Origin of the sequence: Streptomyces sp. NPDC021749 (assembly GCF_040640655.1) — a bacterium.
Taxonomy (GTDB): domain Bacteria; phylum Actinomycetota; class Actinomycetes; order Streptomycetales; family Streptomycetaceae; genus Streptomyces.
Genome location: NZ_JBFACE010000025.1, coordinates 56,634 through 114,304 on the forward strand (window position 1 = coordinate 56,634; position 57,671 = coordinate 114,304).

Below are 57,671 nucleotides of genomic sequence, written 5' to 3' on the forward strand. Positions count from 1 at the left end.
CAGATCGCCAGGGCCTCTTCGGCACGACGCAGCGCGAGCAGCGCATCGCCGAGCGCCAGCGCGATCTCGACGCGCTGCCGGGACGGCCCGGCCAGCTCGTGTGCCTCCGTGAGATACGGAACGGCTGCCGCGCAGTCCACCCGCCGCATGGCGCTGCCGAGGGCGAAGAGAAGATCGAGCCGGTCACCGGTCGGCGGGGGCTCGGCCAGGGCGCGGCGCAGATACTTGGCCGCGGTCTCCGGGGAGCCGCGGGCCAGGGCACTCCGCGCCGCCGACCACAGCAGGGCCACGGTCTCGGCGTCCCGGGAGGGAACGGTGCGCAGCAGGTGCAGGGCGACACTCTCGATCTCGGCGTGGGAGTCCTGGAGCAGGTGCGCGGCGGCCTGGTGCGCGCGGTGGCAATCGGCCGGAGAGATCTCCTCGTACACGGCGGCACGCACCAGCGAATGCACGAATCCCCACCGGGGGTTCATCACGTCCGACGGCACGGTGGTGTGGAGGATCTCGGCGTGTTCGAGGCTCTTCGCCGCCTGAAGTGCCTCGTCCCGGTCGAGCCCCGCCAGCTCCGCCGCATGGCTGAGCTCCGCACCGTCTCCGAGCACCGCGATGGCGCAGGCCAGCGGCCCACAGCTCTGGGGGAGGCGCCGCATCCACATCGCCACCCGCCGGGCGATCGCGCGCGGGCCCAGGGCGTAGACCTGGGGGATGTGCGCGGCGGTGGGTTCGACGTGCTCGGCGGCGAGTGCCTCGGTGAGCTCCTTGAGCAGGAGGGGATTCCCGCCGGTGGCGGACCAGCAGGCGGAGAGGAAGTCGTCGTCCTCCGGTTCGGGTGACCCGGATTTCGCGAATTCACTGATGACGAGTGATGCCGATGCTTCGGCACTCAACCTGGTGGGAGAGACGCGTACCGAGGGCGATGCGGTGACGATCTGATCGAGCATATGCGACGGGGAATGCACTTCAAATGGTCTGAGCGTGCCCACCACGCACGTCGAGATGTCTTCGAGGCGCGGCATCAGATAATTGAGAAACTTCAGCGAATCGCTGTCCGCCCAGTGCAGATCGTCGACCGCGATCATGAGGGGCTGCTCATCGCAGAGGTCCGCGGTCAGCCAGTACAACCCGTGCAGCACGGCGAAATCCCCGCCCGGGGGGCGCTCGGGAACCACCCTTTTCAGTACGATCGCCGCCTGACCTGCGGTGCCGGAAAGGGTGCGGTGCCGTTCTTCCATCGTCATCCTTGCCAGGAGCGGTTCGAAGAGCTGCCGTACCACTCCGAAGGGGAAGTCGCTCTCGAATTCCGCGCCCCGCGCGCTGGCCACCTGAAAACCGGTGGAAGCCGCGATCCGCCTGGCTTCGGACAGCAGACTGGTTTTTCCGATTCCGGGCGCACCCTCGATCATCACGGCTTCGCCATGGCCGCCACGGGTCGCGTCTATCGCCGTCCGCAAGGCCCTGAGCTCGCCGCTCCGCTCGTACAGTCCGGCCCTATGCGGCATACATCCCAGTATGCGCGCCAGGACCTCGGGGATGCCCGTGCCGGAGGTCCTGTGGTCCCGGTGCGACCAGGGGCCGGGCAGACCGTGCTCCTCCCGGGCGAGCCGGCCGCGGCCCCTTCGGCGGGTTTCCGGCATCGGCCGCCAACGTACCGGCGGCCCGGCGCCTGCACTCCCGGGGCCGGTCGGCAGAGCCGTCGAGACGGCCCTCGCATGCGGCGGGCCGGCCGAACGACCCGACGCACACCGCAGCGGGCTCGGCGCCCGGCACCGACGCCACCGTACGAGGGTGTCGATCAGGCGGACGGTGCCGCACGCCCGCAGCAGTCGCCGGCACACGGCACCGGGCCGACCCCGCTACGCGTTCGCCGTGGCCCGGTCGGCGAAGGCCGAGGGCTGCGACTCCCGCTTGGCGGTCGGCAGGAGCCGTTCGAGCGCCCACGGCCCCGGCCCGAAGGCGGCGAGCAGAAGGAAAATCCAGGCGTACAGAGCAGACGGCTCACCGTTGTTCTCGATCGGCAGCAGGCCGGTCGGCTGGTGCACGGCGAAGTAGGCGTACGCCATCGAACCGGAGCAGATCAGTGCTGCAGACCGGGTGAACAGGCCGAGCGCCACCAGTACCCCGCCGATCAGCTGGATGACGGCTGCCCACCACCCCGGCCAGGTGCCGAACGGGACCGTTCCGCCATGCGTTCCGACGGCTCCGCCCAGTACCCCGAACAGCGACGCGGCGCCATGGCAGGCGAAGAGGAACCGACGACGATGCGGACCAGTGATTGCACGGGACCGGCAGCCTTGGACCCGGGGGACGCGACAGAGCGGTACATGAGCCGGCCGGACGAGCTGGTCGTCGACACCCCTCCGGCCGGCCGGCCGAACGAGCGGGCAGGCGGTGCGGAGGCGGTGCGCGGCGCCTGACCCGGTCCGGACAACCCGGAGGACCAGCTTGAGGCTGATCCCTGAGCTGGGCCTCGTACTCCGGCCGTAGGCCGTGATCTGCACGTCCGTACCCGTCTCCAGCCGTAGATCGTGATCCGCACGTCCGTACCCGTCCTGGCGGGTGGCGGCGCGGCTTGTCGGTCGTCATGGCCGGTCTGGGCACGAGCCTGGTGCCGGGGCCGCCAGGCGGGCCAGCGGAGCCGGCGGGCCGCGTCGCGTATGGGCTCGGCACCCTCGCGGCCAGGGAGCCCGCGCGGAACTTCGCGGCGTCGGTGGCTACTTCGGCTGCCATGCGACGGCGAGCACGCAGCCGCCCCCGCGCTCTTCCCGCCCGGACCGCAGCTTCGGGGTGCCCCGTTCACCTCGTCCGCCGCGACCCAGCGACCCGTCTTTCGGTGACGTCGCTCACCCCTACGGATCCTGCGGCGCGGAGCGGGTACGTAGGATCACAGGTGAGGCCTCGCATCAGCCCGTTCTCGGCGGCGTTGGAGTCGTTCAGCACCGCTGTCCGCCGTGGTGCGGGTGCCGCTTGCCGCCGCACACCGCCCACCGCACCACCACATCACGGCACAAAGGATGCAGCTCGACGATGACGAAGCCCGCCAACGCGCCTGCCGCCCGCCCGAGTTGCCGGCCCATGGGGACCGCCACGGTGGCGGCGGCCGCGGTGGCCGCCACGGCGCTGCTCGCCGGCTGTTCGACGAGCGACGTCCAGCACAAGCCCGGACACCCGCAATCGATGCCCTCCCCGCACACGAGCCACAACGACCGGGCCAAGCCCAAAGCCCCCAAGCCCACACCTACGTGGCATCCGAGCTGGCCGCCCGCCCGTAAGCCCGCAGGCTTCTCGCCTTACGTGGACACCTCACTCAGGCCCCCGCTGGACCTTCTCAAGGCCGCCGAGGAGACCGGGGCGAAGGAGTACACCCTGGCCTTCGTCTCCCCGGGGGGCGGCTGCGTACCCAAGTGGGGCGGCAGGCAGCCGCTGGACGCCAACCCGGTGGCACGGCAGGCAGACCGGCTCAGGGCCCAGGGCGGTGACGTACGAGTCTCCTTCGGCGGGCAGAGCGGCAACGAACTCGCCAGGGCCTGCGGCTCGGTGGACGCGCTGGTGACGGCCTACCGCACGGTCATCGACGCCTACGGTCTGAGGAAAGTCGACTTCGACCTGGAAGGCCCAGCCCTGACGGACACCCGAGCCAACGACCTGCGCGCCCGGGCCCTCGCACGACTCCAGCAGCAGCGCAGGAACCTGGACGTCTCCTTCACCCTCCCCGTGCTCCCGTCGGGTCTGAACCGCCACTCCGTCGCTGTGCTGGCGAAGGCGAAGAAGCATGGGCTCCGAGTCTCCGCCGTCAACATCATGGCCATGGACTACGGCACCTTCTACGACGGCGACATGGGCGCCTACGCCATCGCCGCCGCCACCGCCACCCACAAGCAGCTCAAGACGGTGCTGGGCATCCGTGACGACGCCACGGCATGGCGGACCGTCGCCGTCACGCCCATGATCGGTGTCAACGACGTCAAGGGCGAAACCTTCACCCTCGCCGATGCGGTGCAACTCAAGCGGTTCGCCGACGCCAAGGGACTCCGCCGCCTGTCGATGTGGTCGCTCACCAGGGACAAGCCCTGCCCGGACGGCGGTCGGGCGAAAGCGCTGGCGACCTGTTCGAGCATCGGGAAGGACGCGAACGCATTCGCCCGCACCTTCGCCGGCTGACTCCCGACTGCCTGCGCACCGTGCAAGGGCTCGTGTGGCGGGCGGACAACGGCCCGACCGCGCCCCTCCCGGTTCCTTACCGGAGGGGCGCGGTCCGGGAGGGTCCAGCGCACCCTGGCGTACTCATTCCAGAACGGCCCGCGGTGCGATCGCTGTGTCTCCCACGACAGAGATCAGCAGACTCCTGGTTCCGGGCCCCAGGCGGACCGCTGCTGCCTCCGGTACGGTCCGAACAGCCCTCACCGCCCGGCCGTTGGGATGCGCGACCCTCCGTGTGCTGCGCCGGGTGGTCCCGTGGGCGCTATCCGGCCCTCGCGGTCGCCGGAGTGCCCAGCGCGGCGGATTCGTGCAGGGCCAGGCCACGGGTCTCCGGAGCCCACCGCATCGAGAGGACGGCCCCGAACAGCGTGATGGCCGCCGCCGTGAGCATCGTCGTGCCGATTCCCCACGAGGTGAGGGCGAGCGGGACGAGATACGTGCCGGCCGCCGCGCCGATCCGGCTCAGTGAGGAGGCGAGGCCGACGGCGGTGCCCCGGATCTCGGTGGGGAACAGCTCGTTCGGGTAGATCCACTGGAGGTTCTGAGTGCCTCCGATGAGGACGGCGTAGGCGGCGAACAAGGTCATGATCACGGGGGCCGGGGCGGAGGGGAACAGGCCGAGCAGCAGGAGCGCCAGCCCGGACCAGGCGAAACTGTGGATGATCAAGGCCCGTCGGCCCAGGCGGTTGATGACCACCATGGCGAGCAGACAGCCGACCACGAAGAAGACCGTGATCAGGGCCGAACCGATGTTGGCCAGGCTGCCGGCCAGATGGAGGGCGCCGAGGATGCGTGGTCCGAAGGCGTACACCGCGAAGAGCGGCACGATCGAACACGTCCAGAAAGCGCTGACGAACAGCATGCGTCCGAGGTAACCGGACCGCCACAGCAGCTTCAGCCCGGCGTTCTCGCGTTCTTCTTCGGGGAGGTCGGCGAGGGTTGCCCCGCTGCCGAAGACCTTGCGCATCACGGCGTTGGCCTCGTCCACGCGGCCCTTCTTGGCCAGCCAGCGCGGCGACTCGGGGGTGCCCAGCCGCAGCAGCACGATGACGGTGGCCGGCAGTGCGGCGCTGGCGAGCATCCACCGCCAGCCGCTGTCGCCGACGGACAGCAGGGCCTCGCCGACGACGTAGGCGGTCGCCGCGCCGACGAACCACATCACCATCAGGCCGCCGAGCAGCGGTCCCCGGTAGCGGCGCGGGGTGAACTCGGCCAGCAGCGAGGTGGCGATCGGGTAGTCGGCGCCCACCGCCATGCCGATCAGCAGGCGCAGGACGAACAGCCACACCGGATCGGAGGCCCAGAACTGCGCGACGGAACATCCGATGATGGCGATGAGGTCGATGGTGTAGAGCACCTGCCTGCCGAACTTGTCGGTCAGGTATCCGCCGAGGAAGGCGCCGCAGAAGATGCCGATGAGGGCGGAAGCGCCGATCAGGCCCTGGGCGGTGTCGGAGAGGTGCATCTGCGGCGCAAGTTGCACCAGGGCGACGCCGACGATGCTCAGGACGTAGCCGTCGAGGAAGGGGCCTCCCGAGGAGTACAGGGCGAGTCGTTTGTGGAATCTGCTCAGTGGGGCGTCGTCCAGGACACTTGATGCGGTCATGGTGCACTCCTGTGCCGGCCCGGCGGTGCCTGAAGGCTCGGTGGGGTCGGTCGGGTAGGGGGAGGAAGCCGGGTGTGGAGAGGGGGGTCGGCAGGCTCGGACGGGCAGGCCGGGCTCCGGCCCGCGGGCCCCGGCCTCGCCCGCCGCGGCAGAGGTCAGAGGGGGAGCCGCACCCCGACGCCGCGCTCCAGCGCGCGGTGCATGATCGCGTGGCCCACCGCGATGTCGCAGACGGCCATGCCGATGTTGCTGTTGACGATGATCTCGTCGGCGTTCTCGCGGCCGGGCTTCACCCCGGCCAGCACCTCGCCGGTCTCGGCCGCGACCTCGGGCAGACCGTCGGGGAAGTACCCCATCGACGCGAACAGTTCGTGCTCCTCGACGCTGTCGACGATGTACTTGTCGGCGCGCCGGGAAGTGCGGGGGTCCCAGAAGGTGTTCAGGTCGCACGGAAGGATCGTCTGGCCGGCAGTGACCCACTCGTCCTTCACCACCGCGAGCGGCTCCCGCAGGATGACCGTCGCCGAACTCAGCACTTCCGCACTCTTGGTGACCGCCTCGGCCGACTCACCCTTGACGATGCGCACATCCAGTTCGGGCTGCAGTTGCGTGACCAGGGCCTCCGCTGCGCCCTCGTTGGTGTCACACACATGGACGGTCTCCAGTCCGGGCATCGCCAGGGCTGCGTAGCGGACGTGTTCTCTTCCCTGTACGCCACAGCCGAACATGCCGAAGGTGGTGGCGCCGGGGTGGAGCGCCGCGGCGGCCAGAACCGTCACCGCCGGGGTGCGCATCGCGGTCAGCCACGCCGAGTCCATGACGGCCAGCGGCACGCCGGATTCCACGTCATTGAGCACGAGCAATCCGGTGGTCTGCGGAAGACCGAACCTGCGCGGGTTGTCCGGGTAGCACTCGATCCACTTCGCGCCCACGATCCCGGGCCCCGGCAAGTAGGCCGGCATGGCGTGGTAGAAGACGTTGTCGTACGGGTGGACACCGATCTTGGCCGGCATCTCGTAGCGGCGGTGACCGTGCTCGACCAGGGCCTGGCGGGTCAGCTCCATGATGGCGCCCCGTGTCAGACGCAGGCCTTCGACGTCCTGGCGGGACAGGTAGAGCAGCTCCGAGCCGAGCTTCAGCTGGTCAGCGATGCGCTGTCGGTCCGTGGGGAAGGTCATGTGCAAGTTCCTTCACGATCGATCCTGACCCGGGCCGTCGTCCGGGCTTCGCGAAGTCTCCGGCCGCCCGGCCCCCGGCGGCATCGTCGAGGATCAGGAACCTTCCCGCCGCTCTTCCTCTCCCCGTAGCAAAGCCCGGATGCCGCTGTTGAGGAGGCGCTGCATCTTCAGGCCCAAATGCAGGGTCAACCGGTCACGGCCGTTCTTCAGGTCCCACCCGGTCCGGTTCTCGATCTGGGCCAGCCGGTAGTAGAGCGTCGTCCGGTGAATCATCAGTTGCTCGGACGCGGCCGCGGTGTCCCCAGCGGCATCCAGGAACACCTCGGCGGTGCGGGCCAGGGAGTCCGTACGCCCCCCGGTGCTGAGATCGGCGATCTGCGGCGGTACCACCAGTTCCGGAGAGGTCACCGCGGCGAGCATGAGCGGGCCGTAGACGCCGGTGTCCCGCCAGGACGTGACCGGTGCCAGCTCCGGCAGCTCGGCGGCGGCGAATGCCGCCAGCACCGCCTGCCGCCACAGATCAGGAGCTTCGTCGAGCCGGCCGGCATTGCTCAGACCGACGAAGACACCGCCTTCCGCATCCCGCTGTCGCACCTCCCGCCGTACCTCCTCGGCCCACCAGGCCGCTGCCCGTTCCACCCCCCGTCGGCCGGCGAGAAGGACCACACCGCGATCCCCCACCGCAGCCGAGAGCGCCTGGACCGACGGCTCGTCGCGGCTGCGCCGACCGGTGGCGTCCGCGATCACGGCGGCAACCTCCTCGGGGTCCGTGGACGCCTCGGCCACGATGACCACGACCTCGTCCTCCGCGCCGACCAGCCCCTCGTCGACCAGCTCACCTGCGGCGCGCGCGGAGCCCGGTCCCCCGTGCAGGAGGCCGGTCACCAGGGTCCGGCGCCGCTGCTCCTCCTCGGTCATCCGCAGCGACCGCTCCCGGAGTCGCGCCGTCAACTGGACCACGCAATCGCCCACCACCTCATCGAAGCGCTCCGCGTGCGCGTCGATCAGCCACAGGTAACCGAGCAGCCTCCCGTGATCACGAATGGGATAGCACCGCCGGTCCCGCAGCCCGAGAGACGGATTGGCGGGGATCGACCGGGGTGTGGCCGAGGTGGCGATGCCGAAGCCGTTGAGGTACGCGGCGACGGGCGCAGGCAGCCGCCGGGACAACACCACGTCGATACGGAGCTGGTCCTCGTCCCCGTAGTGACGGCTGCACACGACGAGGCTGCCGCGCTCATCGTCCACGGCGACCGAATGCCGGATGCGGGCGGCGAGCGAGTCGACCAGCTGCTGGATCGCATCGATGTAGGGCAGGACCACGGTGACTCCCGCTAGGGCTGAACGTCGTACGCAGGTGCAACGTAGCCCGGGCCACGGTACTGCGCGCGCAGGGGGCCGGTGCCTGCGCACCCCGCCACGGATCACCGGCGCGTCCCCGGCGCTCTCCGCGACGGTCAGGGACTCTCGTCCTCGCGGGTGTGGCGGTGCATTGGTGCCCTGTTGCCCAGCTCCTCCGCCCTCGCTCCTTCGGCCTTGGCCCGTTCCCACGCCCCAAGGTGAGGGATCGGCGTCCGGCCGGACGGATCGGCCCGGTCCGCCGACTTGCGGAGCAGATCAGCCTCGGACACCACGCCCCTCGGACGGCCTCTGCCGCACCCACCTGGTGTGAGGTCGGTGGGCGCATGCCGTCGGCGTGACGCTGTGCCACGTTGGAAGCAGGGGGACACCGACCGAGCCACCGGCCACCGGACTTCCGGCTGCGTGCGAGCCGGGCGGGGAGCCGCGATTCTGGAAGCAGCGGCAAGCTCCGGAAGGACAAGCGATGGCCTGGGAGAGGATCCGTAAGGACGCGACGCCGGGCGTGGCCCCCAATCTCGCCGATTACGAGCGGGCCCGGACGGATTTCACCTGGTCACGGGCGCATGTCGAGCTTGACGGACTGCCTGGCGCGCGGGGGCTGAACATCGCGTACGAGGCCGTCGACCGGCATACGGGTCCCGATCACGGCCGCAAGATCGCCCTGCGATGCATCGGGCGCGACGATGCGGTGACGACCGTCACCTACGCAGAGCTCGCCCGCCGTACGGCCCGCTTCGCGAATGTGCTGCGGTCGCTGGGTGTCGGGCCCGGCGACACGGTGTGCACGCTGCTCGGCCGCTGTCCGGAGCTCTACACGGCGGCGCTGGGCACGCTGAAGAACAGGAGTGTGCTCTGCCCGCTGTTCTCCGCCTTCGGCCCCGACCCGGTCGAGCAGCGCCTCAGGCTCGGCGACGCGCGGGTGCTGGTCACCACAGCGGCCCTCTACCGGCGCAAGGTCGCCGAACGCAGGCCGTCGCTCCCCGGACTCGCGCACGTGCTCATCGTCGGCCCCGGTGCCGACGACCTGCCCGGCACGCTGTCGTTCGACGCGCTGACCGCAACTGCTTCCGGGCACTTCACCATCCCGCCGACCTCTCCCGAGGACCATGCGCTGCTGCATTTCACCAGCGGCACCACCGGTGCTCCCAAGGGCGCGATCCACGTGCACGAGGCGGTCGTCGCGCACCACGCCACGGCGGCGTACGCACTGGATCTGCATCCCGAGGACGTGTACTGGTGCACCGCCGATCCCGGCTGGGTCACCGGCATGTCGTACGGCATCATCGCCCCGCTGGTCCACGGGGTGACGCTCGTGGTCGACGAGGGGGACTACGACGCCCGACGCTGGTACCGGATCCTCGACGAGCAGCGCGTCAGCGTCTGGTACACCGCGCCCACGGCGCTGCGCATGCTGATGCGTACCACTCCCCGGCACGGGAGCCATGAACTGCCCGCCACCCATGACCTGTCACGGCTGCGCTTCATCGCGTCCGTTGGCGAGCCCCTCAACCCCGAGGCCGTGGTGTGGGGTCAGGAGGTGCTGGGCCTTCCCGTCCACGACAACTGGTGGCAGACCGAGACCGGTTGCATCATGATCGCCAACTACGCCGCGTGCGAGATCCGGCCCGGCTCGATGGGCCGGCCATTGCCGGGAATCGAGGCGACGGTGCTTCAGCGCGGCGAGGACGGACGGGCACTGATCACCGATGGCAGGGTGACGGAGGTCCAAGAGCCGGGTGTCGAGGGAGAGTTGGCGTTGCGGCCCGGCTGGCCGTCCATGTTCCGCGGCTATCTGAACGACCGGGAGCGTTACGAGGCCGCGTTCGCCGACGGCTGGTACCTGACCGGGGACCTGGCCAGGCGGGACGAGGACGGGTGGTACTGGTTCGTGGGGCGTGCCGACGACGTCATCAAGTCGGCCGGGCACCTGGTCGGCCCGTTCGAAGTGGAAAGCGCGTTGATGGAGCACCCGGCGGTCGCCGAGGCCGGGGTGATCGGACGGCCCGACCCGGTGGCCGGGAACGTCGTCAAGGCGTTCGTGTCGCTGCACGCCGATGCCGAACCCACGCCGGCGATGGAGCGCGAGTTGCTGGCCTTCGCCCGCCGTCGGCTGGGCCCCGCCGTCGCACCCCGCGAAATCGCCTTCGACCAGAACCTGCCGAAGACGCGCAGCGGGAAGGTCATGCGCCGGCTGCTGCGCGCCCGTGAACTCGGATTGCCCACCGGTGACCTGTCCACTCTGGAGGGATCGGTATGAGCCCTGCCCGCGGCACCCGCAGACGGACGACCGCCACCACCGCCAAGCGCACCGTCACGGCGAGCGCCGGCCGGACCACGGTGGGTTCGGCGGCCACCGGAGCCTCGACGGCGCCCGCCGCCGACCGGACGAGGGCCGAGCACCGTCGTCGGCTGCTCTACGCCATGCTGCGGATCCGGCGTTTCGAGGAGCGCTGTGTGGAGTTGTACAGCGCCGCCAAGATACGTGGTTTCGTCCACCTCTACATCGGGGAGGAGGCCGTCGCCGTCGGCGTCAACGAAGCACTGACACCTGAGGACGCGGTGGTCGCCACGTACCGCGAACACGGCCACGCGCTCGCCCGGGGCATCCCGGCCGAGGCTGTGATGGCCGAGATGTACGGCAAGGCGACCGGATGCAGCGGGGGCCGTGGCGGATCCATGCACCTCTTCGATGCCGGACGCCGCTTCTACGGCGGCAACGCGATCGTCGCCGGCGGGCTCCCGCTGGCCGCGGGGCTCGCGCTCGCCGCGCGCATGCGCGAGCAGGCCCAGGTCACCTGCTGTTTCTTCGGGGACGGCGCCTATGCCGAGGGGGAGTTCCACGAGACGGCGAACCTGGCCGCCCTGTGGCAGCTGCCGGTGCTGTTCGTCTGCGAGAACAACCTCTACGCCATGGGGACGGCCATCGAGCGGCACGAGGCGCAGACCGACCTGGCGCTGCGCGCCGCCTCGTACGGGATGGCGGCATGGGCGGTGGACGGTATGGACGTCGAGGCCGTGGAACGCGCGGCCCGCCGGGCCGCCGAGAGCATCCGGGGCGGGGGCGGACCGCACTTCCTCGAAATGCGCACCTACCGATTCCGCGCCCACTCCATGTACGACCCGGACCGCTACCGCGACAAGGCGGAGATCGAGGAGTGGAAGGCCCAGGACCCGCTCGGCCGGCTGAGGGACCGTATGCGTGACGAGGACGAGCGGGGCGAACAGGAGGACCTGGCCGGCATCGAACACCGGGTCACCCAGGAGATAGAGGCCGCTGTCGCGGCGGCCGAGCAAGCCCCCGAGGAGCCGGTCGACGACCTGCTGCGCCATGTCACCAGCGCTACCGGGGGGAGGACGTGACCATGGGTGCCCGTCAGCCGGAAGGGCGCACCACCACATACCGGGAGGCGATGCGCGAGGCTCTCCGTGAGGCACTGCGCGCCGACGACCGGGTCTTCCTGATGGGCGAGGACGTGGGCCGCTACGGGGGCTGCTTCGGTGTGAGCCTCGGTCTGCTGGAGGAGTTCGGACCGGAACGCATCCGTGACACCCCGCTGTCGGAGTCGGCGTTCGTGGGCGCGGGCATCGGCGCCGCGCTGTCCGGGATGCGACCGATCGTCGAGATCATGACCGTCAACTTCAGCCTGCTCGCCCTCGACCAGATCGTCAACAACGCCGCCACCCTGCTCCACATGTCGGGTGGCCAGCTGCCCGTCCCCCTCGTCATCCGGATGACCACGGGGGCCGGCCGGCAACTCGCCGCGCAGCATTCGCACAGTCTGGAAGGGTGGTACGCGCACATCCCGGGCATCCGCGTCCTCGCCCCGGCGACCGTTGCCGACGCCCGCTACATGTTGGCCCCGGCGCTGGCCGACCCCGACCCGGTGCTGATCTTCGAGCACGGCAGCCTCTACAACGCCGACGGCGAACTGCCGCGGCCCGAACCCCCGTTGGACCTCGACCACGCCGCGGTCCGGAGGCAGGGCACGGACATCTCCCTGATCACGTACGGTGGTTCGCTTCCGAAGGCGCTCGCAGCGGCGGACGAACTCGCGGCCGAGGGCATCAGTGCCGAGGTCGTCGACCTGCGGACGCTGAGACCGCTCGACGGCGAGGCCATCGCCGCCTCGGTGGCCCGGACGCACCGAGCGGTGGTCATCGACGAGGCATGGCGCAGCGGCAGCCTCGCCGCGGAGGTGTCGGCGCGGATCGCCGAAGGGTCGCTCTACGAGCTGGACGCACCGGTGGAGCGGGTGTGCAGTGCGGAGGTCCCCATCCCGTACGCCCGGTTGCTCGAACAGGCCGCCCTGCCGCAGAGCGCCGACGTCGTCGCGGCCGCGCATCGGGCGGTGGACTGACGATGGCCGAGTTCACGATGCCGTCTTTGGGTGCCGACATGGACGAGGGGACGCTGCAGGAGTGGCTGGTGCGGGCCGGTGACCAGGTCCGCAGAGGGGATCCGGTCGCGGTAGTGGAGACCGCGAAGTCCGCGATCGAGGTGGAGTGCTTCGAGGCGGGCAGGGTCGGGCGGTTGCTCGTGGAGCCCGGTACGACCGTGCCGGTCGGGACACCGCTCGCGTTGATCGAACCGGTGGGGGAGGCCGGGCCGGCGGGGGAGGCGGGGCCGGTGCGGGAGGCCGGGCGGCCCGAGCCGGAGGCGGGCGCGGAACGGCAAGAACGCTGGACGGCGGAGGAGGCACGGCCCGCATCGCGGGCGAGGCCGAAACGGGCTCCGGCCGCCCGGCCGGAGCCGGGCGCGCCGGCTGCCGCCGCGGTTCCGGCCACTGGCCGGGCCGAGCCCCCGGCCCCGACCCGCCACGACGGCGCCCACGGCGAACCGGGCCCCTTGATCCGGCACCTCGCGGAACGGTCCGGGGTCGATCTGAACGCCCTCCACGGATCCGGACAGGGCGGGCGTGTCACCCGTGCCGATGTCGAACGGGCCGCCGCGGCCTCCCGGCTGCCCGCCCGCATCACCCCCTTCGCCCGGCGGCTGGCCCACGAGCTGGGCGTCGACCTGTCCACGGTGACGGGCACCGGCAAGGACGGGGCCGTCCACGCCGCGGATGTGCGCGCGGCGGCACCCGGCCCGAGCGTGCCCGCCGAACCGCGGCCAGCGGACGAGGCACCGGCCCGCCCCGCCCGGCCTGGCCGGAACCGTCGGCCGGCGGGGATGCGGGAGGCGATCGCGGGCCTGATGAGCCGTGCGAACCGGGAGATCCCGCACTACTACCTGTCCACGACGGTCGACATGTCGGCCGCGCTGGACTGGATGCACGAGCACAACCGCCGCTGCCCGGTCGGCGAACGGCTCCTTCCCGCGGCCCTGTTGCTCAAGGCCGTGGCCCGAGCGGCCACGGAAGTTCCCGAGCTCAACGGCTACTGGGCCGGCGGCCACTTCACCGGCGGCGAGGGGGTGCACCTGGGCGTGGCCGTATCGCTGCGCGGCGGCGGACTGGTCGCCCCCGTGCTGCACGAGGCCGATGCCCTCGAACTCCCGCAGCTGATGGCCGGTATGAGGGACCTGGTCACGCGCGCCCGAACGGGCAGGCTGCGGGGTACCGAGGTGTCCGGCCCCACCATCACCGTCACCAACCTGGGTGACCAGGGGGTGGAAGCCGTACTCGGCGTCATCTACCCACCGCAGGTGGCCCTGGTGGGCTTCGGCCGCATCGTCGAACGGCCGTGGGCGGTCGACGGCCTCCTCGGTGTGCGGCCCGTGGTGACGGCCAGCCTGTCCGCGGACCATCGAGCCACCGACGGAGCGGTCGGGGCCCGCTTTCTCACCACGGTTGACCGCCTCTTGCAGAACCCGGAGGAACTATGACGCGCGAAGAAGCACTCGACATGGTGAAGGAATCGCTGGCCGAGATCGTTCCGGACGCCGACTTCACCGCCCTGGGGCCCGACGACACTTTCCGGGACGCTCTGGAACTCGACTCGCTCGACTTCCTGACATTCATCGAGATCCTCGGCAAACGGGCCGGGATGCGGATCGAGGACGAGGACACCCCCCACCTCACCACGCTGACGAGCAGCGCCGACTTCCTCGTGGCCCGTACCGGGTGACGCACCGGGGCCCGAGCGCCACCACCAGGACCGGGCCCCGGCCGGCCGGGACACCTACGGTGTGCTCCGGTGCCCCGTGGCTTGAGGAGGAAGGCCGCCAGCGCCAGGGCGAGCGGCAGCAGGCTCACGGTCACCATGAGCACCACCAGGCCGGTGAGGAGAGCGGGGCGGGGGGCTTCCCCACCAGGTGGCCGGTGAGGATGACGGCACCCGCGACCGCCGGCGTCCCGGGCAGGAACAGCAGGCCGATCGTGCGCGGCGGCGGCCCGGGCGATCGGCGTCCCCGCACCGCCGCTGGCCGGACACCCGCATGGCGTCCGCCGGCCAGCTTGGACCAGGTGTCCCGGAGCGGGGGCCCATTGGCCCTCCACGCCCGGCCCGGCCCGGGTCACTCTGGAATTACGCGCCGGCGGCGCCAGATGCCGGGAGTCCTTCCGGCCCTCGGAACCACCGGGCGGCACCGCCCCCGGCGCCGGCCGCCAGGGACCCGCCCTCCCTGCGAGAACGCCGTCACCACCGGGAGCGCTGCCCGTCTGGGGAAGGAGAGATCGCCATGTGCTCGCACCCCTCCCACGAACCGGCCAACGGCCCGGGCCAGGACGCCCCGGCCCGCAGCGACGACGAACGGCTGAGCCGGCTGGAGACGCAGGTCCAGACGCTGGCCGAAGCCGTCCGAACCCTTGCCCAGGGCCTGGAGAACATCCCCACCCAGGACCCGTCTGGGGACGAACCGGCCCGCGGCGCCCGGATGGCGCATGAGCTGCTGCTCTCGCGGGGCCTGTAGGCGTGCGACGCAGCAGGGCGCTCCGCCGTGCCCCGGAACCCGGGGTGCGGGGGCCGGCGGACTCCCGGCGCTGCCCGATCGCATGCCGCGCCGCATGGTTCCGCACCGGTCCACCGCTCCGGAAAGGCAGCGCCACACATGCTGATCAAGGACCTCATGACCAGGCCACCGGCCGGCGTGTCCCAGGACGCCACGTTGGAGGAGGCCGCCCGGCACATGGCTGAGGCCCGGGTGGGCGCCCTGCCCGTGGTCGAGGACGAGCACGTGGTCGGCATGATCACCGACCGGGACCTGGTCGTACGGGCGATGGCCCGGGGGGTGTCACCGAATCTCCGGGTCGAGGCATTGATGTCGACCGATCCGGTCACCGTGGAGGCCGACACCCCTGTGCCCGCCGCGCTGTACGCGATGCGTTCGATCGACGCCCGTCACCTGCCCGTCGTCGACCACGGGCGCCTGGTCGGCGTGATCTCCTTCGACGACCTGTTCTGCTTCCTCACCGGACAGCTGAGTGTGCTGGCCGAGGTGGTGAACGCCACCCGCAGCACTCCGGATCCGCTCCACCGGCGCCGGAACCGCCCCGCGGCTCCATGATCCGGCGTATCCGGCTGCCGGCCGCCCCCGGGTGAGCACGCGCACGCGCGGATCGATCACCGCGGCCGGGTCACTGGCCGTGATACAGCCGGTCGATATCGACCAGGACGACCTCGCCCCTGGCCTCGGCCGCGCGGAGCTCCGAACTGAAGCCGAGCCCGCTGTAGCAAGCAGGCACGGTCTGCTGGGTGTACTCCCCGGAAGCGGCGAGGAGGGACACGATGTGGCGCAGCCGCTCCAGATGGTGGACGTCCATGGTCTCGTTCCAGCGGGCGAGCCCGACCGAGAGCAGGGTTCCCGGCGCGCCCTCGACCGACCCCCGGACCACCACGTCGGCATCGCACCGGGTGCGCCGACCGGGGTCGGTGAGGCTGCCGCGCAGGGCCGCCCGCGGCTCGCCGCCGAAGGTCTCCCAGGCCGCGTGGTGCATGGCCCACTCCCGGCACAGCTGGGCGAAGTGCGGTGCGGCGACCACTGAGTCGAAGGTGGCGCGGACCCGGTGCCACACGCCGGCGGCGTCCTCCTGCTCGCACCTTGCCCGGTGCGGCCAGGCGACGGCGTGCTCGAAGGCCAGTAGTGGTTCCGCGATGCGGTAGCGCGTCAGCCCGGGGCGGAACGCGTCGGGCTCCCCGTACAGCAGCTGTTGGTTGCTCATAACCGAAATGACATGGGATACATCGCCCAGTGAAGCCCCGATGCGGTCGGCGATGCCGCCGGGAGTGGACCGGCCCCCGGCGATCGCGACCAGCACCGAGTGGCACAGGGCCCGGTCGGCGTGGTCCGCCTCGTTCTCCAGCAGATAGCGCGCCTCCCAGAACAACGGCACCCGCGGGCTGAGAACGGTCCGGCACACCCAGGCGTCGAAGTCGTCCGGACCGGACGGTACGTCGTCACACACCAGATCGCCGCGGTAAGCCGGTGTGCCGCCCACGACGGCGTGCACCTGCACGGCGAGCCGGGGGGACTCGATCCCCCAGAATCGGGCTGCCCGGCGAAATCCGAAGGGCAGCACCACGAGTTCCAGCGAGGTGAGACCGCGGAGCGGGGACGGACCGGAGAACAGCCTTTTCATGACGGCCGCGCTGCCTCCGCTGAGGACCAGGCGGGTGCGGTTGTCGCGGCCCTCCTGGTCCAGCCGGCGGTAGGCGCCGTACAGCACGGAGGGAAGCGCGGGGCTCTGGCCGACGAGGTCGGGGAAGTCGTCGATCACGACGGTGGCCGGCTGGCCGCCACCCAGGGCGAACAGCGCGTCGAGGGCCTCCTCCCAGTGGTGCCAGTGCGGCGGATGTGGTTCCCGGGTGTACTCGGCCAGACGCTCGGCGAGGCGGCCCAGCGACTCCTTCTCGGCGGCCGCCTTGCCGTCGAAGTAGAAGCCGCCGGTGCTCTGGGTCGCCGCCTCCAACAGGAAGGTCTTGCCGTGCCGGCGCTGCCCGGAGACCAGGGCGAGGGCGGCCTTGGGACGCGGGTCGCAGAGGAAGCCCATCAGATCGGCCCACTCGGATTCCCGGTCGAAGATGCGGTCGGGTTTGGCAGGGTGGGCAGTGGCGTCCGCAGGCGACACGGACCGCTCCCCTCGTTCAGTGACCATCGTGGTGCCTCACGTACACCTCTGGAGGCCGGCCCGTGCCCTGCCGGTGGGCCGTCCGGTGTAGGCCCAGGGGTCAGCCCGGACCGGACGTCTGTTGATCCGGAGGGGCGGCGGCCCAGGTGACGGCGGCGTCGAGTTCGTCGTACCCGAACCGCCGTACTTCGGCACGGACGAAGTGCTTCGCGAGTTGGGGCACCAGGGCGGCGATCTTGCTGTCGGCGGCCAACGCGATCTTCCTGACCTTGCGGTGGTGGTCGCGGACGAACCGTACGTGACGGATCATGCTGCCGATGTTCTCCCAGCCGGGGAACTCCCGCGCATGGATCACGACGCCGGCCAACTCGTCGTGGGTCCTGAGCCAGCCGTCCGCGGTCAGTGCCAGCGCGTCGAAGTCCGCCGCCCGCAACGGTCGTTCCACTTCGACCACCAGTACGCGGGACTCGGCCAGGAGGCGATGGGAAATGCCGGGTCCTTCGGGCAGTGACGCCAGCCAGTGCAGGGCATCGGCACGCTCCTGGGTGCCGAAGACGCGCACCGGGCAGGGCACCAGAAAGCTCATCATGCGGGTCGCCTCACGAATCCAGCCCACATCGGTGACCAACGCGCAGCCCTCGAACAGGCGCATGGAACCCAGGCCGACCCTGAGGTCCTCCCAGCCGGCAGCTGGGGTGAACGACCGGAACTCCGGGCCGATCTCGTACAGCAGCCTGATCCGGCGGCCCTCTCGGCGCGCGGTGTCGATGAGCGGTTCGACCACCGTCTCGTAGTCCTTCTTCGACACGGTTCCGATCGCTTTCACCGCGTCGACGCCGGCAGGTGCGTCTTCGGCTCTCTCCAGCATCTCGGTAACTTCCTGTGCGCAAGGTGTGACGGCCGCCCGGACGGCGGCCGGTACGTGGCACAGCGAGAGGGACGCGGCATCCGCTTCCCGCCCGAAGCCCGTACAGGAATTCTCCCTCTTCGCCGTGAATATCTCACTCGGGCGGCGCTCTGGCCGGAGCGGAGGCCTCGGACTGCTCGTGGTGGAGCGTCATGGCGAGCCGGGCGGCCCAGCCCACCGTCTGGGCCGATGCCGGGGCACAACATGTGCGGGGTGCCCTGGGCGGCCCGTACCGGACCTGTTCGCCCGATCATGGGACTACCGCCGGCCTGGGGCATCGGCTCGGACATCCTTTTTGATCAAGGCCGCGATCCTCGACGGCCAGCTCCTGCGCTCCGGCAGCCTGACGGGCATAGGCCAGGAGGTCTATGCCCTGCTGGCCACCTGCCAGACACTCCCACCGCGACGGAACGGGATCGGACTCGGGTCGAGGGGCTGGGCCGTCAGGGCGTCAGGGCATCAAGGCGTGCAGGCAGCGACGCTGCTGGGAGACGCTCCGCTCAGTCCTCCCAGTCTTCCCATTCCTCGCCGCCTCGCATGACGCGCCAGTCCTTGAGGTCTTCCAGCGCTCTGCGAGCCAACTCGGCGTAGTGGGCCGGGCATTCCCACAGTTCACGGGCCGAGAGCGCGGTGGGAACGGGAGTGTCGGGGTGGTCCTGCGGCGCATACAGGTGGACCACCGCGCGGTACCGGTCATCGGTGCTGGCGTCCGCGGCGGACCAGGGATGCTGCGGGTGCTCGCAGGAGGCGTCCAGGTCGATGGTTGCCAGGGCGGCAGCCAAGTCGCGGGTGTAGGAAGGCGGCAGACCCTCGTATGTCTGGGCGATACCCATCCACATGCACAGGAACAAACCGATCCGCTCCTCGTCCCGCATCTGCCCGGCGAGCCAGCGGCGGGCGGACCACAAGGCGACCGGCCCGGTGTTGTCCTCCCAGGAACGGCGGATCGCCTCCTGCATGGCGACGACGTCGAGACCGCCGTCGTCCCGAACGAACCGCGCGTCAAGATGGCAGACGTCGATACCGCCGAAGACCTCCTGGTACGCCTGACGCATGCGGGTCACGGCCCGGTCGGCGAGGTCCGCGAGAAATCCCTCGCAGTCGAACGCCGTCAAGCCATCGTCGTGGAGACCGCTGGCCTCGGCGAATGCGGCCCGCCCGGCCGCGGTCAGCATGCTCACCCCGGCCTCGATCCCGTACTCCGAGTCCAGGTCGGTGGGATGGGCACCGGCCGGGCAGGCGCAGGAGGCCGGGTCCAGCGTGGCACGAAAACCGTCCAGGACCGTCGTGTACGAGGTGAACAGGGACTTGCTGAAGACGCGTGCGGAGAGGTACCAGCAGGTGGCATAGAGCAGGATCGTATAGCCGGTCCGCTCCTGGCGGCCTTCTGGAGTGTCGTTGTGGTCGAGTGCCTGCGCCGCGTCGTCGGCGAGGAGGGCGAGGGTCGATTCCGGGTCCACATAAGGGTAGTCGCTGACGATCCCGGACAGGTCGGAGACGAGTTGGCGGTGGTGGGCGGGCAGTGCGCAAGGAGCTTCAGTCACGTCCGTAACCGACGACTGGGCTGCAAGGGGCGGTTCCCGGCTCGGCTCCCGATACGGCACACCGTCACTCTCGCCCTCGATCGCCGCCCAGTCGACGGGGATCCCGAGCGGCTGCCACCCGGTCAGTTCGATCACTCGCTGAACCCACATGCCGCCACCTTTTAGCACCAGTCTTCGTGCCGACGTCCCTCACCCCCCTCGCAACTCGTCGCTCACGTCAAGATCGGCAGGTGGCACTTGCCGGTGTCTGAGGCGCCGATCAGGCAGAGCGGATTCAGTCGATGACTTGGCTGCGGCGTTCGACCAGGACCACGTCGCGCCACCGGCCGTCGTGCCGGCCGATGCGCTCGCGGGTGCCGATGACCCGGAACCCGGCCCGCTCGTGCAAGGCCAGGCCGGCGACGTTCTCGGGGAAGATGCCGGACTGGATCGTCCAGACGCCCGCCGCCTTGGTGGAGGCGATCAGCGCGGTCAGCAGGGCCGAGCCGACACCCCGGCCGCGGGCGCCGGGATGGACGTAGACGGAGTGCTCGACCACCCCGGCGTACGCGCACCGGTCGGACACCGGCACTACGGCTGCCCAGCCCACCACCGCCTCGTCGTCGAGGGCGACGAGGCGGTGCTCGGGCAGCTTGGCCACGTCGAAGGCCTCCCAGGCCGGCGCTGCGGTCTCGAAGGTGGCGTGGTGCTCGTCGATGCCGAGTTGGTAGATCGACAGCACGGCCGAGGCGTGCTCGGGCTGCATCGCGGCGACGCGGACGCCGGTGGACGTGCTCAGGGCGTCGTCTCGATGCCGAGCTCGGCGAGCAGGCCGCGGATACGCCGCTCGATCTCGTCGCGGATCGGCCGGACGGCCTGGACGCCCTGTCCGGCGGGGTCGTCCAGCTTCCAGTCCAGGTACCGCTTGCCCGGGAAGTACGGGCAGGCGTCCCCGCAGCCCATGGTGATGACTACGTCGGAGGCCTGCACCGCCTCGGAGGTGAGGACCTTCGGGGTCTCGGCGGAGATGTCGATGCCGCTCTCCTTCATGGCTTCCACCACGGCGGGGTTCACGGCATCGGCGGGGGCGGAGCCGGCCGAGCGGACCTGGACCTTGTCGCCTGCGAGGTGGGTGAGGAAGGCGGCGGCCATCTGGGACCGGCCGGCGTTGTGCACGCAGACGAACAGCACGGAGGGGGCGGCGGGAGTGCTCATGAGGACACGGTGCTTTCTTCAACAGGTCGGGCCGGGGCGGCGAGCTGCTGCCGGCCGTGCGGGACGACAACCTCGTCCCCGGTTGCGGGCTTGGGGCGGCCGAAGGTGACGACGACCAGGACCAGGCCGACGGCGGCGCCGGCGAGCTGGGCGGCAAGGAAGGGGGCCACGGAGGCGGGGGCGATGCCGGCGAAGGTGTTGGTGAAGGCACGCCCGATGGTCACCGCTGGATTGGCGAAGCTGGTGGAGGAGGTGAACCAGTAGGCGGCGCCGATGTAGGAGGCGACCGCCACCGGTGCCAGGTGCGCCCGGCCGGACCGGGCCAGCCCGAAGACCAGCCAGACCAGTCCCGCAGTGGCGACCACTTCGGCCAGCCACAGATGCCCGGCGGACCGGTCGTGCGTCGACCACTGCACCAACGGCCGGGCGAACATGACGTCGGCGAGGACTGCGCCGCCGATGGCCCCGGCGATCTGGGCGGGCACGTATGCCGCCACCTCCCGCAGACCGGGGCCGTCGGCCGTACGGCGGCCGGTGAACCAGTCGGCGAGTGTCACGACGGGGTTGAAATGCGCTCCTGAGACGGGCCCGAGCAGGGCGATGAGTACGCCCAGGCCGAAGACGGTTGCCAGGGAGTTGGCAAGCAGCCGCACGCCGACGTCGTGGGTCAGCTCGGTCGCCTGGATCCCGGAGCCGACCACCACGGCCACCAGCGCCGCCGTGCCGACGGCCTCGGCCGCTGCACGCCGCACCAGCGGCACCGAGGCGCTCACGCGGACGCCTTCGCGGGCACGGCCGGTGCCTGCAGCAGGGCGGACAGTTTCGCCAGAGCGTCGGGGAGCACCCAGTAGTACACCCAGGTCCCCCGCCGCTCGGAGCCGACCAGCCCGGCCTCGCGCAGCACCTTCAGGTGGTGGGAGATGGTCGGCTGGGAGACGTCGAACGGGCCGATCAGGTCGCACACGCACGCCTCCCCGCCCTCGTGGGAGGCGATCAGGGACAGCAGCCGCAGCCGGACGGGGTCCGACAGCGCCTTGAACATCCTCGACAGCTCGGTCGCGTCCACTTCGCTCAGCGGCTCGCGGACCACCGGGGCACAGCACGCCGTGTCCTGGCCGAGCACCGGCAGATCAGCTTGTTTCGACATCCCTCTATGTTGACGCCTGTCTATCCGGGTGGCAACCTCGCTTGTATCGACAGTGGTCGATACAGCATCGTCTCGGATGGGAGACCGCCATGTCCCGAGTCCAGCTCGCTCTGCGCGTCGCCGACCTGGAAGGCTCGATCGCCTTCTACTCCAAGCTCTTCGGCACCGAGCCCGCCAAGCGGCGCGAGGGCTACGCCAACTTCGCCGTCACCGAGCCCCCGCTGAAGCTGGTCCTCATCGAGGGCGAGGCGGGTGAGGAGACCCGCCTGGACCACCTCGGTGTCGAGGTCGCCGGCACCGAGGACGTCCAGGCCGCCACGACCCGTCTGAAGGAAGCGGGCCTGGCCACGTTCGAGGAGAACGACACCGCCTGCTGCTACGCCCTGCAGGACAAGGTGTGGGTGACCGGCCCGGGTAAGGAGCCGTGGGAGGTGTACGTGGTCAAGGCCGACGCCGGCACCCCGGCGAAGGCCGTCAGCGCCCCGGGTGACTGCTGCGGCACCACCGCCTGCTGCACTCCTGAGGAGCAGGCCGTCGACCGCTGCCAGACGCCGGCCGAGGCCAAGGCCGCTGCCGGTTGCGGATGCGGAGGCTGACCGATCCGGGATCTTTTGGCGGCTCTACCGCGCATCCCTGGTACGGGCGGGGATCGGCAGCCCGGCCGGGGCGAAGAGCATCGGTGAGGTAGGTGAAGGCAGCCGCGGGTGAGACCGCGGACCAGAGCACGCCCGGTTGTGGGCGGCGTGGAGACCGAGGGCGATGGTGGCCGCAGGGTGGTGCACGCGCTCGGCCGCGACGCCACGGGGTGTCCGACGTTTCTCACTGCTTGCGGGTGAACCACGAAGCCACGCCCTCGCGCCGACCGAGAATGGGCGATCGTGCCCCTTATTGTCGGCTCTTGTGTCGTTGAGCTGCGCTTTTGTAAACCTCAAGCCGGGCGTCGGAAAGACGACGAGTGCTGTGTGGCTGGCCCACGCGTTTCATGAGTCGGGACTGTCGCCGCTACTGGTCGACGGGGACCCGGCCGCCTCCGCGCTGCGCTGGAGCGAGCTGGCCGGGGGCTTTCCGTTTCCGGTGATCGCCCTGCCGGTGGGGGACGTCCACCGTCGCGTGAACGATTTCCTCGGCAACCGGCAGGCCGTCGTGCTCGACGCGCCTCAGCTGGAGGACCATCCCCGCATCGCCCGCAGCATCATGAGGTACGCCGGCGAGTGGATCGTGCCCGTGACCCCCGCCCCCATCGAACTGGACCGGATGGCGCCCATCCGCGGCGAGATGGCGGACGTGCAGTCCCTGCGCACCGAGCCGGCCCGCACGGCGGTCCTGCTCAATCGCACCAACCGACCCGATGCCACGCGCACCGGACCCGATGCGGACGCTCGCGAGGCACTCACCGAGCGGGGTTTCGAGGTGCTGGACACCCAGATCGCTCGGCTCGACCTGTACGCCCAGTCCTTCGGGAACCCGGTCCAGGCCAAGGGCTCGGCGTACATGGACTTCGCAGAGGAACTGATCAAGCGTCAGGATGAGGTATGAGCCAGCGCAGGGAGAGCTACCGTGCTGCATTGCGGCGCGAGCAGCACGTCTCGTCACCCCGGTCCGCCAATGTCACCACGCTGCAGAACAGATACATCCGGGTGACCGTCGAGGTCGATCCCGGCCTGCGAGGCGATCTGACGCGATGGCTGGGACGGCCGGTCTCCTCGGCCGTGTTCGCCGGCACGGCCGTCCTGCGCACCCTGGCCGTCACCGTCGGCTGTGTCTCTCGGCCCGGAGACGGGGTTGCGTCCGCCCCGCGTGAGGATCCGGATTCGGCTCGCTGACCAGTGGGCTCACACGGTAGGGCAGCCCTGCCGCAGGTAGCCCCTCGTGGGAGGAGGTGGGAAAGTTCACCGCCGACCCCAACCTGCCGGAGGGGCGGATCAAGACGATCTGCACGGTCTCGTCCCGCAACGGGCTCCAGCAGGCACTTCTCTCGTCACAACCTCACCCAGCTCCCGAGCGCGCTGTACGAGGGGACGCAGTAGCCCGGCAACCCCAGAGGATCAGCAGCCGCTCAGGCCGGCAACGCGGGGGCGGCTCTGCTGGTGATCCGGAGCCTCTGTGCGCTTCCGCTCGCGGGGGAGCACCACGCTCTGTGCGCCTCCGCTCGCGGGGAGAGCACCACGCCGCGAGTTCGACGCACGGGGGAGAGCTTCGGGTCGCCTTCGCTCACGCGGAGAGTGCGCTGCTCGTCGGGGTGAGGCTCGGGGGTTTCCGATTCACCTCCGCTCGCGCGGAGAGTGCCCTCGCGACCTGCGGTGCGAGGAGCGCTTTGCTGAGGGCCGGGGCGATGCCGCGGTTGATGCGTGGCAACCCGCCGATCCGGTCCCGTGGTGACCCTAGGCGTCGCCGCCCGGCCAAGCTGCACGCGGACGAGGGTTACGACTTGGACCACCTGCGCGGATGGCTACGGCACCGGCAGATCGTGCCGCGCATCGCCCGGCGAGGCATCGAGCCGTCCGGCCGCCTGGGCCGGCACCGCTGGGTGGTTGAGCGCACGATGTCCTGGCTGAACGGGTGCCGTCGCCTGCACCGACGCTGCGAGCGCAAGGCCGAGCACTTCCTGGCCTTCGTCGGCATCGCCAGCATGCTCATCTGCTACCGCCGATGCAGTACAGGCGCCTTGGAGGTGCTTGGCTAAGCTCCGGATCATGTGGAGACAGGCAGCGACAGCGGTCTTTCCCGGTGTGGGCTTCCGGGAACCGGCCCAGGCATCCGATCTCGTCGTGGCGGAGACGCGACTCAGGCGAACGCTGCCGGCAGAGCTTCGGCAATTGCTCCTCGAAAGCAACGGGGTGATCGGACACACTCACGTGGATACCGTCTGGCCCCTCGATCAGATCGTCGAGAGGAACCTGCTCTTCTGGTCCGACCAGACGTTCGCGCAGCTCTACATGACGTTCGACGCCCTCCTCTTCTTCGGGGACAACGGAGGCGGCGACCAGTTCGCCTTCGTGCAGAAGCCCGAGCGTCCCGACATCTTTGTCTGGGAGCACGAGAGCGACAGTCGTCGATGGGTCGCCAACAACCTGCAGGACTACCTCGGCCGTTCGCTCCGAACTGGCGGCGACGACTGGTATCAGCTGTAACGCGGCAGCTCTCCGGTCATGAGCCGACACATGCCCTGAACAACGAAGCCAACCAGCTCAGGCAACGATTTCTGACTGGAGTACTAGATGAATGATGCGAAAGATTCGGACTGCCTGCCGCGTTCGTGACCATGACGGGCGGGGCCCGGGATCCGGCCGTGGCCGTAGCTTGAGCAGGACGCCCGGTAAGGCCGCTGTGCATCCGGCAGGGTTGCTTCTGTCGATCGCGCGGCGCGGCGCCGTCGCCGGAGTAGCGGGCACGCAATGATGCAAACGACCCGGACTCGGCCTAATCGAGCGGACGTCGAGAGGTGCTCAGTTGGTGAACATCGGTACCCTCCAGAGCCAGCTCGACAGCCTCGGGGTGTCGCTGGTCTTCGACGACGACACCTCCCTACCCGGATACACGCGCCAGCTGCAGACCCAGCTGAAGATCGAGCGGCAGTACCGGGCAGCGCTGTACGTGCATCACCTGCATGCCACCCAGACGTTCCTGACGAAGACGCTTGCCGATCCGCCCGGGCGCGGGCTCGGGTCGGCGGCCTACCCGTTCGTGAAGCCGGCGCTCGCTCAGGGCAGCCTCCTCAACGACCTGGCCGGCAGCCTGGACGAATGGATCTGCAGCGCTGTCAACCAGGAGATGGCCGCGACCGGCGCGACAACGTATGAGGGCTGGTTCGACACCGACGTCTTCGCCGGCACGCACACCTACAAAGACAACGTCACCGCGTTCTTCAACAAGTACCCGCTCACCAGAATCGCCCTCGATAGGATCGCCGAGAACTTCCAAAGAAACCTCAAGAAGGCCTGTCAGCGAATCATTGACGACCGCAAGGCCATTACCGAACTGTTCTCCGACAAGTACCCCCGTCTGACGCTGGACGCCCTGCGCGAGATCTCGTCGACCGGGTCCGACTTCCACAAGGGCGGCCAGCAGGTCCTGATCCTCACCTTCGACACGCGGTCGTTCTCCGGCTTTGCCCTGAAGACCTCAACGCTGAAGCTCGTCTACAAGCCGGCCGACGTCGAGATCGACTGCCTGATCATGGGGGACTCCGCCGCGGTCAACCGTGCGAGGGCTTCACCCGACTTTCCCCCATTCATGGAGCGGAGCCTAGTCGAGATCTTCAACGCCGAGGTCAGAGCTAGCCGCGTCGCCGGGCTCGAGGAGCTGCCCTCCTACCGGATCCTGCCGCGCACGACGACGTCCGGGAGGGGTGCGCCCGCAGGCCTGGTACAGGACGCCTACGGCTATATCGAGCACCTCGGCTACGCGCTCACCGGGATGGGCTGGCATTTCTTTAACTACTACCCGCTGGGCGCCAGCGACTACCTGATCTTCCCTGGTCAGGCCAAGGACCCGATCGTCAACAAGTTCTACCGCCAGTGCGGGCAGCTGCTGGCCCTGGCGGTCACGTTCTCGCTCACCGACCTGCACTGCGAAAACGTGAGGGTGACGGGCTATCAGCCGCACCTCATCGACCTGGAGGCATGTCTCACCCGCCCGTGCAACGTCGCCGGCACGCTGCTGCTAGACCCCGAGAACGGCGGCTTCAAGGTCGAGCGCTTGCAGGGCCATAAGCGGCTGTGGGGCGTTGCCTCGGGCAGCCCGCCGCATATCGGGTTGTGCTACCCGATCAAGTTGTTCCAGAACCGGCTCTGGGAGCAGCACCCGAACCGGGAGGCGGTGCCGATCCACCCCGCGCTGTTGGCGGGGCTGAAGAACGGTATGAACACGCTGCGGGCGATCCAGCGCGATAGAGGGTTCAAAGCGTGGTTCAAACGGTGCGACAACGTGCTCGTCCGGGTGCTGCCAGTCGGTACGCAGACGTGGAAGGAGGCACGCCAAGAGGTCTACGCCCCGGACGGCCCTCGGCCGGCGGTGCTGGACAGCAGGGTCAATACCGTGATGCGCAATAAGCTCACCGACGTGTTCGCGGAGTATCGGAGGGACCGGACGACCGATCCGGACGTCGATCCCTACTTCGTCGCCATGACGGCGCCGCAGGCGGCGACCGACATCAAGAACTTCGACATCCCGGTCTTCTACCACCGGATCGGCTCGATGGACCTGCTCGACTCGATGGGTGAGGTCGTGTCAGTGCCGTTCCAGGTGACGGTCAACAACAACCAGCCGCCGCCACCCACGGTCCAGCAAAGCACCAACCCGCGTCGGCTGATCTACTTCGCCGCGTCGCCCGCCTGTGTCAAGCAGGTCGAAGCGCTCGACGATACGAACAAGTTCGAAGCCCGCGTCGAGGCTTTGATGGAGGAGGTGACGACAATGACGGGTTTGACGCTCCCGAAGGACAACAAGAACACCCCCATGGTGTCGAACAAACGCGGGGCGCTCGCCTGATGGCGGAGATCGACGACATCATCGCCACTGTCGAGGGCCTGCCCGTCGCCCAGGACGGCTCGCTGACCCTGGCGGCGGCCGACTTCGCCGGCATCGACGTCGTGGGCGCCTTCTTCACGTCGGTCATCGGCGCGCAGTCGTACACCCTGGCCGACGCTAGCCGGACGTCTGGCAGCGGGACAATCACCGTAAGGGGGACAGCGGAAGTGCTCGGCTACGCGGGCGTCGCCGCGGCCGTGACCTTCGCAACGACCACTGGCCAGGACGGCGCGGGCCCCGCGCCGCCGAACGGAGTGGGTGTGACCGTCTCGGTCACCGGCACCCTGGTCTCCGGCACGCCCACGCCGCTGCCGATCGTCTCGTGGATCGACATCGTCGACGTCAGCGTCTCGGCGACCGTCGCCGAGCCGTACAACGCCGTCAGCTACAGATTCGCCGCCTCGATCGTGCTTAGCGGCGAAACGGCCGGCTCGATTCCCATCACGATCTCCCGGCGGGACGGCGGGCCGTGGACCTTCCAGGCCGCCGACGCGGCGGGGCATCCGGTCACGCCCGGCCAACTCGTCGCGCTGCTCGGGGGGCAGGCGCTGGAGCAGTTCCTGCCGTCGGAGCTGGTCAGGATCTTCGAAAATCTCGCAATCAGCAGCCTGTCGATCACCTTCGACGCCACGGCCGAGACCGTCACCGAGATTGGCGTCGGGCTCATGGTAACGAACGGATGGACCCTGACGTCCGGCCTCGTCCTCGACCCGAATCTGCACATCGCGCTGACGCTGCGGAACCCGACCGACGACGCCACCCGCGACGCCACTGCGGTGGTGACCGGCACGGTCGAAATCGACGGGACAAAAGTCCCGGTCTTCGTCCAGGCCGACGTCTCGGCGGGCGGGACGAGCAGCTGGCTCGTCGGCCTCGACCCGGCCACCAGCGGTGTGACGCTGCCCAGCCTTTCGGGGCTGTTCACGCTGGCTGGCGGTTCCGGCTTCACCAAGAGCCTACCGGGCGCACTTGCGAACCTGCCCTGTATTCAGATCGACCCGCTGCTGATCGGCTTCACGCTCAGCCCGCAGTCCCTGCGCAGTGTTAGGTTCCGTGCGACCACGACATCGACCTGGTCGATCATTGACGGATTCCTGACCGTCAAGCAGCTGGCGTTCGACCTGACACTCGCGGGCCTCGACGGGAACGCCAAGAGCGTCGGCGGCTCCCTGACCGCGGTGTTCGGCTTCACTGACGAGGCCGGACTGTACTTCGTGTGCCAGAAGGATCCCGCGACGGCGACGTGGGCCTTCAGCGGCGGCCTGCCGCCGGGAATGAAACTCAACCTCACGGATCTCGCCGCCAAGCTGTTGTCCAGATTCGTCAAGATCCCGGCCGCCGCGCCCGCGCTGGTTCTCGACACCGCCGCCCTGACCGTCGTGCCGGGCAAGTCGATGACCTTCACCGCGAGGTCGAACACGCCGTGGCCTCTGCTCGATAAGCTCGTATTCAACAGCTTCACACTGACATTCAGCTACACCAGCGGCGCGGCCACGCCGTTCACCGGCGTGCTGACGACGGCCATGATGGTGGCCGGGGTCCCACTCAAGATTTATGCGGGCCTCGACAGGTCGGGTGCGTGGTCGTTCAAAGGCACCACCGGGCACGGCGCGCAGATCGAGGTCGGCGACCTCATCACCGACCTCGCGGACAAGTTCGGCGTAACGGCCATTCCCTCTGACGCACTCGCAGGCCTCACGATCTCCGACATCGACGTCGCCTTCAGCTCGGGCACCACCGCGGGCAGCCCGACGGACTTCCACTTCCGCTGCGACGGCACGTTCCACATCGCTGGCGTCGAGCTCGACATCACGGTCGCGATCCACCTGGCCAGCGCGAGCTCCGGCTACACCGGCCAGTTCACCGGCACTCTCGCGATCAGGAAGGAGGACGCGACCACCGAGAAGCTCGACGTCACATTCGCCCGGGGGAAGCTGACCGCCGACTGGACGTCGGGGTCCGGGCACGGCCTGAGCCTGACCGACCTCGCGAGCTGCTTCGGGTTCGGCGACCTTCCCCCGATCCCGGCGGCGATTGACCTGACGCTGAAAACGATGACGTTCGTCTACGACGTGCCGTCGGCGGCTCTGTCGATCGCGGCGAGGACCGCTTCCGGTTACACCGCCGTCTTTGTCACCGCGAACGTGCCAGGCGGCGGGACGGCGCATCGGCGGTTCGCGTTCGCGGTCGACCTGCCGCTGAACGTGAGGCTCGCCGACCTGCCGGTGGTCGGCGACCTGCTGCCGGACGCCGGCCAGTACGGCATCCCGGAGTTCGGCTGCTGGATCGTGTCGGGCGACCTCGCTGGCACCGGCACCGCCTCCGACGCCGCGGTACTCAACGCGCTGATCCCGACCGGCTACCCGAGGCTGCCGCAGGCGCCGCTTGCGGGTGGGGTGTTGCTGTTCGGCAAGTTGCTGCTGGGCTCCGACACGATGCCGCTGGAACTGGCGCTGAGCGGCGCTTCGTCGGTGTCCGCCGCGCTCCTGGCCCCGGTGGCCGGGGCGGCGACGTCTTCGGCCCCGGTGGACGGCGCGGCCGCCGCCGCAAGCGGCAGCATCGTCTGTTCGGGCACGTCACCGGACGGGACTGTGTGGTACGACCTGCACAAGAAATACGGGCCCGTTTCCCTTGAGAAGGTGTGGATCCGCTACGAACGCTCAACCGACAAGGAGGGCGGGATCCTCCACGTCCTGATGAGCGCGGGGCTCGGTGTGGGGGGGCTGTCGATTTCGGTGCTCGGCCTCGGTGTCGGGTCGCCGCTTGTCACTTTCAGGCCTGAGTTCTCCATCGACGGCCTCGCCGTCAGCTACGACAACGGACCGGTTGAGCTCAGTGGCGCGCTGGTGGGCAGCACCGATCCGGTGGTCAACTTTTACGGGGAGCTCATCCTCGGGGTCGAGCAGTTGCAGATTGTGGCGCTCGGCGGCTACACCGAGGTGGAAGGGCAGCCCTCGTTCTTCCTCTACGCGGTGCTCGACTATCCGATCGGCGGTCCGGCGTTCTTCTTCGTTACGGGCCTGGCGGCCGGCCTGGGGTTCAATCGCAGGCTGGTTGTCCCGCCGGTCGGCCGGGTGGCGACGTTTCCGCTGGTCCAGTGGGCGCAGGGCGCGGGCAGTCCGCCGCCGATGGATGCCACCGCGATCGGTGACACGGTGAGGACTGTGATCGGCGAGCTGTCGGCCTCCGGTGTGGTGGCCCCGTCGGTGGGGGACTACTGGCTCGCGGTCGGGGTGCACTTCACCTCCTTCCAACTCGTCGACTCCTTCGCGTTGCTGACCGTCGGGTTCGGCAGCCGGTTCGAGATCGCGTTGCTCGGGGTGTCCACGGTGCAGCTGCCGCCCGCGCCGTCCCCGCCCGTGGCACGGGCCGAGCTGGAGCTGAAGGCGGCCTTCGTGCCGGCGGAGGGGCTGCTGTCGGTCAGTGGCCGGCTCACTCCGCAGTCGTTCGTGCTGTCCCGCGACTGCCACCTGACCGGTGGCTTCGCGCTCGCCATGTGGTTCAGCGGGGAGCACCAGGGCGAGTTCGTGCTCACCCTCGGCGGCTACGGTCCGCGCTTCCACCCGCCGTTCCACTACCCTGTGGTGCCCCGCCTGGATGTGAACTGGCAGGTCACACCGCAGCTGGCGCTCAAGGGCGACCTGTACTTCGCGCTGACATCCAGCGCGGTAATGACCGGTGGCGGGTGGTCCGCCGTATGGCAGAGCGGCGGCATCCGGGCCTGGTGGCAGGTCCAGGCCGACTTCCTGCTGGTCTTCGAGCCCTTCCACTACTACCTGTCGGCGGGGATCCACCTCGGCGCGTCGTTCACGGTCAAGCTGTTGTTCACCTCGTTCACCGCGAGCATCCACGCCGGGGTGGCCCTGGAGATCTGGGGCCCGGAGTTCGCCGGCCGGGCCACTGTCGATCTGTCCATCATCTCTTTCACGATCAGTTTCGGTGGCGGCGTGCCGGATTCCAGGACGACCATCAGCTGGGGCAAATTCCTGGAAAAGCTGATGCCGCAGAGCCCGGCGCCGCAGGTGGCCCGGTACGGCCCGCTCTCCCGGGGACGAGACGCTCTCCAGATGATGGTCGCGGCGGGCGGGGGCTTGCCTGGCACGGCCGACGAGACCACCGAGGACAAGGCGCCTGGCATCGTCCAGATCGTGGTGCAGGGCGGCCTTCTCAAGCGGCTCAGCGACACCGACGGCGAGCTCAACTGGGTGGTCAACGGAGAACAGTTGCGGCTGGTTACCCAGTCGGCCGTGCCCACCAAAGACTGGACCTTCAGCCACAACATGCAGCTCGCCTCCGGCGTGCCTGAGCCGAACACGGACTTCGGTGTCGGCCCGGTGGGAGTGGGCAGCGGCGACTTGACATCCACCCACGTCATCGAGATCGCCACGAAAGAGTCGAGCCTGTTCCAGGCTTCCCCCGTGCTGGGCAACGTGCCCACCGGACTGTGGCAGACCCGCCGGTTCGACGGCAAGGGTGTGCCGGTCGGACTGGACCCACTCAATTCCACCACTGTGGATGGGGTCTATGTCGGTTTCGCCATCACGCCATACAGCGCCGTGCGCTCCCGCACGTTGCCCATCCGTGTCGAGGATCTCGATTACACCGTCGTCGCGCCGAGCCAGACCTTCGCTTGGACCGATAGCGCCGGCCCGGCGGCCGATCCCTTCGACGAGCAGACCGTGTGGGGCACGATCGGCGCCGCCGGACCCACGGCCGTCCGTACCCAGCTTGTCGCGGCCATCGCCGCGCAGGGATACCAGGTCCCGCACGAGGATCAGATCGACGTGACGGAGCTGTTGACGCAGGCCGCCTATGACCTGCTTGCCCGCCCGGTTCTGCGGCTACTGGGGGAGCAGCGATGACTGCAACCGGTCGGGCCGAGCCGGCCGCCGCCGTGCGCACGGTGGCGCCGTCCGGGCGGCTCGTGACGTTCATCCAGAACGAGGAACCCGCCATCAAGGCCGGCAAGTACACGATCACCGCCAAGCAGATCACCAATCAGCAGCAGGCCGCCTTCGTGCAGACCCGCCGGTTCGCAGTGGCCGGCGAGCGGTTCTCCATCGACCCCAAAGAGCTGGCAGGGGTGTTCCCGCCCGACCTGGCCGCCGGCGAGCTGAGCGGCGTCCTGCCGCACGTGCTCCTCAGCCGGCGCACGCTGCCATGGGAGCGCACCTCGGTACCGGGCGACTCCACCGCGCCGTGGCTGGCCGTCCTGCTCATCGATGACGGTCAGGCCCCGGTTCCGGTGCGGCGCACAGCCAGCGACCTGATCCCGGCAGGGACCACGATCACCGTGGCTGGCTCGTCGGTGACCGGGACCGGGGCGCTGCCCGCGGATTTCGCCTCGTGCCCGGGCCTCAACCCGCTGGACTACGGGGAGACCCCCGACGACGCCTGCATGACGATCGACCTGGACGCCGCGCTGTTCAGCTCGATCGCGCCCGCCAGAGCCGACCTGCCGTTCCTGGCGCACATCCGGGAAGCCGACACGGTCGACACGCAGGACACCGTGCAGGACACCAGCTCGCTGGCCGTGGTGCTCGGCAACCGCGTCCCGCAGGACGGCATCACCGCCTGCGCGTACCTGGTGTCGCTGGAGAACATGGCTCCGCTGCTTCCCGCCGCCGACGGCAGCCCGGCACCAGCCCTCGACGGGATCACCACCGTGCGGCTGGTCACCTACCGCTGGTGGTCGTTCACCGCCGCCGCCCAGCAGGCCGCCACGTTCGCCCAGCTGCTGGAGGGCGTCAACGCCGCACCAGACGACCAGGACGGCACTATCTCCAGCCTGCAGCTGCCCTTCACCGGCCCACGGCCGACCGCGGCACAGGTCCAGCAGGCGCTCAACGACCAGGCAGACGGGCATCTGACCAGTGCGCAGGCCATCACGCTGGCAAACCACGCGTTGGCACTGGGCTATGTGCCGCTGACCCACCGGCTGCGCCACGGCGGCCGGACCGCCTCCTGGTACCGCGGCCCGCTGACGCCGCTCGCGGTGACCACGACGGTGGCGACCCCGGCCTCCCGCCCGGACGCGGTCACCCGCTACGACCCGCAGACCGGCATGTTCGACGTCTCCTACGCAGCCGCATGGCAGCTCGGGCGACTGCTCGGGCTGCAGAGCCGGAGCTTCGCCGTGGCGCTGTACAACTGGCGCAGCCGGCTGCGCACCACGGCCGCGGCCAGGGCCGACCAAGCCGCCTGCGAGCAGGTGCTGACCGGGGCGTTCGAGAGCGTACTGGGCTCCCGCGCCGCCCGACTGACCTTCGCCGACCCACAGCCGCCTGACCCGGTCGTGGACTGGCTCGCCCGGCTGGCGCTGCTGGACGGCGTGCCGTTCAGCTACCTGGTGCCCGACGAACGCATGCTCCCGCCCGAGTCGCTGCGCATGTTCCACCTCGACCGTGCCTGGAGCGACGCCCTGGTGGACGGCGCGCTCAGCATCGGCCGGGCCGGGGCCCACACCAGCTTCGACGCGGCCCCCCAAGACGCGGTACGCACGCTGGTACGCGACCGCGGACGGCAGATCCGCCCCAATCCGCTGCCCGCCCAGGCCCCCGCCGACAGCGCTATCACCGGGTTCCTGCTGCGCTCCGCGGCGATCGCCGGTTGGCCGGCCGCCGCGGCCGCGGCCTGGGCCGACGTGGACCGGCAGACACCCCTGAACGTGCTGCGATCGGTCCGCCTTGGTACCGATGTCCTGCTCTGCCTGTTCGACGGGGTGGTCGAGGTGGCCGCCCTGCACGAGCCACCGGGACAGCTGCACTGCGGGGTCGAAGGCAAACCGGGCAACCTCACCACCACGCTGCGCCAGGTGAATGGCACCACACCCGGCCGTCAGTACGGCCCGTCACAGGGCCAGGCACCGGTCCCGGCCCGCACCGACCATCGGACACTGCAGGTCGCAGTCTGCGCCACCGGCATCAAGGACGTTCTGAACTCGCGATTTTCACAAGGGCTGAGCGTGTTCACCTCAGCGGAGTTCGCGCTGCAACTGGTACAGGGAGTGGTGGAAGTTGAGTTCCGCCGAAGCAACTGAAAACACCACGACACTGGTTGTGCCGGTCGACGTGGTCGGCCTGTGCGTCGGCGAAGACGACGAGCAGCAGGCGACCAGCCAGTTCGCCGGAGCCACCGCCGTCTACCAACAGCAGGCGACGCACACACACGCCGCCTTCCTCGGCGACAACGTCACACGAGGCTTCGATGACCCGCCGTGGCACCAGCTCGAGTCCGGGGTGCACCTGCACTGGGCCCTGCCCGACGGGCTCACCCGGGGCGGCGGCCCCGGCGCCGAGCTCGACTTCCCAGCCGTGCCCAACCGCTGGCTGGTGACCCGCATTGTGATCGAGGGCACCGCCCCGGTCACCCGCTCGTGGCTGATCGAAAGTGACGCCCTGGCCGCCGACCCGCCGCCCGCGGGCGTCTCGTCGGTCACCCTGCCGGTCCGGCCGAGCCCGCAGCTGCCGCAGGCGTTCGGCTACCTTGGCCGGTCGCACGACGTCAGCCAGGGCTGGTCCTCGCTGCGGGCAACCAACGGCCCGGCGATCACCGAGGCGGCGGGCACCCCGCTCAACGCGGTCTGCAACGGCGAGGTGGGCTTCGCCGCCTACTACCCGAGCTGCCGCGGCGTCTTCGGCTTCCGGGACGCCCTGGATGATCTCACCCCCCCGGCCACGCAGCCCGCGCAGCTGGCGTACAGCATCATCGGCTGGTACCACGACCCGGATACCGACCCAGTGACCCCCGATGCCACGCCTGAGCAGCTGGAGACGGCGCGGGGCTGGACATTCACACCCGCCGACCAGGCCCTCTCCGGCAGCATCTACGCGGGCGTGCTGCAGGGAATCGGCTGGAGCCCGCATACCGCTTACATTCACGGCCAGCAGACCCGGCAGCCGCTGCAAGCCCAGGCGGCGATCGGCAACACCGCCACCGAGGCGCTCGCCGCCTACTTCACGGCCCAGTACCAGCCCGGCCTGTCGCTGTTCGAAACCCTCCTCGAAGCCCTCCAATCGGGGCTGATCGAGTCCTTCACACAGCCGACCGCAGGCGGCTTGACCCGGCTGCTGGAGCGGCTGCACGACCAGCGCCTCGCACGAACCGCCGGCGGAACCGTTTACTCCATCGTCTCCGCAGACGACTCCTCATCCGACCCCAGCGAGCTGATCAACGTGCCCGCCCCGCTCGCAGCCGACCTCGACCAGCTCAACGTGCTGCGCCGGCACGCCGACCAGTGCGCCTTCCACACCGACTGGTACCGCTGGCAACTGTTCGCCGACTGGTACCGAATCTTCATGGCCGCACCCGACCAGCAGAACGACGCCTACGCGATCGCGCAGCAGCGCTACGGAGACTGGGAGGCGCTAGCCGGCAAGCGCGACGAGTTGGCCACCGCGGCGAGTACCCAGTACACCAAGGTCTCCCACCAACTCGGACCGAACATGCGGCTACGAGCCAGGCCAGCCGAGCCGTTCGTCCAGCCGACCGACCCCGCCGTGCTCATCACCGGTGACGCCGTCAGCTTCCCGGCGCGCTACGGCGGCGACGGGCGCTTCGCCACCGACGGCTACCTGCAGTGTCGCACCGCCAGCCAACTCCTGACCGCCCTAACGGTGGGGAAGACCACACTGACCGCCGACTCCCTGACCGGGATCGTGGCACCCACTGGACTGCCCACCCCGGGCCTGCTCACCGCGCTGCTGCGGGAGGCCTGCCTGCTGTCCACAACGCTGCTGGCCAACCTGACCGGGCATAGCGCGACCACCCTCCAAGGCGCCCTCGAGCGCAACTTGGAGAACCAGGAACAGAACACCTGCACCCCGACCGGGACACCGCCCTCGCCGGTCGGTGTCAACTGGTGGACGCCTGATCAGTGGCTGCCCCTCTTCGCCTACTGGAGCGTCGACTACCTGCCCCTGCAGCCGACCAAGTCCGGCGGCACATCGGTCGACTACGACACCACCGTCATCAATGCCAATTTCCGCCTCGATCAGGACGCGGGCGGCACGCTGAACTACGCCCCATCCGGCGACCCCGGCAGCATCACGGTCGACCCGGCCTCCGCAGAATTCCCCCAGCAATACACGGGGAGCGGCAACCTCACCACGACCCCAGCCCAGCACCTGACCCAGGCGCTGACCGACCACCTGGCCACACACTCGGACACCACGCTCAGTGCCATCCTCTCCGAGCTGACCTCGGGGGCCGGCTTCGTGGTCACGTCGCTGAACGGACTGACCGACGCCCTCACCATGCGCCAGCGCGGCGTGCAACTCGGCGTCCGGGTCCCGAACGGCAGCGACTACCAAGACCTCACCCAGACTGTCGCACCGATCATCGGCGACGCGCCGCAGGCGGGCGGCCCCGGCTTCGGCAGCCACTTCAACCCGCTCCGCGCGGGCTACCTCAAACTCTCACTCACCCTCGTCGACGTCTTCGGCCGAAAACGCGCCGTGCAAATCCCGCAGCTGACCTGCGCCCAGTCCATGACGACCGTCTCGAACGGCAAGAACGTCCCGTCGGTGGCCTGTCTCCCGCCGCGGATCGCCCAGCCGAGCCGACTGGCGTTCCACTGGCTGGCCACCGACGGTACCGGGACCGAGGAGATGACCGGGAATCCGGCCGTCTCGCCGGTCTGCGGCTGGTTGATGCCGAGTCACCTCGACGACTCACTCGCGCTCTACGACCAGCAGGGCCGTCAGCTGGGCACCCTGTTCCTCACCCACGGCGACAACGCACCAGTGGGCTGGCAGCCGGCGCCAGGCAACGCCTCGACACTGGGCCAGGACCTGGCCACCACCATGGCCTACCAGAACCCGCAACTGCGCCAGGTTGCCACGGCTCTGGGCGGGCCTAAGGCGACCGCAGCGAACTTCACCGCGATGGTGCAGTTGATCGACACGGTCGGGCAGACCATCGAGCCGGGCCCGCTGCCGACCGACAGCGACCTGTCCTTGCTCGTCGGACGGCCAGTCGCCATCGTGGCGGCAGCATTACGCCTGGAACTGCAGGGCGCAGCCCATATCGACCTCGGCTGGGACCGGGTAGGCAATGACTCCGACGCCGGACTGACCCAGGTTGGCTTCCCGGTCATCCTCGGCGACCTGGCCAAACTGCATGACGGGCTCATCGGCTTCTACAAACAGGCCACACTGGGCGGCGACTACGACCTGACAACTTTCTACTCCCAGGGCGCCGATCCGGCGGCCACCAGCGGGATCGTCCGCCCGGCTCAGGACACGCTGCACCTGACGCCCACACCGCCGCTCGACCCAGAAGGCAGGCAGGAACCGCCCGACCTGACGCCGTACACCCAGCGGGTACTGATGCTGATGGACCCACGCGCCCACGTGCACGCGACCACGGGAATTCTGCCCACGGCCGCGTTGAGCCTGCCTCCCGACCAGAGCCAGGCCGCCGTGAGCGCACTCGACCTGTCGCTGTTCGCCGCGCCGGTGCTGCGCGGCGCGGGCGGACTGGCCATCCCCACCCCGGCCGCGAGCGGCTACACCATCTCCTACGTCGAGACCAGTCAAGACGACCAGGGCCACCCCGACTGGGCGGTGACCGCGGACATCACCACGCCGTCGGGTGAGGCGGTGTGGGCGTACACACCGCAGGAGGTACGCGAGGGCTGGCTGCGGCTCAACCCGATCCTGATGGAGTTCACCCTGACCGACACCACCGGCCGACCGACGGTCAAGGCCAGCCGGTCCAACGCGCTGACCCTCACCGTGACCAACCACGCGCAGCGGTCGGTGACGTTCCAGCCGGGCACGCCCGTCAGCGAGGGCACGGCCCCGGCAGGATCCGTCTTCTATCTTCACTTCGGCACACTCGTCGCTCAGGACGCGGTACCCGGAATCACGCTCAGCGCGCCCGGCTGGGCCTTCCAGAGCTTCTCCAGCGTCCAGTACGGCGCTTATTGGGCTGCGGCGCCGACCGTCGCGGTCACCCTCGCCCCGGCGGACCGGCTGGAGATCGCCGTATCCGGCCTGGTGCCCAGCTCCTCCATCAGCCAGGCGCAGGTCTGGGCCGACTACTACGCGATCGACGGCATCGACGACGGTGTCTTCACCCACACGCTGACCGTCCAGCAGACACCCGCGCCATCACCCCGCTGAGGCCCTTTGTCCCAGCTTCTCCCCGGCCGCGCTGCCCACCAGGCTGCCATCGCCTGCGAATGGCCCTCCCGGGACAGAACAAGGAGGAACTCTGCTATGACCGATCAATCCACCCCCCCGACCCTGAGCTTCGAGATTGACAACGCCGGCGTGACCAGCACGGTCTACGTGACCGACGACGCGTCGGTCAACGACATCACGCTCACGATCAGCAGCACGGCCACTGGGCCGACGGTGTTCACACCCGCCGCCACCGTGGTCGACAAGTCGCAGGCGGGCACCGCGACCGGCTCGCTGCTGTATCTCGACCTTACCCCGCTGAACCTCACGGACCGGGAATTCAGCGCCATTTCCCCGCCTGCCGCAGATTGGACGATCGTCCCGTTTCCCGTCAAGCGCATCCTCGGCATGACGCCCAAAGAAAAGCTCTCGATGGAACCGGGAGGAGCACTGGTCAAGATCAAGATCGGCCCGCTCGCCGCCGCCCATGCACCAGGCTCAAGCGCCTCGCTGCTCATGACCGTCTACCGGGTAACGCCGGTGACCCTCAAGAACCTGCCCCTCCCGACGCACTTCGGCGTCACACTTGCCACCCCGCCCAGCGAAGGCGAGCAGCTCAGCCAGGACCTGATGCCGGCCCTGGTCACCCCGGACGTGGTCAACAGCGTGACCGGGTACGACACTGTCGCCAATCAGCTGGCGTTCGCCTTTTACGCGGGGCCGCGCGGCAGGCCGGTGACTCCGACGGCCGATACCCAGTTCAACCTCAGTTTCGTCTACGCAACCGACCCATCCGGATACGGTGCGCTGTGCACTCCCGACCAGGCCCGGCAGGTCCGCGTCAGCGCGGGTACCAACGCCGCAGGCTGGACCCTCACCCCCAACCCGTCACAGCAGAACCCGTCCTGGACCCTCCGGCCGCCGACAACCAGGCCGATCATCTCCACCGGTCCGAGGGCCACGGTCGGCTTCCTGGCCGACAACCTGGTGACCAGATTCCAGGCCGGGCCGACCGTGGCGCTGATCTCCTACTCTGATCTTCCCGGCTACGCGGACGGCGTCTTCACCGTGCTGATCACCAAGCACGCCCATGTGAGCATCGATTCCCTCACCGTGACGCCCCATCCGGCGGTCCTCAGCAACGGGAAGGCCAAGGTCACGATCGCCTGGACGGCACAGAACGCCGGGACGATGACGCTCGCGCCGTGGCACGTCGACGTGACCGGGAAGACGAGCTACACAGGAACGATCACCGACACCACCCCGATCAGCCTGACAGCCCAGGGCACCTGCCTCGCCAACATGGGCAACATCGCCCTGGCCAACACCACTGCGCACGTGCTGCCGGTGATCAACTCCTTTGTTGCCCAGCCGAGCGCGGTCTACGCCCGGGACCTGCCTCGCGACGTCGCCCTGAGCTGGAACGTCAACACCGCCGGGCCACTCCAACTGCGCTCCTCGACCGGCCCGCCCGATCCTGCCCATTACGCCGCCGCCGGGACGGTGACCAAACCGGTAACCGAGCCAAAGATGTTCACGCTGCTGCCACTCGGACAGTCCGGCAGCCCCACGGTAGAGCGCAGCATCGTGGTCTCCGCCTTCACCCCCCAGGTCCAGGCCTGGCCGGTGAACACCGCGCGTTACCTGGCCGCACCGCCGAACGCGAGCTACGTGCTGGTGTCGGACGGCGACTCCCAGGTGGTGGCCGTGGACACGATGATCTACCAGCCGGTGAGCGACAACCTCCGGGTGGGCAGCAAGCCGACCGGCATGGTGTTCTCCGCCGACGGCACGATGCTCTACGTGGCCAACTCCGGCTCCGGAACCGTCTCGGCCCTCTCCGTCGCCCACGTCGACGGCACGCCGAACTACAGCTTCACCGAGACGGCCACCATCCGCGTGGGCGGCACCCCGCAGCAGGTCGCCCTCTCCCCGGACGGGTCATACCTATACGTCACGGTCGACAAGGGCACCCAACCAGGGCAACTCTTCGTGCTGTCCACCGGCAAGACACTTGAGGTGATCAGTGCACTGCCCGTCGGGCCCGCGCCGCGGGGTGTCGCGGTGCTGCCCTCGGGAGCACGGGTCTTCGTGGCCAACTACTCGGCTGACAGAACGGTCTCGGTGATCGGCCGGGCGCCGGACGGCACGCACCAACTGGGCCAGCCTGTGACCGGAGTCGGCCCGGCCCAGGACGTTGCCGTCACCACCGACGGCAACGTGCTGCTCGTCACGTGCCCCGCGACCAACTCGGTCACTGCGATCAACGCCGTGCAACCTGAGGCGCGGCGAAAGGTTCTCACGGTGGGCCCCGCTCCCCAGCAACTCGCGATCCTGCCGACCGGGGCTTATGCGGTGGCCACGAGCAAAAACAGCAACTTCGTGTCGCTGCTGGCGGTGGGCGGCACGCCGGATCAGTGCAAGGTGCTGGAGCCGGGCATTGACGTCGGCTCGGGCACGAGCGCGGTAGCGGTGACCCCCGACTCCGGACTGGTACTCCTCGGCGGGACCGCGGGGTTCCTGGTGGCCACCCTGGCCCAGTACGAGCCCTCCCCCTCCGAGAAGCTGCCCGACATTGGCGGCCAGCCCACCAACGTGACCGTCTCTCCCGACGGCAGGACGGTACTGGGCTGGCACAACGCCCTGATGACGTTCAACCTCGGCCGCCCGTCGAACGGACTGTTCGCCTACGACATCGCCTCTGAGACCGTGACCCAGCGGCTGCCAGGGACCAACGTGGCGGACCTCGCCTACCACCCGGCCGCCGCGGACAAGGCCCTCTTCCTTATCGATGACAGCCACCCCGCCGTCCATCTGGTGAACACCGACAGCTGGACCATTAAGGACAGCATCGACCTGACTGCCCAGACAATAGGCCGCCCTGTAGCACTCGCCGTCTCCGGAGACGGCAGCACGCTATTCGTACTGGTCAAAGTCAAAAACAAGCAGGCGCAGTCGGTGCAGCTGGCGGTCTACCGGCACCAGGACTCGCCGCCCGGCTGGGACCCGTTGGGTACAGCCACCGTGCTCAGCACTGTCGAGGAAGGATCGGTGCTGACCCTCACAGCAGCGCCGAACGGCGCACAGGCCTACATCACCGATGAAGGGTCCGGGAACCTGCTGGTCGTCGCCCGTGACGGAACAGGAACCTACGCGCTGTCCGGCCGCCCCCTGCCGGTCGGCCACTATCCGAGCGCGACAGCTCTGTCGCCCGACGGCAGTCGGCTCTACGTGGCGTGCGGGGAAGCCGACTACGGCAGTCTCGCCGAGATCCAAACCGCGACGCTCACGATGCGCAGCGTCGTGCTGCCTGCAAACGGGCGGACCGCACTGGCCGGCCTGGCGGTCATGCCAGACGGGAGCCGGCTGCTCGCCACCGACCAAATCACGGCCGGGCTGCGCATCTTCGACACCACCTCGCTGCGCCTGGTGCAGACGATCCGATGGAGCAAGGGCGTGCGGATGCCGTGGGGAGTCGCGGTCACCCCCGACGCGTCGCAGATCTTCACCGCGAACACCCGTAGCGGCAGTCTCGGCGTGATCCGCCAAACCCAGGCGTGCCCAGGGGCAACTGGCGGTGCGGTTCTGCTGTCCAGCTCTAGCGGGGCCGGCGGCGACACCTACCAGAGACTGTCCAGCTCTAGCGGCACCGGCGGCGACACCTACCAGGGGCTGTTCATCCGCAAACACGTGGGCCAAACCCCGGACAGCGCGCAGACCGGCACGTGGACGGGATGCCCGGATATCTGGCCCTCCGGCCAGCAGTATCTGCCAGACCCGGCCGAAACCTTGGTCCGCGGCTACGGGAACGACTCCCCAGTCACGATCTTCACCTCGAAGGAAGGCGCCAACAACTACATCTACGTCCGTGGGCTCAACACGGTCAACGGGCCCCACAAGGCGCGCGTCTGGCTCTACTACGTCAACGGCAACGGCAACGCCTCGCTGATGCTCTGGCCAAAGAATTGGTCAACCAAGGGACTGTCGGCGCTGCAGACCGGCCACGGGTATATCGACGTCACGTCTTCCCTGCATAACGAGATCAACTTCACCTACCCGCCGTTCGTCTGGGATGCGGTGCCGGTCACCGGCCACTACTGCGTGATCGCATGGGTGGAGAACTCGCCCGTCGAGCCGCCAACCGACCCGCGTGACATCATCGGCAGCATCAGCAGCATGGATGAACTGGCAGCATTCGCCCTCAAACACCCCAATATGGGATGGAAGAACACCTGCGAAGTTCCCACAAAGATGGGGGAGACCTGGCAGAAGAAGATGTCTCTGGAGGGGCCGGCCAAGGGCGGGTTGTTCACGGTCGGACTAGCGTTCACCAATATGCCGGCCGACGCCTACTTCGCGTTCTCGATCCTGGGGCCAGAGCCAGGCAAATCGGTCAACGTTCCCAAGACGCCGATCCCCCCCAACGGCGACTACTACATCAAACTCAATTGGACCGGCTTCAGTGAGTACAAGACCAACGTGGTCGTGACCTACTGGGCAGGCCAGACCCTCCTGCCGCAGGGGGCGACAATCGAAGTGGGCGTCGCCACGCTGTCCAAAGAACTGGTCGGGCGGATCCGCGACCCGCTGGCCGGGGCGTTCCTGGGGCAGGTCTACGAGACCGGCAAGAAGAAGGACGGCTGCCAGCAGGAGTGGCTGACCTTGGCGGGCGTGGTCCAGCTCAACCTGCACCAGATGTAGCAGCGCCAGGCGACCGCGAACCTTCGTTGGCCTACTTTAGGAGCATCGCGAATCCTCTGAGGGGAACTCTGTCGTTCGAGGTGTAGATGGCAGAGGCGGTGAGCGCCCAGGCGGCGCGCTCGGCGGCCCGGGTCCTTGAGCGGACCGGCCGAGTGGACGAGGTGATCCGACTGCTCGGCGAGGACGTGTCCGCACGCCGATACGGGGTGCGGAACACCATCGACTTCTATGCTGAACTGCTGGCCCGCCACGGCCGGATCGAGGAACTTCACGCCTTGGCTTGCACCCACCCGAGCGCCGCCCGACACCCCTTATGTGACGGCCTTGGAGAGCGCGGGTCGGGCGAGGAGGCGGAAGCGCACCTGCGCGGGCTCATCGCGTCCGGGCATCCGGGCTGGCACGAGAGCATGCTGATGGGGCTACTCTTCCGCCAGGGCCGCTTCGACGAGGGTGTCGAGGCGGTAGAGCGCACGTTCGACGACCTCTACGACGGGAATCTGCTCCAGGCGGCCATGCTCCCTCTCGCCGAACACGGCGGCCGGTACGACCGGGCCATTGAACTCACGGAAGGGCGCAGCCCTGAGTTCCTCGCGGAGAACGACGAATACTGGCTCCGGGACAACCGCTGGCGGCTGACGGGAGAGTCGGGCGACGCCCGGGAGGCAATCGCGGAGGTCGAGGCTCTGCCACCGGGCGAGCCCGAGGACCGCGAGCTGACCGTCGCCTGGCTCCTCGCCCAGGACGGCCGCACCGAGGACGCGATAGCCCTCGTACGGTCGCTGCCCGGTACCCGCACCGCGACCGACCTGGCCGAACTCCTCATCCGCCGCACGATCGCCGAGGTCCGGTCCACCTCGTCCCGGGCCCCGAGCTCGTTCAGCACGGCCCGGCGCAGCCGACGCCACCGGCCGGCCTCGGTTCGTACCGTGAAGCGGCGATGCGCGGCGGCGGGCGACGTGCCGGAGGTCGGCGGCAAATGCCGCCAGGCACAGCCGCTGGTCAGCGCGTACACCACTGCCGTGAACACGGCCCGCTCGTCACACGGAGCGGTCCCACCACCTGGCGGACGAGCAGCGAACGACGGCAGCAACGGGGCGGCCAGCTCCCACAGTTCATCAGGAACAGACGCTTCGATAGATCAGCACCCACGACCGGCAGCATGCCGCACCAACATCGCGTCACGTGAGACAACCTCTAAGCCGTGATTGGTGCGGCCGACCTGGCGGCCTGTTCGATCTTCGCGCGGTAGGCCGCACGTGCTTCCTCGTCGATCTGCTTCTCATGTTCGGCGCGCAACCCGGTCCGGCCGTCGAGGCCCTCGCGCAGGATATCGGCGTGCCCGGCATGCCGGATGGACTCACCGAGGACATGGACCATGATGGCGAACAGGTTCGTGTCGGCATGAGGCTCCGGCCACCACGGCACGTGGCCGGGGGCGTCGAGGGGAAGCTCGTTGATCGTCGCGTCCGAGTGTTCCCACGTGCGCCGGTAGAACCCGATGACCTGATCGCGGGTCTCGTCCTCGGTCGCCCACAGATCGCTGCCGTTGGAGTCCTGCCACCGGGGCAGCGGTTCCGGGGAAGGGCGGTCGAAGACCTCGCCGAAGTACCTGGCCTCGACGGTGGCCACGTGTTTGACCAGGCCGAGGAGGTTGGTTCCGGTCGCTGTCAAAGGCCGGCGGGCGTCGTATTCGGACAAGCCGTCGAGTTTCCAGAGCAGCGCCTTGCGGTCCCGCCGCAGTCTCCCGTGCAGGTTGTCTTTCGCGAATTCATCGATCATGCGGCATGAGCCTGCCATGGGCTGCTCGTGGTCTCAAGATCCCGTACGTGGTCCGCAACGACTGGCAGAGCCGCGGCAAGTTCTCACCCGCCGTTCCTGGGTTGGAGTGGTCACAACACCAGGCGTGGTGTGAGACCTTCCAGTCGTGGGCGTTCCAACAGGCCGAGGAGCAAAGCCTCGCTCCAGTCACCGCCTCTTGTGTAACCGCTGTCAACTGGTACAGGAGCCAGGACAGATTCTCGCACTATCCCGCGATCGGGGCGCTGGCGTTCTTCGGTCCGGGGGAGGCAGTCACGTCGGGTTGGTCTACAAGTACGACGCTGATCACGCGTACACGATCGAAGGAAACACCAACGCCAATGGTTCGGCCGAAGGCAATGGTGTGTACCTGAAAACACGTCTTCGAAGGGACAGTTACCTCTACGGATACGGGCTGCCGGCCTTCGCGGAGGGGGTCGTCACGGCTGATCCCGGTTTGAAGGGCAAGGATGGCTTCACGTACGAGGCCACCGCCTCATCCGGTGCGGTCGGCTCTCCTCCTACGACGCCCGCGGAAGCCGCGTTGCCATGGGTGTCCTCGAACCAGCTCATCTGGGCGGCCGCCCATTCCGTGGCCGAAGAAAAGGCGGCGGAGGCGGGCAACGGCAACCCTGCCGATGATGTGGCGCTGGTGCAGGACGCGTTGGAAAAGGTCATGGGTGTCGCCCCGGGCGACCCGCACGGTGTGTTCGAAGCCGAGACGCAGCAGCTTTACGACACATTCCGCAAGGAAAAGCTGGGCTACTCCGGGGCGGAGGCCACGGGCGTCCCCGGGACCCAATCGCTCGTCGAACTGGGAAGGCGGTCAGAGCTGTTCCACGTGCGCGCCGGCTCGACGCCGGCTCTAGCACTGCCTTCCATTGACATGAACCAGGTGGTGTGGGCCGCAACGCACAGCGCCCAGGAGCAGGCGGCGCAGCCGGCCGGGGCTGCCAGCGTGAAGGCGGATGTTGCCCTTGTGCAGGAGGGCCTGGAGAAGGTCATGCATATGGTGGTGGCCGATCCAACCGGAATCTTCGAGCAGGCCACTCAGTCCCTCTATGACGACTTCCGTCGTACGGTGCTGAATTTCGCCGAAGGTGATGCCACGGGGATACCCGGCGAAACGTCGCTGAAGGAACTCGGGCAGCGCTCTGGAATGTTCCAGGTCCGTGTCGGTTCCACGCCTGCGGGCGGGCCGACGAGCGGCACAACCGTCGACGTGTCAGGGGAAATCGACCCGACGGAAGTGACGTTCGACCGGCACGTGGGCGATGGCACCCTTGAGGATTGGATCACGCAGGGGTGTTCGATGGCTGAGTTCCCGCGAACAGCAACTGGATAAGGGGGTTCAAGACTGCCTCCGCGCGCGAGGCATCCGGCAACCCGAATGTCTGCAACCTGTGGGACAGCAACGCCATAACGCCGCACGGCTTCAGCGAGGTCCATGACTTCGGAGACGGTCAACGGCGCAGTGGGCCGGCCCGGAAGATGAATGGCGCGCTGGCACCATTCCAGTGCTCCCGGGGTATCGTGCAACTGATTCCGCAGTCGTTCGCAGCGCACCACGTTCCCGGTACGTCGGTGAACATCTACGATCCTGTGGCATCGATAGCTGCCGCAATCGGGTGCCTCCGCAAAACTCACGGCGTTGCTGCGGACGGCTCCAACCTCGCCTCGAAGGTCCAGCAGTTCGACCCCAACCGGCCGAGCAGGGGCTGGGCCTGTTGATCAGTCCGCGGTTTTCTCTACGTCGCCCGATTCGACAGCCCTGCGGCTATGTCGAGCTGGGCCGGCGGCACCGCGGTCCACGCCCCGGCGTGACCTGCTGCCACGAACGTCGTGTTGCCAGATCCACGCGAGCCGCCCGCAGCGCCGGGCGGCTCCGGTGAGAGTGGGTCATGGTGAGGGGCGCTCGATGCAGTGAGTGCCGGTCCCTGGCCGCATCCGCCCCAGCCATGAGCGGGCCCGGGACTGCGAAGGCGTCTCGGGGTTGCGCGAGGCGGGAGTGGGGGTGCTGTTGTACGGGCCGCCGGGGACGGGGAGGACCTCGCTGATCGAGGCGGCGTTCCTGGACCTGATCACGGTGGCCGGAGACGGCTCCATGCGTCGACCGTGGCGGCAGCCCAAGCCTTGACGCGTTCCGCGAAGCCTTCAGCGGGGAACGTCCCGTCGACAGCCACATCTTCGATCGTGACGCAGAAACGGGATGGCGGCGCGTCCCGTCGCGGCAGCGCCACGTCGCGGACGACTCGGGAAGGGATGCTCCGCACGCGATGGGAGTTGCCAAGACGGGCCTGACCGACAAGCTGGTTCACTTCATCGAGGCCGCCATCGAGATATGCGTGCAGGAGCGCCCAGGCCATCGCACCATCGTCGGAGGGAAGTTGGCTGGGGTGCTGGAACAAGAAGCAAGAGACTGAGACACCGTGCAACGGCCCCCATGGTGCCTGCCGAGCGTGGTCCAACGCGAGCAAGGTCTGAAACAGGTCGTCACAGGATCGCGAATCCATGGACACACCGCACTCCGCGCAGGCTTTCATGCTTCCTCCTTCCACCTTCCACCTTCTTGAACGTCGAGATGAGATACAGCGTAGTACTCCTACTGGCGTTCGGGATGGTCATTGCTGGGCGGTCTCCCGTCGCTGCAACGGGGACCAGCCGTGACGGGTTCCTCCCGCCAGCTCCACAGTCGTAGCCGCGGTCGCGAAGAGCCGACGGGGGTGTCGGCGAGGTCTGCCGCGCAGGTCACGGATCGGTGGGACGGGGTCCCGTAGCGGCGGGAGCTGGGTGACGTCGTGGCGGACGCCGCCGGTCAGCGCGACGGCGAGCGGGGTGCCGCGCCGGTCGACGATCAGGTGGTGCTTGCTGCCCGGCCGGCTCTGGATCAGGTCCAGCAGATGATCAGTTGAGGTCATGGCGTGGGCGATGGCGGGTGCCGCTGACACGTCAGTGCCCGGATTGCGTCGGCGGCATTCGAGCCGGAGCAGGCGGTCAGGGTGAGGCCGGCGGCTGCGGTCAGGGCCGCGGCGGCAATGCGCAGGGTACGGCGACGGGCGGCGCGGGCAGTGGTGCTGGAGCTCATTTCAGGTCCCCCCAGGGCGCGGTCGGGTCGTTGTCTGCTCGGTACGTCAACCACCCTGGTCTGGGCCACTATCGAAGCTGTCGCTCCGCTAACAACCGGCTAACACGGGTGGCAGCAGGGGAACAAGCCACGCGGTCCTCGGACACGTACTGGCTCGGGGCGTGCCTGCTGACGGCCGCTTCCGTCTGTCAGTCCTCGCGGATGAAGCCCTCCCGCACCAGCCAGTCCTTCGCCACCTCGTGCGGGTCCTCCCCGTCCACGTCCACCCGCGCGTTCAGCCGCTGGGCCTGCGCCCCCGTCAGTCGCTTGGTGATCGGGGTGAGGAGGTCGGCGAGGGCGGGGTACTTCCTCATGGTGGCGCTGTTCATCTCGGGTGCCGCGTTGTAGTTGGGGAAGAAGTGCCGGTCGTCCTCCAGCACCTTCAGCTTGAGTTCGGGAATGCGGCCGTCGGTGGTGGCCGCCACGCCGAGGGCGCAGGCCGCGCCCTCGGCGACCTGGGTGTAGACGACGCCGTCGTCCATCTTTTTGAAGTTCCCGCGCCGGAGGGCGAATCCGTACGTCTTCGCCACGCCCGGCAGGCCGTCGTCGCGCACCGAGAACTCGCTTCCGCCGCAGATCGTCGCCGCGCCCGGGTCTCTCTTCGTCAGACGTGCCACGTCGGAGAGTGTGCGCAGCCGGTACTTCTGCGCATTCGCCTCGTTCGCGACCAGCGCGTAGGTGTTGTTGAGCGGGGCGGCGGGCAGCCAGGTGATGCCGTTGCGGCGGTCCTCCCGGCGTACGGCCTCCCACTGCTCGTACGGGTCGACGACCGGCTTGGTGTGACCGAGGTAGGTGATCCAGGCCGTGCCGGTGTACTCGTACATCCCGTCCGCCGCACCGGACTTGACCGCTTCGCGGGCACCGATCGAGCCCTGGATGTTCGTCCGGTCCAGGACTTGTGCGCCGGCCGCTTTGAAGACCAGCCCCATGATCTGGCCCAGGATGATCTGCTCGGTGAACTCCTTTGACGTCACGGTCAGTTGGGCGCCCTCCAGCGGTCGCCCCTTCCCGATGGAGCCGGGCCGTACCGAGTCGGCCAGCGGGCTGCCGCTGGTCAGTCCGCAGCCGCTCAGCCCGGTGGCGGCGAGCAGCAGGGCGCCGGCGCCCGCGACGGCCGCCCGTACCCGGGCCAGGCGCATCGGTCCACCTCCAGGCCGCGTGGACGTAGCAGCAACGCGACGAGCGCCCCCGGCCAGTCCATGATCAGCGCCATGGCGACCGTCGGTACGGAGCCGAGCACCAGCCGCGGCATGCGCTGTCACGTGCGGGAAGAGACCCGTGGCCTGGATGGCGTGGCCGAGGGTGCGGCGGAGCGCCACGGGCTTGATGCCGGTGACGTCCTCGCCTCCGATGGTGACCTGCCCCGAGGTCCGCTCGACCAGTCGGCTGATCATCTTGAGGGTGGTGCTCTTGCCGCAGACCGAGGGCCCCACACGGATCACGGTTTCGCCGGCCGCTTCGTCCCGGGGCACGTCCTCCACGGCCGGGGCGTGGCTGCCCGGATAGCGCTTGGTGAGCTTGTCCAGCCGGATACTCGCGCTGGCGGCAGCCGGCTGGTCGGGCCCGGCGGCTCGGGCGGATCGAGCGGATTGAGCGGATCGGGCGGATCCGCCGGAGCCCGCGGCGCCGGACGCCGGGGAGGTCGGTTCGACGATTTCGGCAGAGTCAGCCACGGATCCCCCATGAGATGGTGAGCAGTCCGATCAGCACGTACCCGGCGTCGAACGGCAGGGCTGGGACGACGATTCCGGGCGTCCCCGACAGTACTTCGTTGAGTGTGTTCGCACTGCCCAGGCTGATGCGAGCGTGCCACCAAACGGCACAGCATGTCACCACCCCCCGCCAGCGGCGAGGAGTACGCGGGCCGCGCCCGACGGGAGCCGCATCACCGGCTCAGCTAACTCGCACTGCTCGCCAACCGGTGACCCATCCCGGCATCCGACATGACTCCCCCCGGTGGTGAGGGCACGGTATCGGGTGAGCCGGGACAGCTGGAATTCTTCTCCTGGGAGCGTGGCCCCCAGTAGCGGATCGAGGCGGGCCCGGTCCGTGATCGCTTCGTGAGCGATGGTGACCTTCAGGCCCCACCGGGAGGTTCCGGTGGGGCCTGTTGGGTGTCTGGCGGCAGTAGTTGACTGCCACGACCTGATCAATCGACCTCGCTGGCAACCTGATCCGCATCGACCTCGCTGGCGGCACCCACGAGTGCGTGGACTGGTGTGCCCGGCCGAGCAAGGGCAGTGGCTGTTGTGCTCGGTCGGGAGAGCCCTCACCACCGACATGACGATGAACATTCCTGGCCGTTGCTTCTATGGCGGCTGTTGCGCGTAGTCGGCAGACGGTTAGGGCTCGACTGTGACCGGCTTCTCCGTGCGCAGGTCGCTGACGAAGCCGCCCTTGACCACGCGCATCCAGTAGGCGTGGGTGCGAGCCGTCGGGGGGATGTCGGGGTGGCGCTCCAGCTTGCGGTCCATCGAGGTCGCCCCGGCCGGTACGTTCCGCTGGAACGTATACGGATGCCACACCCCGACCTCGCTGCTGTAGAAGGGCTTGCGTTCCATCAGCATGACCTGGTCGGGGTTCCCCTGAGCGTGCTTCCAGGTGACGCGGACGGTGGTCGCGTCGAGGCGGTCGACGGACGCCAGTGCCGGTGCCTTCGGGATCGCCGAGGTGGCGGCGGGCTTGAGGACGTCGCTCTGGATGGTCCGCGGTACGGACGGATCGTAGTGCTCCGGGTTCTGTAACTTCCCGGTGACGCGGAGTGCGGTGGGCGGTTGGCCGTCCCCGCCCGCGCACGTATCGACCTGGGTGGCCTTGCGCCAGCCGTCGGGGAAGCGCACATCGTCCTCCTCCTGGATCTTCAGCTCGCGGGCGCCGGCGGCAGCCTCCGTCACGGAGTAGACGTAGCGGGAGTCGTGGGAGCGGACCACCTGGTAGCTGCACCGGTCTACGGCCGCAGCGTGTGCGTCGACCGCCGGCCGGAGCGACGGCGCGCCGCCGGCGGGCCCGGTGGCGGGAGTCGACGGGGCGGCTGTAGCAACGGCTGCGCCCGAGGCGAGGACCCCGAGACTCAGCGTGCAGGTGGCGAGTGCGGCAGCGATACGAGAGGGCATGCATCCTCCGGTGAGAGGCAATGGCTCAGTGGGAGCCGTCGAGTAGGTGACGCGTGGTCAGCCCGACCGGCGGTGTGGCCTGGGGTCGGATACGTCTTGGGCGCGGCATACCTCGGACGTTTGGTCGGACCTGGCGGGGTTTGCCGACCGGAACCGGACGCTACTGGCAATCGATGGTCAAGGGCAAGTAAACGTGGAGTAAAGTACGGGTTTTGCGACAACTCCATGCGGAACGGCTGAATACACCGCGCGGCGCGCGCACCGACAGGCGCGCGGACTTGAGCGGAGCTGCGGTGGGCGGCTTCCGTTCGGCAGCCTCTGGTGGGTGGGGCCGTGGTCGGGCGGCAAGCGCGGTCAACCGCCGTGCCTGGACCGGGAGGACAGGCGAGAGTGAACTCACCTACCCCGTCAGCCAGTGTGGCGGAAACCTTTCGGTGGGAGCCGTCATGTGTGCCGCTGGGGGTGGTCTTTAGTGTGCTTCTCGCGGTCGGACGCCGCTCCCTGTGGTGGAGCGTAGATCCGTCATATGCCCGTCCAGTGGCGCGCGTACGGCCCGTAGGAGACCCAGGCGCCAAACAGGAGAAGTGTTGGAGAGCGTTTCTTTCACCATCCTGGCCGACGATCCCCTCAGCGGCGCCGGGGCCGCCACCCTCTTACGGCCGTACCCCACCGTCAGTCTGATTGCCGCGGAGCGCAGTGCCGAGGCCGACGTGCTGCTGGTGCTCGCGGGTGAGATCACCGGGGAGACCCTGGACTCCGTCGAGCAGGCAGTCCGTGACGCGGCCAACCCGCGGATGCGCGTGGTACTGGTCGGGGACATCGTGCACAAGCAGCATCTCCTACGCGCGGTCAACTGCGGTCTGATCAGCCTGATCCCGCGCCGTGAGGTGAGCACCGAGCGGTTGCTGCGGGCCGTCATAGGGGCCAGGGAGGGGCATGCCGAACTGCCCGCACAGGGGGCGGCCTGGCTGCTCGACTGGGCCCGGACGGTCCAGTCGGACGTGCTGACGCCGATCGGGCTGACGACCACCGGTCTGGTGACCCGGGAGGTGGAGGTCATCAAGCTGCTCGCCGACGGCCTGGAGACCACCGCTATCGCGGAGCGGCTGAACTACTCGGAGCGGACCATCAGGAACATCATCCACGGGGCCATGAGCAGGTTGCAGCTTCGCAACCGGGCCCACGCCGTCGCGTACGCCTTCCGAACGGGCGTGATGTGAGCAGGTCACCGCACAACCGGTAGGGGCGGGCAGGTCCCGGAGGTCGTTCGGGCACCGCCCCTCGCCACCGAGCGCTCACGGCGCGGCGGATTCCCGGCGCCCATCGGGAGACGGCGTCACGTAACCGGTCTGGGTGCCGTGCTCGCCGGCGCACCGGCGGCGACGGTCGCAGGTCTTGCACGAGCCGGCCGGCATCTTGGGGTGGTCTTCCGAGCCGTTGGCGACCTGTTGGGTGTCTGGAGAGACCCGCAAGGCGGTGCACCCGGATGGTGACCTACGGGAGGACCAACGGCCAGTGGGTGCCGCTTACTTCGGCGACCGCCGGCGGGCGCCCGTGCGTGAGGGCCGACCCGCCACGGCGGAGGGCCGGGGTGCCCGCCCGCCCTGTTCCGACCAGCGGACACTCCGGGCCGTTGAAAGCGCTTCCAGGGATAATGCCCACCGGGCAGAGCTTCCCGGCAAGTGACCGCCCCTCGGTTCTCAGCCAATGACCGATGACAGGTGGATCGATGACGGATGCCGTGGGCCGGAACGTTGGAGCAGGGCATGGGGGGACTGCGGATAGCGGCGCTGGGTCCGCTGAGGGCATGGCGCGGTGAGCGGCAACTGGACACCGGACCGGCACAGCGGCGCGCGGTGCTCACTTCACTGACGTTGCGGTGCGGCCAGGTTGCCTCCGCGGACGAGCTGGTGCGGGACGTCTGGGGACCGGAGCCGCCGGCCAGCGCGCACGTCGCGGTGCGCAACCACATCTCACGGCTGCGCACCGTGCTGGAGGAGAGCGAGTCCGCCGCGCCCGAGGCCCTGGTCTCCGTCCCCGGCGGCTACGCGCTGCACCTGCCGGACGGGGCGCTGGACGTCTCCCGGGCCGAACGGCTCTATGCCCGGGCGCAGGCGGCCCGGAGCCAGGGGGATCTGGAGCCGGCCGTCCGCATCCTGGCCGAGGCCGAGGCGCTGTGGGACGGCACTCCGCTGACGGGCGTGCCCGGCCCCTACGCCCAGAGGCAGCGGGACCGCCTCGTGGAGTACCGGCTCCTCCTCGTCGAGGCGCGGCTGACCCTGGAACTCCAGCTCGGCGGACACACCCGAGTCGTCGGGGAACTGCTCACGCTGGCCGACGAACATCCGCTGCGCGAGGGGCTGCGTGCGCTGCAGATGCTTGCGTTGTACCGCTGCGGCCGGCAGGCGGACGCGCTGGCCGCGTACACCGCGGCCAGACGGCACCTCGCCGCGGAGCTGGGCGTGGATCCCGGCCCTGAGCTGGTACATCTGCATCAGCGCATCCTGGAAGCGGATCCGACACTGGCACCGCCGCCGGATGCGGTCACCGCGTCCCCGGCACCCGGCCCGGCCGCCGGGACGGACCGGCCGATCTGGGTGCCGCCGGCGCAGGCCCCGCCCGACCTCCCTGACTTCACCGGCCGCAGGGAGGAGAGCCGGCACGTGCGCGACGCCCTGGCCGGTGCCGCACGGGCGGACGCCACCGCTCCGGTGATCTGCGTGATCCACGGCATGGGAGGCGTCGGGAAGACCGCGCTGGCCGTGCACGCCGCGCACGCCATGCGGGAGCAGTTCCCCGACGGCCAGCTCTACGTCGATCTGCGCGGGGCCGGACGGGAGCACGCGCATCCCCATGAGGTGCAGAAGTTGTTCCTGCGCTCCTTGGGGGTCCTGGCCGGCAATGTGCCCAGTGGGCGGGAGGAGCGCACCGCGCTGTACCGCTCGCGGATGGCCGGCCGCCGGCTGCTGCTCCTGCTGGACAACGCCGCGGACACCGAGCAGGTGAGCAGCTTGCTGCCGGGCACCGCCGGGAGCGCCGTGCTGATCACCAGCCGGACGGCGCTGATGTGCCTCCCGGCGACCAGCCGCACCGCGCTCGAACCGTTCAGCGAGCCGGAGGCCCTTGCCCTCCTGGAGCGGATGGCCGGCAGGGAGCGGTGCCTTCAGGAGCAGCAGACCGCCCGCGACCTGGTGCGGGCGTGCGGCATGCTGCCGCTGGCCGTCCGTGTCGTCGGTGCCCGCCTGGCGGCCCGTCCGCGCTGGACGCTCGCGACGCTGGCCGAGCGGCTCAGCGACCGCTCGCAGCGGCTGGGCGAGTTGGAGGCCGGCACCCTGGCCGTCGAATCGGTCTTCCACCTCGGCTACTCGTCGCTGCACGACGCGGAGGCGCGTGCCTTCCGGCTGCTGGCCATCCCCGAGGTGCCCGACCTCTCCCCGGCCGCCGCAGCGGCGGTGCTGCAGTGCGACCGGCGGGAGGCCGAGGCGCTCCTGGAGGCCCTGGCCCACCAGGGCCTGCTGGAACCCGGGGAACCCGGCCGGTACCGCTACCACGATCTGCTGCGGCTGTTCGCCCGCCACCGGACCCTGGACACCGACCCCTCCGCCACGCGGCAGGCGGCCCTGAGCCGCGTCGCCCGCTTCTACCTCACCGGGACCAGCAGCGCCATGCGTGCCGAGCGGCCCTACAGCCGGCTGCCGGACGCCGTCGATCCGGACGGCATGCCGGGCGTCGCGGCGTTCACCGACGCGCTCCACGCGCAGGAATGGATGTTGCACGAGCTCCCCGCGATGCTGGCGGTCGCCGGCCAGATCCTCCACCACCCCTATCGGCCGGTGAGCGCGGAGGACACCCGCACCCTGTCGGCTCTGCTGGCGCTGCTCATGCCGTTCACCGACTTCTGTCTGCCGTGGGAGGCCATCCATCAGCTGGCCCATACGCTGCTGCGCGTCGCCGACCACCACGGGGAGCGGCTCGCGACCGTCTTCAGCTGTGTCGCGGCGGCCGTCGCCTGCGCGCGGATCGGGCACCACGAGGAGGCGGCCGCGCTGGCCGCCCGCGCCCACAAGACGCTCGACACCGCCGACCGGGTACTGGCCTCCCGTGTGGTGTACACCATGGGGGTGGTCGCCGTTGCGCGGCCGGACGGCCTGGACGAGGCCATCGGCCACTACCGGAGCGCGCACGCCCTGGCGTGCGAGAACGGCGAGCCGGGCATGGCCGCCCAGGTCTCCGTCAGCCTCGCCCACGCCCAGCTCGCGCTCGACCGGCCGCACCAGGCGCTGGAGGCCGCCCGGGACGCCCTTGCCCTCTGCCCGCCCGCGGACAATCCGGTGGGCATCGCCCTGGCTCAACGCGTGCTGGGCGACGCACTGGCGGAACTCGGCCGGCACGACGAAGCGGTGACGGAGTACAGTACGGCGCTCGCGGTCTGCCGGTCGCACGGACTGCACGCCCAGCGCGCCCATACGCTGCTGTCCCTCGCCTCGGCGCTGGCCGCCGTCGGCCGGCCGGGTCAGGCCCGTACGTGTGCGGCGGAGGGAGGGGCCGCCCTGGCTCAGCTCGGTGATCCCACGGGCGAGGAACGGGCGCGTGCCTTCATCAACCGCCTCGCGGCGCCCAGCCCGTCAGCCCCGCAAGGTCAACGGACCGCAGCGGGTACCGAGCACTGACGGTCCGTCCGGCCCGGCGGCCCGGTGCCCGGGGGCCGCGGCGGGCCAGGCCACCTCGACGGTGTGCGGCAGCCGGTTTCCCTCCGGGGGAGGCCCCTCCGGAACCCTGTCGCCCGGGGGAGGGAGCGGCGGCGGTGTGATGCTCGGCGGGGGGCTCGGGGTGGGGGAGTCGGCCGGCTCGCCGGCCAGACCGCAGCCGCTGACCACGGCCACGGTCAGGGCCAGGGGTACCCAACGGCCACGGGACGGCCGGGAGCGGGGAAGCGGGTTCATGACGAAGCGCCCCGGAAGCCGTCCTGCCCGTTCTCCGGATTTCCGGGCTCACCGGAGTCCCGCTGCTCGATCGCTTCGGCGCGGAGCCGGTCCTCGTGCAGCGCGTCGAGGAACCGGTCCATCTCCGGTCGCCAGGCGCGGCGGACGTTGAGCCAGACAGCCTCGGTGTCCACGGGGAACCGGAACCGGAAGGTAGTCCACAGAGGGCGCCGGCGGACCTCGCCGATCCGCCCGTGGACCTGCTCGCGCTCGATCGCGTACCGCAGCTTCCCCGGCCGGTATCCCGTCGATGCCACCTCGTGGAACAGCACGGAGCGGTCGGTGAGGGTGACGAGGAAGCTGTCGTTGTCGGCGATACCGCCGGACAGCAGCGCGGACAGGAACGGATGGCGTCCCGACCCCACGCCCAGGGTCACCACCGGGCGGGCGAGCGGATCGGACTGCCGTACGGCCTCGGCGGCTTGGGCCACCGTGGTGGATTTGATGAGCCCCATGGGTCTCTCCTCGGTAGGGGAAAAGGCGAAAGGTGGGGAGTCGACGAAGGTACGTACCGGGGGGCGCGGTCATGTCGCGGTCGGTACCGAAGGCATCTCCGGGGCTGGCAATTCCAGCTGATGGACAGTCATATCTGCTCCTCTGCACCAGAGTTCGTCAGCGCCCGTGCGAGCCCCGCGCGGCCGTCGATGGCGAGCTTCCCGTACACGTTGGTCAGGTGCACCTCAACGGTGCGCAGACCGACGAAGAGGCGCTGGGCGATCTCGCGGTTGGTCATCCCCCGGCCGGCCAGGTCCGCCACCCGCCGCTCGGTGGGGGTCAGTGCTCCCACGCCGTGGAACGTCCGGGTGCGCGGCCGGTCACCAGCGGCACGCAGCTCCGCGAGCGCCTGGTCGGCCAGCGACGTCGCGGTGCACTCATGGGCGACACTCATGGCCCGCCGCAGGTGCGCCCGGGCCTCGGACAGCCGGCCGACCTTGCGGGCGAGGGCACCGCAGTCGGCCAGCGCCTGGGCGTACCGCACCCGCGCGGGCGCGGCGTCGAGGAGCCGTACGGCTTCGCCGAGCAGATCGAGTCCCTCCCGCCCGCCGATCACCACTCCCAGGGCGCGTACGGCCACACCGGTCACCTCGGGCACGCCCCAGACACGGGCAAGCCGCAGCTCCTCCTCCGCCAGCGCCCTGGCCGCCTCGCCCTGCCG

At 69.5% G+C, this 57,671-nt stretch carries 38 protein-coding genes and 9 pseudogenes (2 of these 47 cut by a window edge); 24 read left to right on the forward strand and 23 right to left on the reverse strand.

The features are described 5' to 3' along the window. Both AB0G35_RS23625 and AB0G35_RS23630 read right to left on the reverse strand, forming a co-directional pair. Positions 1–1,634, reverse strand: partial view of an AAA family ATPase gene (locus AB0G35_RS23625; protein ID WP_360952818.1) — the 5' portion only. It extends 1,378 nt beyond the left edge of the window; the window shows 1,634 of its 3,012 coding nt (coding positions 1–1,634); its start codon is at positions 1,632–1,634; its stop codon lies beyond the left edge, outside the window. Positions 1,635–1,853: 219 nt separating this feature from the next. Beyond that, positions 1,854–2,323 (reverse strand): annotated as a pseudogene (locus AB0G35_RS23630) (DoxX family protein). A gap of 701 nt (positions 2,324–3,024) precedes the next feature. Here AB0G35_RS23630 and AB0G35_RS23635 point away from each other — a divergent pair. Then, entirely contained in the window at positions 3,025–4,158 is a 1,134-nt protein-coding gene (locus tag AB0G35_RS23635; RefSeq protein ID WP_360952821.1) for a chitinase, read from the forward strand. A gap of 301 nt (positions 4,159–4,459) precedes the next feature. Here the strand turns inward: AB0G35_RS23635 and AB0G35_RS23640 are convergent, their stop codons facing one another. The 4 genes and pseudogenes from AB0G35_RS23640 to AB0G35_RS23655 form a co-directional block, all read right to left on the reverse strand. Continuing rightward, a complete protein-coding gene (locus tag AB0G35_RS23640; RefSeq protein WP_360952824.1) occupies positions 4,460–5,803 on the reverse strand; it encodes an MFS transporter in 1,344 nt (447 codons plus the stop codon). 155 nt (positions 5,804–5,958) lie between these two features. Beyond that, positions 5,959–6,981: an ornithine cyclodeaminase family protein gene (locus tag AB0G35_RS23645; protein WP_360952827.1), complete on the reverse strand. Its 1,023-nt coding sequence runs from the start codon at positions 6,979–6,981 to the stop codon at positions 5,959–5,961. Between the two features lie 93 nt (positions 6,982–7,074). Beyond that, on the reverse strand, positions 7,075–8,304 hold the full coding sequence (locus tag AB0G35_RS23650) for a helix-turn-helix domain-containing protein (protein WP_360952830.1): 1,230 nt from the start codon (positions 8,302–8,304) through the stop codon (positions 7,075–7,077). A 185-nt stretch (positions 8,305–8,489) separates the two neighbouring features. Then, positions 8,490–8,630 (reverse strand): annotated as a pseudogene (locus AB0G35_RS23655) (inosine-5'-monophosphate dehydrogenase); the annotation flags it as partial. A gap of 176 nt (positions 8,631–8,806) precedes the next feature. Between AB0G35_RS23655 and acsA the strand changes: the two are divergent. The 7 genes from acsA to AB0G35_RS23690 all read left to right on the forward strand — a co-directional run bounded on the left by acsA (position 8,807) and on the right by AB0G35_RS23690 (position 15,790). Beyond that, positions 8,807–10,600 (forward strand): acetate--CoA ligase, encoded by a 1,794-nt coding sequence (gene acsA / locus AB0G35_RS23660; RefSeq protein WP_360952833.1) that lies wholly within the window; start codon positions 8,807–8,809, stop codon positions 10,598–10,600. Between the two features lie 164 nt (positions 10,601–10,764). Next, positions 10,765–11,703, forward strand: coding sequence for a pyruvate dehydrogenase (acetyl-transferring) E1 component subunit alpha (gene pdhA, locus AB0G35_RS23665; RefSeq protein WP_360952941.1), 939 nt, complete (start codon positions 10,765–10,767; stop codon positions 11,701–11,703). Between the two features lie 2 nt (positions 11,704–11,705). Next, on the forward strand, positions 11,706–12,701 hold the full coding sequence (locus tag AB0G35_RS23670) for an alpha-ketoacid dehydrogenase subunit beta (protein ID WP_360952836.1): 996 nt from the start codon (positions 11,706–11,708) through the stop codon (positions 12,699–12,701). A gap of 2 nt (positions 12,702–12,703) precedes the next feature. Then, on the forward strand, positions 12,704–14,170 hold the full coding sequence (locus AB0G35_RS23675; RefSeq protein WP_360952839.1) for a 2-oxo acid dehydrogenase subunit E2: 1,467 nt from the start codon (positions 12,704–12,706) through the stop codon (positions 14,168–14,170). Beyond that, a complete protein-coding gene (locus AB0G35_RS23680; RefSeq protein ID WP_360952842.1) occupies positions 14,167–14,412 on the forward strand; it encodes an acyl carrier protein in 246 nt (81 codons plus the stop codon). The genes AB0G35_RS23675 and AB0G35_RS23680 overlap by 4 nt, the downstream gene beginning before the upstream one ends. A 553-nt stretch (positions 14,413–14,965) precedes the next feature. Then, a complete protein-coding gene (locus AB0G35_RS23685) occupies positions 14,966–15,196 on the forward strand; it encodes a hypothetical protein (RefSeq protein ID WP_360952845.1) in 231 nt (76 codons plus the stop codon). 138 nt (positions 15,197–15,334) lie between these two features. Beyond that, positions 15,335–15,790, forward strand: coding sequence for a CBS domain-containing protein (locus AB0G35_RS23690; RefSeq protein WP_360952848.1), 456 nt, complete (start codon positions 15,335–15,337; stop codon positions 15,788–15,790). Positions 15,791–15,860: 70 nt separating this feature from the next. Here the strand turns inward: AB0G35_RS23690 and AB0G35_RS23695 are convergent, their stop codons facing one another. The 7 genes from AB0G35_RS23695 to AB0G35_RS23725 all read right to left on the reverse strand — a co-directional run bounded on the left by AB0G35_RS23695 (position 15,861) and on the right by AB0G35_RS23725 (position 22,143). Continuing rightward, on the reverse strand, positions 15,861–17,351 hold the full coding sequence (locus tag AB0G35_RS23695) for an ArsR family transcriptional regulator (protein ID WP_360952851.1): 1,491 nt from the start codon (positions 17,349–17,351) through the stop codon (positions 15,861–15,863). 100 nt (positions 17,352–17,451) lie between these two features. Further along, positions 17,452–18,219, reverse strand: coding sequence for an STAS/SEC14 domain-containing protein (locus AB0G35_RS23700; RefSeq protein ID WP_360952854.1), 768 nt, complete (start codon positions 18,217–18,219; stop codon positions 17,452–17,454). Between the two features lie 539 nt (positions 18,220–18,758). Then, the gene (locus tag AB0G35_RS23705) at positions 18,759–19,802 is read right to left on the reverse strand and encodes a hypothetical protein (protein ID WP_360952857.1); all 1,044 of its coding nucleotides are present in this window, start codon (positions 19,800–19,802) and stop codon (positions 18,759–18,761) included. Between the two features lie 274 nt (positions 19,803–20,076). Then, entirely contained in the window at positions 20,077–20,547 is a 471-nt protein-coding gene (locus AB0G35_RS23710; RefSeq protein WP_360952860.1) for an N-acetyltransferase family protein, read from the reverse strand. Positions 20,548–20,576: 29 nt separating this feature from the next. Continuing rightward, on the reverse strand, positions 20,577–20,996 hold the full coding sequence (locus AB0G35_RS23715; protein ID WP_360952863.1) for an arsenate reductase ArsC: 420 nt from the start codon (positions 20,994–20,996) through the stop codon (positions 20,577–20,579). Then, positions 20,993–21,769: an aquaporin gene (locus tag AB0G35_RS23720; protein ID WP_360952866.1), complete on the reverse strand. Its 777-nt coding sequence runs from the start codon at positions 21,767–21,769 to the stop codon at positions 20,993–20,995. Before AB0G35_RS23720 ends, AB0G35_RS23715 begins: the two co-directional genes overlap by 4 nt. After that, positions 21,766–22,143 (reverse strand): metalloregulator ArsR/SmtB family transcription factor, encoded by a 378-nt coding sequence (locus AB0G35_RS23725; RefSeq protein ID WP_360952869.1) that lies wholly within the window; start codon positions 22,141–22,143, stop codon positions 21,766–21,768. The genes AB0G35_RS23720 and AB0G35_RS23725 overlap by 4 nt, the downstream gene beginning before the upstream one ends. 89 nt (positions 22,144–22,232) lie before the next feature. Here AB0G35_RS23725 and AB0G35_RS23730 point away from each other — a divergent pair, with 89 nt between their 5' ends. The 10 genes and pseudogenes from AB0G35_RS23730 to AB0G35_RS23775 all read left to right on the forward strand — a co-directional run bounded on the left by AB0G35_RS23730 (position 22,233) and on the right by AB0G35_RS23775 (position 43,499). Further along, positions 22,233–22,739 carry an ArsI/CadI family heavy metal resistance metalloenzyme gene (locus AB0G35_RS23730; protein WP_360952872.1) on the forward strand — a complete coding sequence of 169 codons (507 nt, stop codon included), beginning with the start codon at positions 22,233–22,235 and terminating at the stop codon, positions 22,737–22,739. A gap of 163 nt (positions 22,740–22,902) precedes the next feature. After that, positions 22,903–23,679, forward strand: coding sequence for a ParA family protein (locus tag AB0G35_RS23735; protein ID WP_360952875.1), 777 nt, complete (start codon positions 22,903–22,905; stop codon positions 23,677–23,679). Then, positions 23,676–23,966, forward strand: coding sequence for a hypothetical protein (locus tag AB0G35_RS23740; RefSeq protein WP_360952878.1), 291 nt, complete (start codon positions 23,676–23,678; stop codon positions 23,964–23,966). Before AB0G35_RS23735 ends, AB0G35_RS23740 begins: the two co-directional genes overlap by 4 nt. Positions 23,967–24,514: 548 nt before the next feature. Then, positions 24,515–24,826, forward strand: a pseudogene (locus tag AB0G35_RS23745) (transposase); the annotation flags it as partial. 10 nt (positions 24,827–24,836) lie between these two features. Next, the gene (locus AB0G35_RS23750) at positions 24,837–25,274 is read left to right on the forward strand and encodes an SMI1/KNR4 family protein (RefSeq protein WP_360952881.1); all 438 of its coding nucleotides are present in this window, start codon (positions 24,837–24,839) and stop codon (positions 25,272–25,274) included. 322 nt (positions 25,275–25,596) lie between these two features. After that, on the forward strand, positions 25,597–27,633 hold the full coding sequence (locus tag AB0G35_RS23755) for a DUF4135 domain-containing protein (protein ID WP_360952884.1): 2,037 nt from the start codon (positions 25,597–25,599) through the stop codon (positions 27,631–27,633). Continuing rightward, positions 27,633–32,534 carry a DUF6603 domain-containing protein gene (locus AB0G35_RS23760; protein WP_360952887.1) on the forward strand — a complete coding sequence of 1,634 codons (4,902 nt, stop codon included), beginning with the start codon at positions 27,633–27,635 and terminating at the stop codon, positions 32,532–32,534. The genes AB0G35_RS23755 and AB0G35_RS23760 overlap by 1 nt, the downstream gene beginning before the upstream one ends. Continuing rightward, positions 32,531–34,711, forward strand: coding sequence for a hypothetical protein (locus tag AB0G35_RS23765; RefSeq protein WP_360952890.1), 2,181 nt, complete (start codon positions 32,531–32,533; stop codon positions 34,709–34,711). Before AB0G35_RS23760 ends, AB0G35_RS23765 begins: the two co-directional genes overlap by 4 nt. Continuing rightward, positions 34,689–38,798 carry a hypothetical protein gene (locus AB0G35_RS23770; RefSeq protein ID WP_360952893.1) on the forward strand — a complete coding sequence of 1,370 codons (4,110 nt, stop codon included), beginning with the start codon at positions 34,689–34,691 and terminating at the stop codon, positions 38,796–38,798. Before AB0G35_RS23765 ends, AB0G35_RS23770 begins: the two co-directional genes overlap by 23 nt. A 96-nt stretch (positions 38,799–38,894) precedes the next feature. After that, the gene (locus AB0G35_RS23775) at positions 38,895–43,499 is read left to right on the forward strand and encodes a beta-propeller fold lactonase family protein (protein ID WP_360952896.1); all 4,605 of its coding nucleotides are present in this window, start codon (positions 38,895–38,897) and stop codon (positions 43,497–43,499) included. A 484-nt stretch (positions 43,500–43,983) separates the two neighbouring features. Here AB0G35_RS23775 and AB0G35_RS23780 read toward each other — a convergent pair whose 3' ends face one another. Both AB0G35_RS23780 and AB0G35_RS23785 read right to left on the reverse strand, forming a co-directional pair. Then, positions 43,984–44,589, reverse strand: a complete 606-nt coding sequence (locus AB0G35_RS23780) for a transposase (protein ID WP_360952899.1) — start codon at positions 44,587–44,589, stop codon at positions 43,984–43,986. Positions 44,590–44,693: 104 nt separating this feature from the next. Further along, a complete protein-coding gene (locus AB0G35_RS23785; protein WP_360952902.1) occupies positions 44,694–45,278 on the reverse strand; it encodes a DinB family protein in 585 nt (194 codons plus the stop codon). Between the two features lie 301 nt (positions 45,279–45,579). Here AB0G35_RS23785 and AB0G35_RS23790 point away from each other — a divergent pair, with 301 nt between their 5' ends. The 3 genes and pseudogenes from AB0G35_RS23790 to AB0G35_RS23800 form a co-directional block, all read left to right on the forward strand. Beyond that, positions 45,580–46,641, forward strand: coding sequence for a hypothetical protein (locus AB0G35_RS23790; protein ID WP_360952905.1), 1,062 nt, complete (start codon positions 45,580–45,582; stop codon positions 46,639–46,641). A 23-nt stretch (positions 46,642–46,664) separates the two neighbouring features. Next, positions 46,665–47,027, forward strand: a pseudogene (locus AB0G35_RS23795) (hypothetical protein); the annotation flags it as partial. Positions 47,028–47,268: 241 nt separating this feature from the next. Further along, a pseudogene (locus AB0G35_RS23800) lies at positions 47,269–47,397 on the forward strand (AAA family ATPase); the annotation flags it as partial. Here the strand turns inward: AB0G35_RS23800 and AB0G35_RS23805 are convergent. The 6 genes and pseudogenes from AB0G35_RS23805 to AB0G35_RS23830 all read right to left on the reverse strand — a co-directional run bounded on the left by AB0G35_RS23805 (position 47,378) and on the right by AB0G35_RS23830 (position 51,533). After that, positions 47,378–47,839 carry a DUF5946 family protein gene (locus AB0G35_RS23805; RefSeq protein ID WP_360952908.1) on the reverse strand — a complete coding sequence of 154 codons (462 nt, stop codon included), beginning with the start codon at positions 47,837–47,839 and terminating at the stop codon, positions 47,378–47,380. The pseudogene AB0G35_RS23800 and the gene AB0G35_RS23805 sit on opposite strands and share 20 nt — an antisense overlap. A 162-nt stretch (positions 47,840–48,001) precedes the next feature. Continuing rightward, a pseudogene (locus AB0G35_RS23810) lies at positions 48,002–48,187 on the reverse strand (transposase); the annotation flags it as partial. Between the two features lie 382 nt (positions 48,188–48,569). After that, a complete protein-coding gene (locus tag AB0G35_RS23815) occupies positions 48,570–49,559 on the reverse strand; it encodes a glycine betaine ABC transporter substrate-binding protein (RefSeq protein ID WP_360952911.1) in 990 nt (329 codons plus the stop codon). 165 nt (positions 49,560–49,724) lie between these two features. After that, positions 49,725–50,093 (reverse strand): annotated as a pseudogene (locus AB0G35_RS23820) (ATP-binding cassette domain-containing protein); the annotation flags it as partial. Next, a pseudogene (locus AB0G35_RS23825) lies at positions 50,086–50,217 on the reverse strand (ABC transporter permease); the annotation flags it as partial. The pseudogenes AB0G35_RS23820 and AB0G35_RS23825, both read right to left, overlap by 8 nt. Before the next feature lie 545 nt (positions 50,218–50,762). Next, entirely contained in the window at positions 50,763–51,533 is a 771-nt protein-coding gene (locus AB0G35_RS23830) for a hypothetical protein (RefSeq protein WP_360952914.1), read from the reverse strand. A gap of 587 nt (positions 51,534–52,120) precedes the next feature. Between AB0G35_RS23830 and AB0G35_RS23835 the strand changes: the two genes are divergently transcribed. From AB0G35_RS23835 to AB0G35_RS23845, 3 genes and pseudogenes are all read left to right on the forward strand, one after another. Further along, on the forward strand, positions 52,121–52,753 hold the full coding sequence (locus AB0G35_RS23835; protein WP_360952917.1) for a response regulator transcription factor: 633 nt from the start codon (positions 52,121–52,123) through the stop codon (positions 52,751–52,753). Between the two features lie 129 nt (positions 52,754–52,882). After that, positions 52,883–53,002, forward strand: a pseudogene (locus AB0G35_RS23840) (polyprenyl synthetase family protein); the annotation flags it as partial. A gap of 297 nt (positions 53,003–53,299) precedes the next feature. Then, a complete protein-coding gene (locus tag AB0G35_RS23845) occupies positions 53,300–56,203 on the forward strand; it encodes a BTAD domain-containing putative transcriptional regulator (RefSeq protein WP_360952920.1) in 2,904 nt (967 codons plus the stop codon). 269 nt (positions 56,204–56,472) lie between these two features. Here AB0G35_RS23845 and AB0G35_RS23850 read toward each other — a convergent pair whose 3' ends face one another. Both AB0G35_RS23850 and AB0G35_RS23855 read right to left on the reverse strand, forming a co-directional pair. Next, positions 56,473–56,970, reverse strand: a complete 498-nt coding sequence (locus AB0G35_RS23850; RefSeq protein WP_360952923.1) for a hypothetical protein — start codon at positions 56,968–56,970, stop codon at positions 56,473–56,475. A gap of 128 nt (positions 56,971–57,098) precedes the next feature. Beyond that, positions 57,099–57,671 carry the final stretch of an AAA family ATPase gene (locus AB0G35_RS23855; RefSeq protein WP_360952926.1) on the reverse strand. Its footprint extends 2,265 nt past the window's final position, so only the last 573 of its 2,838 coding nucleotides appear in the window; its start codon lies beyond the right edge, outside the window; it ends in the stop codon at positions 57,099–57,101.

Coding starts and splice junctions, on each gene's coding strand:
- AB0G35_RS23635 (WP_360952821.1), top strand. CDS start 3,025: ATGACGAAGCCCGCCAACGCGCCTGCCGCCCGCCCGAGTTGCCGGCCC.
- AB0G35_RS23640 (WP_360952824.1), bottom strand. CDS start 5,803: ATGACCGCATCAAGTGTCCTGGACGACGCCCCACTGAGCAGATTCCAC.
- AB0G35_RS23645 (WP_360952827.1), bottom strand. CDS start 6,981: ATGACCTTCCCCACGGACCGACAGCGCATCGCTGACCAGCTGAAGCTC.
- acsA (WP_360952833.1), top strand. CDS start 8,807: ATGGCCTGGGAGAGGATCCGTAAGGACGCGACGCCGGGCGTGGCCCCC.
- pdhA (WP_360952941.1), top strand. CDS start 10,765: ATGCTGCGGATCCGGCGTTTCGAGGAGCGCTGTGTGGAGTTGTACAGC.
- AB0G35_RS23670 (WP_360952836.1), top strand. CDS start 11,706: ATGGGTGCCCGTCAGCCGGAAGGGCGCACCACCACATACCGGGAGGCG.
- AB0G35_RS23675 (WP_360952839.1), top strand. CDS start 12,704: ATGGCCGAGTTCACGATGCCGTCTTTGGGTGCCGACATGGACGAGGGG.
- AB0G35_RS23680 (WP_360952842.1), top strand. CDS start 14,167: ATGACGCGCGAAGAAGCACTCGACATGGTGAAGGAATCGCTGGCCGAG.
- AB0G35_RS23685 (WP_360952845.1), top strand. CDS start 14,966: ATGTGCTCGCACCCCTCCCACGAACCGGCCAACGGCCCGGGCCAGGAC.
- AB0G35_RS23690 (WP_360952848.1), top strand. CDS start 15,335: ATGCTGATCAAGGACCTCATGACCAGGCCACCGGCCGGCGTGTCCCAG.
- AB0G35_RS23700 (WP_360952854.1), bottom strand. CDS start 18,219: ATGCTGGAGAGAGCCGAAGACGCACCTGCCGGCGTCGACGCGGTGAAA.
- AB0G35_RS23710 (WP_360952860.1), bottom strand. CDS start 20,547: ATGCAGCCCGAGCACGCCTCGGCCGTGCTGTCGATCTACCAACTCGGC.
- AB0G35_RS23715 (WP_360952863.1), bottom strand. CDS start 20,996: ATGAGCACTCCCGCCGCCCCCTCCGTGCTGTTCGTCTGCGTGCACAAC.
- AB0G35_RS23725 (WP_360952869.1), bottom strand. CDS start 22,143: ATGTCGAAACAAGCTGATCTGCCGGTGCTCGGCCAGGACACGGCGTGC.
- AB0G35_RS23730 (WP_360952872.1), top strand. CDS start 22,233: ATGTCCCGAGTCCAGCTCGCTCTGCGCGTCGCCGACCTGGAAGGCTCG.
- AB0G35_RS23735 (WP_360952875.1), top strand. CDS start 22,903: ATGGTGGCCGCAGGGTGGTGCACGCGCTCGGCCGCGACGCCACGGGGT.
- AB0G35_RS23740 (WP_360952878.1), top strand. CDS start 23,676: ATGAGCCAGCGCAGGGAGAGCTACCGTGCTGCATTGCGGCGCGAGCAG.
- AB0G35_RS23750 (WP_360952881.1), top strand. CDS start 24,837: ATGTGGAGACAGGCAGCGACAGCGGTCTTTCCCGGTGTGGGCTTCCGG.
- AB0G35_RS23760 (WP_360952887.1), top strand. CDS start 27,633: ATGGCGGAGATCGACGACATCATCGCCACTGTCGAGGGCCTGCCCGTC.
- AB0G35_RS23765 (WP_360952890.1), top strand. CDS start 32,531: ATGACTGCAACCGGTCGGGCCGAGCCGGCCGCCGCCGTGCGCACGGTG.
- AB0G35_RS23775 (WP_360952896.1), top strand. CDS start 38,895: ATGACCGATCAATCCACCCCCCCGACCCTGAGCTTCGAGATTGACAAC.
- AB0G35_RS23785 (WP_360952902.1), bottom strand. CDS start 45,278: ATGATCGATGAATTCGCGAAAGACAACCTGCACGGGAGACTGCGGCGG.
- AB0G35_RS23805 (WP_360952908.1), bottom strand. CDS start 47,839: ATGAAAGCCTGCGCGGAGTGCGGTGTGTCCATGGATTCGCGATCCTGT.
- AB0G35_RS23815 (WP_360952911.1), bottom strand. CDS start 49,559: ATGCGCCTGGCCCGGGTACGGGCGGCCGTCGCGGGCGCCGGCGCCCTG.
- AB0G35_RS23830 (WP_360952914.1), bottom strand. CDS start 51,533: ATGCCCTCTCGTATCGCTGCCGCACTCGCCACCTGCACGCTGAGTCTC.
- AB0G35_RS23845 (WP_360952920.1), top strand. CDS start 53,300: ATGGGGGGACTGCGGATAGCGGCGCTGGGTCCGCTGAGGGCATGGCGC.
- AB0G35_RS23850 (WP_360952923.1), bottom strand. CDS start 56,970: ATGGGGCTCATCAAATCCACCACGGTGGCCCAAGCCGCCGAGGCCGTA.